Source organism: Eilatimonas milleporae, assembly GCF_003688555.1.
Lineage (GTDB): Bacteria > Pseudomonadota > Alphaproteobacteria > Sphingomonadales > Kordiimonadaceae > Eilatimonas > Eilatimonas milleporae.
In genome coordinates, this window is record NZ_REFR01000010.1 from 288,358 (window position 1) to 344,559 (window position 56,202).

General features: G+C 61.1%; 56 protein-coding genes (2 of these 56 cut by a window edge). 41 read left to right on the top strand and 15 right to left on the bottom strand.

Annotated features, from left to right (window positions below; translation table 11 throughout):
• Positions 1-12, bottom strand: partial view of a Crp/Fnr family transcriptional regulator gene (locus tag BXY39_RS06100; RefSeq protein ID WP_121937965.1) — the start only. It extends 624 nt beyond the left edge of the window; the window shows 12 of its 636 coding nt (coding positions 1-12); the start codon lies at positions 10-12; its stop codon lies beyond the left edge, outside the window.
• A gap of 220 nt (positions 13-232) precedes the next feature.
• On the opposite strand from BXY39_RS06100, the gene BXY39_RS06105 reads away from it, so the two are divergent.
• The 4 genes from BXY39_RS06105 (at position 233) to BXY39_RS06120 (ending at position 3,523) form a co-directional block, all read left to right on the top strand.
• Entirely contained in the window at positions 233-1,183 is a 951-nt protein-coding gene (locus tag BXY39_RS06105) for an ATP-grasp domain-containing protein (RefSeq protein ID WP_121937966.1), read from the top strand.
• Between the two features lie 6 nt (positions 1,184-1,189).
• Complete coding sequence (locus BXY39_RS06110) at positions 1,190-1,846, top strand: HAD family hydrolase (protein ID WP_121937967.1); 657 nt, start codon at positions 1,190-1,192, stop codon at positions 1,844-1,846.
• Positions 1,847-1,851: 5 nt separating this feature from the next.
• Positions 1,852-2,565, top strand: coding sequence for a class I SAM-dependent methyltransferase (locus BXY39_RS06115; RefSeq protein WP_121938376.1), 714 nt, complete (start codon positions 1,852-1,854; stop codon positions 2,563-2,565).
• A gap of 88 nt (positions 2,566-2,653) precedes the next feature.
• Positions 2,654-3,523, top strand: a complete 870-nt coding sequence (locus BXY39_RS06120; protein WP_147453487.1) for a helix-turn-helix domain-containing protein — start codon at positions 2,654-2,656, stop codon at positions 3,521-3,523.
• 5 nt (positions 3,524-3,528) lie between these two features.
• On the opposite strand, the gene BXY39_RS06125 is transcribed toward BXY39_RS06120, so the two are convergent.
• A complete protein-coding gene (locus BXY39_RS06125; protein WP_121937969.1) occupies positions 3,529-4,461 on the bottom strand; it encodes an alpha/beta hydrolase in 933 nt (310 codons plus the stop codon).
• 178 nt (positions 4,462-4,639) lie between these two features.
• On the opposite strand from BXY39_RS06125, the gene BXY39_RS06130 reads away from it, so the two are divergent.
• From BXY39_RS06130 to BXY39_RS06140, 3 genes are all read left to right on the top strand, one after another.
• A complete protein-coding gene (locus BXY39_RS06130) occupies positions 4,640-5,173 on the top strand; it encodes a GNAT family N-acetyltransferase (RefSeq protein ID WP_121937970.1) in 534 nt (177 codons plus the stop codon).
• 61 nt (positions 5,174-5,234) lie between these two features.
• Entirely contained in the window at positions 5,235-6,083 is an 849-nt protein-coding gene (locus BXY39_RS06135) for a crotonase/enoyl-CoA hydratase family protein (RefSeq protein ID WP_121937971.1), read from the top strand.
• A gap of 1 nt (position 6,084) precedes the next feature.
• Positions 6,085-6,804, top strand: coding sequence for a GNAT family N-acetyltransferase (locus BXY39_RS06140; protein WP_121938377.1), 720 nt, complete (start codon positions 6,085-6,087; stop codon positions 6,802-6,804).
• A gap of 63 nt (positions 6,805-6,867) precedes the next feature.
• Here the strand turns inward: BXY39_RS06140 and BXY39_RS06145 are convergent, their stop codons facing one another.
• Positions 6,868-7,848 carry an NAD-dependent epimerase/dehydratase family protein gene (locus BXY39_RS06145; RefSeq protein WP_121937972.1) on the bottom strand — a complete coding sequence of 327 codons (981 nt, stop codon included), beginning with the start codon at positions 7,846-7,848 and terminating at the stop codon, positions 6,868-6,870.
• 190 nt (positions 7,849-8,038) lie between these two features.
• Between BXY39_RS06145 and BXY39_RS06150 the strand changes: the two genes are divergently transcribed.
• Entirely contained in the window at positions 8,039-8,527 is a 489-nt protein-coding gene (locus BXY39_RS06150; protein WP_121938378.1) for an OsmC family protein, read from the top strand.
• A 30-nt stretch (positions 8,528-8,557) separates the two neighbouring features.
• Here BXY39_RS06150 and BXY39_RS06155 read toward each other — a convergent pair whose 3' ends face one another.
• The gene (locus BXY39_RS06155) at positions 8,558-9,436 is read right to left on the bottom strand and encodes a phytanoyl-CoA dioxygenase family protein (RefSeq protein ID WP_121938379.1); all 879 of its coding nucleotides are present in this window, start codon (positions 9,434-9,436) and stop codon (positions 8,558-8,560) included.
• A 117-nt stretch (positions 9,437-9,553) separates the two neighbouring features.
• Entirely contained in the window at positions 9,554-9,913 is a 360-nt protein-coding gene (locus tag BXY39_RS06160; protein WP_121937973.1) for a DUF6122 family protein, read from the bottom strand.
• 303 nt (positions 9,914-10,216) lie between these two features.
• Between BXY39_RS06160 and BXY39_RS06165 the strand changes: the two genes are divergently transcribed.
• From BXY39_RS06165 to cutA, 10 genes are all read left to right on the top strand, one after another.
• Complete coding sequence (locus tag BXY39_RS06165) at positions 10,217-11,095, top strand: DMT family transporter (protein WP_211332113.1); 879 nt, start codon at positions 10,217-10,219, stop codon at positions 11,093-11,095.
• Between the two features lie 168 nt (positions 11,096-11,263).
• A complete protein-coding gene (gene panB, locus BXY39_RS06170; protein WP_121937974.1) occupies positions 11,264-12,124 on the top strand; it encodes a 3-methyl-2-oxobutanoate hydroxymethyltransferase in 861 nt (286 codons plus the stop codon).
• Between the two features lie 192 nt (positions 12,125-12,316).
• Entirely contained in the window at positions 12,317-13,090 is a 774-nt protein-coding gene (locus BXY39_RS06175) for a tetratricopeptide repeat protein (protein ID WP_170163665.1), read from the top strand.
• Positions 13,087-14,451, top strand: coding sequence for an outer membrane protein assembly factor BamB family protein (locus BXY39_RS06180; protein WP_121937976.1), 1,365 nt, complete (start codon positions 13,087-13,089; stop codon positions 14,449-14,451). The genes BXY39_RS06175 and BXY39_RS06180 overlap by 4 nt, the downstream gene beginning before the upstream one ends.
• Before the next feature lie 50 nt (positions 14,452-14,501).
• Positions 14,502-15,959 carry a ribosome biogenesis GTPase Der gene (gene der, locus BXY39_RS06185; protein ID WP_121937977.1) on the top strand — a complete coding sequence of 486 codons (1,458 nt, stop codon included), beginning with the start codon at positions 14,502-14,504 and terminating at the stop codon, positions 15,957-15,959.
• Positions 15,960-16,053: 94 nt separating this feature from the next.
• Positions 16,054-16,998: an ABC transporter substrate-binding protein gene (locus BXY39_RS06190; RefSeq protein WP_245998982.1), complete on the top strand. Its 945-nt coding sequence runs from the start codon at positions 16,054-16,056 to the stop codon at positions 16,996-16,998.
• Positions 16,995-17,714 carry an ABC transporter ATP-binding protein gene (locus BXY39_RS06195; protein WP_121937979.1) on the top strand — a complete coding sequence of 240 codons (720 nt, stop codon included), beginning with the start codon at positions 16,995-16,997 and terminating at the stop codon, positions 17,712-17,714. Before BXY39_RS06190 ends, BXY39_RS06195 begins: the two co-directional genes overlap by 4 nt.
• Positions 17,711-18,502 carry an ABC transporter permease gene (locus BXY39_RS06200; protein ID WP_245998983.1) on the top strand — a complete coding sequence of 264 codons (792 nt, stop codon included), beginning with the start codon at positions 17,711-17,713 and terminating at the stop codon, positions 18,500-18,502. Before BXY39_RS06195 ends, BXY39_RS06200 begins: the two co-directional genes overlap by 4 nt.
• A gap of 64 nt (positions 18,503-18,566) precedes the next feature.
• Positions 18,567-19,622, top strand: coding sequence for a COX15/CtaA family protein (locus BXY39_RS06205; protein WP_121937980.1), 1,056 nt, complete (start codon positions 18,567-18,569; stop codon positions 19,620-19,622).
• Positions 19,623-19,660: 38 nt separating this feature from the next.
• Positions 19,661-20,047: a divalent-cation tolerance protein CutA gene (gene cutA / locus BXY39_RS06210; RefSeq protein ID WP_121937981.1), complete on the top strand. Its 387-nt coding sequence runs from the start codon at positions 19,661-19,663 to the stop codon at positions 20,045-20,047.
• 69 nt (positions 20,048-20,116) lie between these two features.
• On the opposite strand, the gene BXY39_RS06215 is transcribed toward cutA, so the two are convergent.
• Positions 20,117-21,130 carry an NADP-dependent oxidoreductase gene (locus tag BXY39_RS06215; RefSeq protein WP_121937982.1) on the bottom strand — a complete coding sequence of 338 codons (1,014 nt, stop codon included), beginning with the start codon at positions 21,128-21,130 and terminating at the stop codon, positions 20,117-20,119.
• Between the two features lie 392 nt (positions 21,131-21,522).
• Here BXY39_RS06215 and rplM point away from each other — a divergent pair, with 392 nt between their 5' ends.
• The 12 genes from rplM (at position 21,523) to BXY39_RS06280 (ending at position 34,901) form a co-directional block, all read left to right on the top strand.
• Positions 21,523-21,981, top strand: coding sequence for a 50S ribosomal protein L13 (gene rplM / locus BXY39_RS06225; RefSeq protein ID WP_121937984.1), 459 nt, complete (start codon positions 21,523-21,525; stop codon positions 21,979-21,981).
• Between the two features lie 5 nt (positions 21,982-21,986).
• The gene (gene rpsI / locus BXY39_RS06230) at positions 21,987-22,490 is read left to right on the top strand and encodes a 30S ribosomal protein S9 (protein WP_121937985.1); all 504 of its coding nucleotides are present in this window, start codon (positions 21,987-21,989) and stop codon (positions 22,488-22,490) included.
• A 248-nt stretch (positions 22,491-22,738) separates the two neighbouring features.
• A complete protein-coding gene (locus tag BXY39_RS06235) occupies positions 22,739-24,709 on the top strand; it encodes a S9 family peptidase (protein WP_121937986.1) in 1,971 nt (656 codons plus the stop codon).
• A gap of 150 nt (positions 24,710-24,859) precedes the next feature.
• Positions 24,860-25,405 carry a protein tyrosine phosphatase family protein gene (locus BXY39_RS06240; protein ID WP_121937987.1) on the top strand — a complete coding sequence of 182 codons (546 nt, stop codon included), beginning with the start codon at positions 24,860-24,862 and terminating at the stop codon, positions 25,403-25,405.
• A 162-nt stretch (positions 25,406-25,567) separates the two neighbouring features.
• Positions 25,568-26,989 carry a M28 family metallopeptidase gene (locus tag BXY39_RS06245; RefSeq protein ID WP_121938382.1) on the top strand — a complete coding sequence of 474 codons (1,422 nt, stop codon included), beginning with the start codon at positions 25,568-25,570 and terminating at the stop codon, positions 26,987-26,989.
• Between the two features lie 110 nt (positions 26,990-27,099).
• The gene (locus BXY39_RS06250; protein WP_121937988.1) at positions 27,100-29,277 is read left to right on the top strand and encodes a protein-disulfide reductase DsbD family protein; all 2,178 of its coding nucleotides are present in this window, start codon (positions 27,100-27,102) and stop codon (positions 29,275-29,277) included.
• 52 nt (positions 29,278-29,329) lie between these two features.
• Complete coding sequence (locus BXY39_RS06255; protein WP_121937989.1) at positions 29,330-29,965, top strand: thioredoxin family protein; 636 nt, start codon at positions 29,330-29,332, stop codon at positions 29,963-29,965.
• 215 nt (positions 29,966-30,180) lie between these two features.
• On the top strand, positions 30,181-31,050 hold the full coding sequence (gene motA, locus BXY39_RS06260) for a flagellar motor stator protein MotA (RefSeq protein ID WP_121937990.1): 870 nt from the start codon (positions 30,181-30,183) through the stop codon (positions 31,048-31,050).
• 161 nt (positions 31,051-31,211) lie between these two features.
• Positions 31,212-32,336, top strand: coding sequence for an N-acetyl-gamma-glutamyl-phosphate reductase (gene argC / locus BXY39_RS06265; RefSeq protein ID WP_121937991.1), 1,125 nt, complete (start codon positions 31,212-31,214; stop codon positions 32,334-32,336).
• 14 nt (positions 32,337-32,350) lie between these two features.
• Positions 32,351-32,965: a gamma carbonic anhydrase family protein gene (locus BXY39_RS06270; RefSeq protein ID WP_121937992.1), complete on the top strand. Its 615-nt coding sequence runs from the start codon at positions 32,351-32,353 to the stop codon at positions 32,963-32,965.
• Positions 32,966-33,214: 249 nt separating this feature from the next.
• A complete protein-coding gene (locus BXY39_RS06275; RefSeq protein WP_121937993.1) occupies positions 33,215-33,817 on the top strand; it encodes a superoxide dismutase in 603 nt (200 codons plus the stop codon).
• A 199-nt stretch (positions 33,818-34,016) separates the two neighbouring features.
• Positions 34,017-34,901, top strand: a complete 885-nt coding sequence (locus BXY39_RS06280; protein WP_121937994.1) for a phytoene/squalene synthase family protein — start codon at positions 34,017-34,019, stop codon at positions 34,899-34,901.
• Positions 34,902-35,043: 142 nt separating this feature from the next.
• On the opposite strand, the gene BXY39_RS06285 is transcribed toward BXY39_RS06280, so the two are convergent.
• Positions 35,044-35,229 (bottom strand): hypothetical protein, encoded by a 186-nt coding sequence (locus tag BXY39_RS06285; RefSeq protein ID WP_121937995.1) that lies wholly within the window; start codon positions 35,227-35,229, stop codon positions 35,044-35,046.
• Between the two features lie 180 nt (positions 35,230-35,409).
• On the opposite strand from BXY39_RS06285, the gene BXY39_RS06290 reads away from it, so the two are divergent.
• A complete protein-coding gene (locus BXY39_RS06290) occupies positions 35,410-36,258 on the top strand; it encodes a tetratricopeptide repeat protein (protein WP_147453489.1) in 849 nt (282 codons plus the stop codon).
• A 95-nt stretch (positions 36,259-36,353) separates the two neighbouring features.
• Entirely contained in the window at positions 36,354-36,671 is a 318-nt protein-coding gene (locus BXY39_RS06295) for a chorismate mutase (protein ID WP_245998984.1), read from the top strand.
• 5 nt (positions 36,672-36,676) lie between these two features.
• On the opposite strand, the gene BXY39_RS06300 is transcribed toward BXY39_RS06295, so the two are convergent.
• A complete protein-coding gene (locus tag BXY39_RS06300) occupies positions 36,677-37,054 on the bottom strand; it encodes a TraR/DksA family transcriptional regulator (protein WP_121937997.1) in 378 nt (125 codons plus the stop codon).
• 513 nt (positions 37,055-37,567) lie between these two features.
• On the opposite strand from BXY39_RS06300, the gene BXY39_RS06305 reads away from it, so the two are divergent.
• A complete protein-coding gene (locus BXY39_RS06305) occupies positions 37,568-40,705 on the top strand; it encodes a WD40/YVTN/BNR-like repeat-containing protein (RefSeq protein ID WP_211332115.1) in 3,138 nt (1,045 codons plus the stop codon).
• Between the two features lie 34 nt (positions 40,706-40,739).
• Positions 40,740-43,994 carry a VPS10 domain-containing protein gene (locus tag BXY39_RS06310; RefSeq protein WP_170163666.1) on the top strand — a complete coding sequence of 1,085 codons (3,255 nt, stop codon included), beginning with the start codon at positions 40,740-40,742 and terminating at the stop codon, positions 43,992-43,994.
• A gap of 104 nt (positions 43,995-44,098) precedes the next feature.
• On the opposite strand, the gene BXY39_RS06315 is transcribed toward BXY39_RS06310, so the two are convergent.
• The 5 genes from BXY39_RS06315 to BXY39_RS06335 form a co-directional block, all read right to left on the bottom strand.
• Positions 44,099-44,530 carry a hypothetical protein gene (locus BXY39_RS06315; RefSeq protein ID WP_121938000.1) on the bottom strand — a complete coding sequence of 144 codons (432 nt, stop codon included), beginning with the start codon at positions 44,528-44,530 and terminating at the stop codon, positions 44,099-44,101.
• A 162-nt stretch (positions 44,531-44,692) separates the two neighbouring features.
• A complete protein-coding gene (locus tag BXY39_RS06320) occupies positions 44,693-45,202 on the bottom strand; it encodes a hypothetical protein (protein ID WP_121938001.1) in 510 nt (169 codons plus the stop codon).
• Entirely contained in the window at positions 45,199-45,774 is a 576-nt protein-coding gene (locus BXY39_RS06325; RefSeq protein WP_121938002.1) for a GNAT family N-acetyltransferase, read from the bottom strand. The genes BXY39_RS06320 and BXY39_RS06325 overlap by 4 nt, the downstream gene beginning before the upstream one ends.
• Positions 45,775-45,826: 52 nt before the next feature.
• Positions 45,827-46,930, bottom strand: a complete 1,104-nt coding sequence (locus tag BXY39_RS06330) for a ferritin-like domain-containing protein (protein WP_121938003.1) — start codon at positions 46,928-46,930, stop codon at positions 45,827-45,829.
• Between the two features lie 154 nt (positions 46,931-47,084).
• Positions 47,085-48,434 (bottom strand): ammonium transporter family protein, encoded by a 1,350-nt coding sequence (locus BXY39_RS06335; RefSeq protein WP_121938004.1) that lies wholly within the window; start codon positions 48,432-48,434, stop codon positions 47,085-47,087.
• A gap of 281 nt (positions 48,435-48,715) precedes the next feature.
• Between BXY39_RS06335 and BXY39_RS06340 the strand changes: the two genes are divergently transcribed.
• Together BXY39_RS06340 and BXY39_RS06345 are read left to right on the top strand one after the other, a co-directional pair.
• Positions 48,716-49,741, top strand: a complete 1,026-nt coding sequence (locus tag BXY39_RS06340) for a type 2 periplasmic-binding domain-containing protein (RefSeq protein ID WP_121938005.1) — start codon at positions 48,716-48,718, stop codon at positions 49,739-49,741.
• 104 nt (positions 49,742-49,845) lie between these two features.
• Positions 49,846-50,406, top strand: a complete 561-nt coding sequence (locus BXY39_RS06345) for a hypothetical protein (protein WP_121938006.1) — start codon at positions 49,846-49,848, stop codon at positions 50,404-50,406.
• An 86-nt stretch (positions 50,407-50,492) separates the two neighbouring features.
• On the opposite strand, the gene BXY39_RS06350 is transcribed toward BXY39_RS06345, so the two are convergent.
• Complete coding sequence (locus BXY39_RS06350; RefSeq protein ID WP_121938007.1) at positions 50,493-50,975, bottom strand: cupin domain-containing protein; 483 nt, start codon at positions 50,973-50,975, stop codon at positions 50,493-50,495.
• Between the two features lie 173 nt (positions 50,976-51,148).
• Between BXY39_RS06350 and BXY39_RS06355 the strand changes: the two genes are divergently transcribed.
• From BXY39_RS06355 to BXY39_RS06370, 4 genes are read left to right on the top strand one after another with little or no spacing between them, the layout of a single operon-like run.
• Positions 51,149-51,535 carry a BlaI/MecI/CopY family transcriptional regulator gene (locus BXY39_RS06355; protein WP_121938008.1) on the top strand — a complete coding sequence of 129 codons (387 nt, stop codon included), beginning with the start codon at positions 51,149-51,151 and terminating at the stop codon, positions 51,533-51,535.
• A complete protein-coding gene (locus BXY39_RS06360) occupies positions 51,522-53,081 on the top strand; it encodes a M56 family metallopeptidase (protein WP_121938009.1) in 1,560 nt (519 codons plus the stop codon). Before BXY39_RS06355 ends, BXY39_RS06360 begins: the two co-directional genes overlap by 14 nt.
• Positions 53,078-54,637 (top strand): GMC oxidoreductase, encoded by a 1,560-nt coding sequence (locus BXY39_RS06365; RefSeq protein WP_121938010.1) that lies wholly within the window; start codon positions 53,078-53,080, stop codon positions 54,635-54,637. The genes BXY39_RS06360 and BXY39_RS06365 overlap by 4 nt, the downstream gene beginning before the upstream one ends.
• On the top strand, positions 54,634-55,005 hold the full coding sequence (locus BXY39_RS06370; RefSeq protein ID WP_121938011.1) for a hypothetical protein: 372 nt from the start codon (positions 54,634-54,636) through the stop codon (positions 55,003-55,005). The genes BXY39_RS06365 and BXY39_RS06370 overlap by 4 nt, the downstream gene beginning before the upstream one ends.
• Positions 55,006-55,049: 44 nt before the next feature.
• Here the strand turns inward: BXY39_RS06370 and BXY39_RS06375 are convergent, their stop codons facing one another.
• Positions 55,050-55,862 (bottom strand): amidohydrolase family protein, encoded by an 813-nt coding sequence (locus BXY39_RS06375; RefSeq protein WP_121938012.1) that lies wholly within the window; start codon positions 55,860-55,862, stop codon positions 55,050-55,052.
• Positions 55,863-55,960: 98 nt separating this feature from the next.
• Here BXY39_RS06375 and BXY39_RS06380 point away from each other — a divergent pair, with 98 nt between their 5' ends.
• On the top strand, positions 55,961-56,202 hold the 5' portion of the coding sequence (locus BXY39_RS06380) for a MarR family winged helix-turn-helix transcriptional regulator (protein WP_121938013.1). It continues 205 nt past the right edge of the window; only the first 242 of its 447 coding nucleotides appear in the window; its start codon is at positions 55,961-55,963; its stop codon lies off the right edge, out of view.

Here is a 56,202-nt window from a genome sequence, read left to right on the forward strand (position 1 = left end):
TGGCTGGCTCATGACGCAAGGCTAGCAAAGGCATTACCGCATGTCCGCGAAAATCTCCCCCCGGAGCAAGGCACGCTCCATGGGGGCGGGCGAAAATGCGGCCTGACTGATTAGTCAGTCAGGCCGTTCTATTTTATGGCCGTTTTATGGCCGTATTTTCAAAGCACGGCTCGATTTTCATAAACGGGGTGGATAGGGTGCTGTCACAGGATTACGACCGGAGAAAGACGGTATGAGCGTTGTGTTGTTGGGCGGCGGGGGCACGGGCACCGCATTTGCCATTGCAGGCCGGTTAAGGGCCAGCTGGGGCATGGATATCAGGCTGGTCGTCACGGATATCTTTGAGGCGAAACTGGTGACCACCTCGCTTTTGGCCGACGCCTTTCATACGGTGCCCCGCGCCGACGATCCGGCGTTTGAGGCCGCGCTGCGGGACATCATGACCTCGGAAAACATCACGACCTATATCCCGATCCTGAATGACGAGATAAAGCTGGCGGCAATCCTGGCTGGCGAGGACGCGTTTGCGCATGTGGATATCTGGTCGTCGGAAAAGCATGCGTTTCTGACCGACAAACGCAATGCCGATGACTGGCTGAACGGTATCGGCGTGCGCACCCCGCGCCGCTTCGACAGGAACGGGACGCACGAACCGGCGGATGAATGGTTCGCCAAACCCCTTTCGGGGTTCGGCGGCAAGGGGGTGCGGCGGATCACGGTGGCGGACCTTATGGCGCTCGGCGAGGCGGAGTTGGCCGGCCTGCTTGTGCAGGAGGTCTGTTCAGGGCCGGAAGTGACCGTGGACAGCTTTTTCAATCATGAAACCGGCGAGGGCCTTGCCTATTGCCGTGAACGGCTTGAGGTCAAGGCCGGCGTTTGCACGAAAGCGCGCCTTTTCCATGATGCCGTTCTGGAGGACTATGCCCGCAAAATCGGCGCGGCCCTGGGGCAGAAGGGGGCGATCTGCTTTCAGGTCATGAAAGGCACCGGAGGCTGGGCTGTCACCGACCTGAACCTGCGCACCGGGGCCGGCACGGCCATGACCTGTGCCGCCGGTTTTGACATATTGTCGGCGGCCTATGCCTGCCGGACGGGCCGGGACTATGGCAAATATCTGCCCGCTGCCGCGCACAGCGAGGATGTTGTCGTCACCCGCCAGTACTGCGAATTTGTCATGGGATGATGGCATATGACAGTCGCATTTGATTTTGACGGCACATTGGTGACGGCCGGCCCCAGACAGGCCCTGTGTCTGAGGGCGGTTGCCAGACGGTACAATGTGCATCTGGACCCTGTTGATGTCTGGACCGCGAAACGGGAAGGCCGGTCCAATGCGGCGATCCTGTCGGACATGGGGCTGGGGGAGGCTCTGGCGGCGCGGATCGCGGCGGAATGGCGCGCCATCATTGAAACGCCTTACTGGCTGTTGCTGGATGTGGTGTTCGACGATGTTCTGACAGTGCTTCAGTCGTTGACCGCACGCGGCGAAGACTGCTTTCTGATCACGGCGCGGCAGCATGACCGCTGGCTGCGGCAGCAGGTGGACCGGCTGCATCTGTCAGGATATTTCACCGGCATCCATTGTGTCAGCCCGCAGGATGCCGTGCGGCGGAAAGCGGCCCTTCTGGAACGGATCAGGCCCTGGGCGTTTTTCGGGGATTCCGAAGCCGATTATCAGGCCGCGCAAAAGGCCGGTATCCCCTTTGCCGCTGTTTCAACCGGTCAGCGGTCCGCGCGGTTTTTGAAAGCGCGGGGCATTGACCGTGTCAGTGAAACCCTGACCGGTGCGCTTGCCGCCATGACAATCGATTACGGCTCCGGGCCCGTCCCGGGCGAAAAGGATTAATGAATATGAAAAATGACGAAGTGGACCGTTTGGAAGTGATGGCCGGCAGGTCCCTTTACGGTGTTGGCGCCAATGCGGCCAGTATCCGCTACGGTTTCAGGATCATCCGGCGCTATCTGGTCGATGGCTCCGTGCTGGAACTGGGGCCTGCCGAAGGGCTGATGACGGAAAAGCTGGTCACCACCGGGCGGCGGATCACCTGCGTCGACGGGTCCGAGACATTCTGTAACGGTCTCAGGGAAAAATTCACCGATATCACGGTTATCCACAGCCTGTTCGAGGATTTTGCGCCGGAAAGTCGGTTTGACAATATCATTCTGAGCCACGTGCTGGAGCATGTGGAAGACCCCGCCGCTATCCTGAAACTGGTCAGAAACTGGCTGGCACCGGGGGGGATGATTTTCGGCGCCGTTCCCAATGCGCGCTCTCTTCACCGGCAGGCCGCAGTCATCATGGGGCTGCTGGATGCCGAAAACGCCCTGAACGATACGGACAGGCACAATGGCCACCGCCGTGTCTTCGACCCGGAAAATTTCCGCCAGTGTTTCCTGAAAGCGGGCCTTCGCATCGACCATTTCGGCGGATACTGGCTGAAACCGGTCGCGAGCGGCCAGATCGAAGCCCATTGGAACGACGCCATGCTGGACGCCTTCATGGTTCTGGGCGAGCGGTATCCGGACATCGCCGGCGAGATATATGTCACTGCATCCTGCGGGTAAAACAGCGGCCTACGGCCTTTAGGATATCGGCAACGATGTGCGGTCGCGGTCATGATGCTTGCGGCTGCCGGTCGCGGGACGGGAACCCTTGCCGCGATACGGTCTTTTGGCCGATAAAGACGGTATGCAGTTCACTCAGGTTGACGCGCGGCGCCCCTTTGACGGCCCCGAAAAGGGCGCGGCCCTTGTTCATTCGTCTCTCTCGCGGCAGCGTATGCGGATTGCCGGCGGAACGGCATCCCTGAAATATGTTCTGACCGGGTGCGAAATCTATCATCTCGGTGGCAGGCGGTTCCTCTTGGAACCGGGGGATCTGTTGTTCGTGCGTGCCGGTACGGCGGCCGATGTGGATATTGCCTCGCGGTCGGCAACGGTCGGCATGTGCGTTTATTTCGACGACCATGAGGGGCAGGGGATCGACAGCCCGTTTCTGCGCATGCGCGCCCCCTCCGCCTATGACGGTGCCGCCATGGATGTCCACACCCGTGTCCGTCAGGGCACCCTGACATCCGCCGGCCTGAAGAACAGTTTTGAGACCCTGAAGACGATCGGTCTGGCGGTCACCACCCGTCTGAATGCGTCCTGCCGGCGTCTTTCCATGGCCCGCGAGGACGCGCGTATCGACCTGTTTTCCCGGCTGGAGCGCGCTCGGGGCTATATTCTCGATCACGTCCGCCAGCCCATGAGCCTGGATGACCTGGCGCGCCATGCCGGTATGTCCAGGCACCATTTTATCCGTCAGTTCAGGGCGGCTTACGGTGTGTCCCCGATGCGTTTCTTTTCCCGGGCCCGGCTGGATGCGGCCTGCCGGGCCCTGTCGCGGAGTCCGGGGTCGATCGAGGATGTCTCGGTTGATTTCGGATATTCCGGACAGGCCGCTTTTTCCAAGGCGTTTAAAAAACGCTACGGCTTCGCGCCCAGCCATATACTCCGCCATGGGCCGGAGAAATCTGAGTGAAAACCCTATGGATGCCCTCCGGCGGTCATGAAACCGACCATGGCGCCACGGGCCTGTGACGGTGTGCCGGCGTCGCCAAGTTGCTCGAACAGCGAGCGATGGGTTTCCTGCTCATAGGTGATGAAGCGGATCAAATCCGCTTTGCCGGCGTTTTTGACCGCCGCCTCGAAAACCCCGGCATAGATGGCGGTTTCTCCTTCCGCGATCACCAGCATGGGCGTTGCCGCCCCGACCAGATACGTGGTCGGTGAGGCGCCCGGAAGGGACGCCCTGTCACCGAACGTACCCAGAACGTGACCGTCGGCGTTTTCCTGCCCGAAAGCGTCCCGGATGGCGCCGTAATAATGTTCCAGGTCATAGGCGCCGCCCACGGGCAGGGCGCCTGCGATATGATCCGTGGACAGGCCATGGGCCGTAAGATACTGCTCGTCCAGGGCCAGCAGGGCCGACAGATGTCCGCCCGCCGAAAAACCGCCGACATAGAGACGGGCCTTGTTCAGACCGTACTCTTCCGCATGGGCATGCAGCCATGCAAAGGCCCGTGCCACGTCGTTGATATGATCGGGATGCACGGCACCCGTGGCCGGTGCGTCTTCCGACATCCAGCGCCCCGCGCTCATACGGTGGTCGACAACGGCGACGGCGATACCGTCACGCGCCAGTGCGCGCGCGACCGGCATTTCCCGCTCACGGCTGCCAAAAGCCCAGGCGCCGCCGGGAACCCAAAGCAATGTTGCAACCGGGACCTTTTCCTGCGGTATGACCAGATTCAGACGATGTCGGTCAGGGTCGGCATCCGGACCTGAGTGGTATGCGATGTCAGTATGTTCCGCAATGTCCGGGATCGTATCGCCGGCACACGCACGGGCGTTTGGATTCTGTATGTGAAATGTCAGAAATACTGCCACGGACAGGGCAAAAACATGCCAGCGCTGCAAGGTCGAACTCCTTTTGTCTCATGCGGAAATATGGTGTGTGAAATCATGGTTGATATCCTGTTTAGGAAATCGGGCTTGTTGCAGCCATGTCCGGAATTGCTAATTTGGCGAGGTCAGTGGTATCCGGCACCGCCGGTGCGGGCTGCATGCAATTCAAAACCGGCAGGAGGAGGGCATCATGGCTGACATTCCACGGATTACCAGTGACAGGCTTATCCTCAGGCCACATGACGCCGGCGATCTCGATGCCTGCCTTGCCATGTGGTCCGACGAAAGGGTCGTGCGTTTTATCGGCGGCAAGCCCGCCGACCTGGCGGAAACATGGGCGCGGATGTTGCGTTACCGGGGTCTGTGGCAGCTTCTGGGCTATGGCTACTGGCTGGTGGCGGAACGTCAGACCGGCGCCTTTGTCGGCGAGGTCGGGTTCGCCGATTTCAAACGCGGTCTTGGCGCTGACGATTTGTACCTGCCGGAAGCCGGCTGGGCCATCAGTCCGGATCAGGCGGGCAGGGGATATGCCACCGAGGCGGCTGAAACCGCCCATCGGTGGTTCGACACGACGCACGGCGGCGGCTCTTTCTGCATGATTTCCGACGGCAACGCCGCCTCGGTCAGGGTGGCGGAAAAACTGGGCTACGGTTTTTCACATACCCTGTCGTACAAGGGGGAACCGACCGGGATTTTTCTGCGCCGGGGTGCGCCTGCGACCTGACTGATTAGTCAGTCAGCCGCCGCCCCGCGTCCGGCGCCGTATCATGAACAGGGGACAGTCCATGTCGAAATCCAATCGGAAACCGCAAACACTGGCGGCCAGCTATGGACCGAACGCGGAACTGTTGGCCGAAGTATCCGATGACCTGGCGGTTTTCCGCCTGAACAGGCCCGCCAAGCTCAACGCCCTCAGCTATGCGCTGGTCGATGCCCTGCTGCAAGCCTTGGGCGACGCGGAAACCTCGGATACCGTTCGGGCCGTCATACTGACAGGCTCGGGCGGGCGGGCGTTTTCCGCCGGCGCCGACATCGCGGAGTTTTCGGGAAGTGTCGAACGGGGCCGCGCCCATGCCGTGCGGGATTTCGTGCGCCGGGGCCAGTCCCTGACCGCACGGATTGAAGGGTTCCCCAAACCTGTCATCGCCGCTGTTGGCGGTCTGGCCTATGGCGGCGGCTGCGAAATCACCGAAGCCGCCCATCTGGCGGTGGCAGGGCGCAGCGCGGTGTTTTCCAAATCGGAAATCCTGTTGGGCATGCCGCCGACCTTCGGCGGAACGCAGCGTTTGCCGCGAACCATCGGGCGCAAGCGCGGTCTGGAATGGTTGCTCACCGGCGATGTCTATAGCGCGGCACAGGCCCATGAGGCCGGCCTTGTCAACGCCGTGGTGGAGGACGACGGTGTTCTGGATGCCGCGCGGGCACTCGCCGGGCGGATCACCCGTCATCACGGCGATGCCGTCGCCGCCGTCCTGTCCAGTGTGTCGCGTGGCCTGAATGTCGCCATTGACGAAGGATTGCAGATCGAACGGCAGGAATTCGCCGCGCTGGTGGGCTCGGCCTGTCTGGATGAGGGGCTGGCGCGCTGGCTGCACAGACGGTCCGGCAACGATACGGATGACCGGGATGGTTGATATGACAGGAATGGCACAGCCCGCATCGCCCACAGGGCCGGATGAAGGAACAAGGCGGCCGGTCCCGGACTGGCGGACAAGGCCGTTTCCACCCACCGCGCCGATGCAGGGGCGGACGTGCCGCTTGGAAAGGCTGGACCCTCGGCGCCATGCCGCCGACCTCTGGGCCGCATACAGTGCCGACACCGCAGGGGATCTCTGGACCTACATGACCTACGGCCCGTTTGCGGGCGAGGCTGATTTCAGAAATCACCTGGACCGCTGCGCATCGACCGCGGACCCTTTGTTTTTTGCTATTCTCGACAGGGCATCGGGACAGGCGCACGGTCTGGCCAGCTATCTTCGGATCGATCCTGGACAGGGCGCTGTCGAGGTCGGGCATCTTTGTTATGCGCCGTGCCTTCAGCGCACCGTCGCCGCCACCGAGGCAATGGTACTGATGATGACGCGTGCCTTTGATGAACTGGGGTACCGCCGGTATCAGTGGTGCTGCAATGTGGCCAATGAAGGCTCGAAAGCAGCCGCCCTGCGCCTTGGCTTCCGGTTCGAGGGCGTGTCGCGTCATGCCGCCGTGGTCAAGGGGCGCAACCGGGACACGGCGTGGTTTTCAATCCTGGATCATGAATGGCCGGCGCAGAAGGCCCGTTTCGCCGACTGGCTGCATCCGGACAATTTCGATACGCACGGCAGGCAGAAACAACCTCTTGCCCGCCCGTCCTGAGACAGACGAAGGACGGACGTTCAAGGTCGGATTTTACAGTGACTTGGCTTTGTCCATATATGGTCATTCCACGGGATAGGGGCCGTCTTCGAAGGCAACCGGATGATACCCCTTTTTCCCGATCAGGCGGGCCAGCCCGCTCCCGATCGGCTCTCCTCTGTCGGCTTGTTCCAGAACCCGATGGAAATCGAATCGGGGCCGCCATCCAAGCGCGCTGCGGGCGCGTTCGTTGACATAAACCCGGTCTATGGACGGAAACATCGACCATCCGAATTTATCGAAACAGGCATCGAAGCCGACGTACCGGCGTACCGTATTTGCAGCGTCGCGCCGCAGGTCTGCCAGGTCTTCCCGCGTGAAAGGCGATGTGGCGCTGATGATATACCGCCCAAAGCCAAGAGCCGGCGCCTTGTCCAGGGCGCACAGATGGGCCGAGACAACGTCTTCCAGGTCGACACGGCGGAACAGGAATTCATTGATTTTGGCATTGGTGTCGTCATAGACGGCACGCACGTCTTTGTTGTCGTCCTCTTCCGGGAAGAAACGCGCTGTACGCAGGACAAGGCACGACAGCCCGTGTTTGCGGTGGAAAAGCGCGCACAGGTCTTCGGCGGCCGTTTTCGTGGTCCCATAGATATTTTTGGGAATGGGCCTGACTTCTTCCGTGATCCAGGCCGCCGGCATGCCGTCTTCCGGTGACAGGGCGGCGCCGAAGGCGCTTGTCGTGCTGGTGAAAATGAAGCGGTTTGCCCCGCATTCAGCCGCGCATTCCAACAGGGTCAGCGTATCGGTGACATTGGTGTCGATAAAATCCTGCTTGGTGTGGGTGGCCACATGCGGTTTGTGCAGTGTGGCGCTGTGTATGACCGCATCCATGCCGGCCATCGCGGCCATGACGAACGCGCGGTCGCTGACCGATCCCACCCGGTCCGTGTGGGCGGAGGGCAGGATGTCGATCCCGCGAACATCGTGATTCGCCGCCCGCAGCGTGCGGACAAGCGCCTCGCCGAGATACCCTGTACTGCCGGTGACCAGTATTCTCATCTGACTGCTGTTTCAGTTCCTGCTGGTTTCTGCGGATTTCCGTGCCACCATAAACCACCGGACGGGGCCTGCAATCCGCTCTGTGCCAATAGAATTTGTGCCTGCATCTGTCCGGCGGTACGCTTGCGTCCCGCAAGGCGCGGCCCCGTGTGCCGGGCCCCCAGAACTTGCCGGAGAAAGGATGTCCGCGATGGCTGGCAGCAGAGAACATATCTATCACGCAAGGGTGGAGTGGACCGGCAATACCGGGCAGGGCACGGCCGACTATCGTGCCTATGGCCGTGAGTATGACATTTGTGCGGACGGTAAACCGGTCATTGCCGGATCGTCCGACCCGGCGTTTCGCGGTGACCCCGGACGCTGGAACCCTGAAGACCTGCTGGTGGCCTCGCTCGCCGCCTGTCACAAGCTCTGGTATCTGCATCTCTGTGCGACACAGGGGGTTACCGTTCTGTCCTACACGGATGACGCCGAAGGCAGGATGGTTGAGGGTGGGGACGGTGATGGCCGTTTTATCGACGCGTGCCTGAAACCGACAGTCGTTATTTCCGCCGACAGTGACCCTGAAAAGGCCCTGGCGCTGCATGAAATGGCGCACGGTAAATGTTTTATCGCCAATTCCGTCAATTTCCCGGTCCGCCATGCGCCTGATATCGTGGTGGACGGAAAGGACGCCTGAAGGACCTGCAAAGGATAACAGGGTGCCGCCCTATGGCCGCTCAAGTGTTTTGCGTGGGTGGACGCCGTCGACATAGCCCATGAAAGGCGGATGGATCGAATAGCCGACCAGTTCGCGGACCCGTTCCGGCAGGGTTGCGGCGACATCCTTCGAAATGGCCGCCATCATATTTTCCAGTTGCCGCGCCCAGCCGGCACAATATTGCGGCGTGACGATCAGGCGGGGGGTCCGCGACCTGTTGGCGCCGCCCCTGTGCCACAGGGCGCTCTTGGTCACCATCAGGGAGCCGGACGGCATACAGGCCCTGATCGCATCGGCACGCGGGGCCGGGTCGTCGTTGACATCGCGGATTTTGCGGTCCCGAAACGCCCCGGGGCTGAGCGCTACGTCCACATCGGCGGTTGGCCATGTATGGCTGCCCGGCAGTACTTCCGTGGCGCCGTTGTCCTCTGTGGTGTCGTCAATGGCCCAAAAGGTGCTGACCCCGAAGGGCGGGTGTGGCGACGGCAACGGGATGTGGCCGTCATCCGTATGCCATGGCTGTACGGTTTCGCCCGGATGAAGATTGATCGCAAGACAGGCCGACAGAAGACAGGTCGGGCCCAGATCCGCCTCGGCAAAGGCAAGGGCCAGCGGATGCGCCACCATGTCCGCGAAAACCGGGGATTTCGCCAGCAGGGCATAGATACGGTTTGATTGCAGGCCTTCGAAATCGTTGCGGCCGCTGATGTCCCGTTTCAGGTGCGGGGCAAGGGCCTCGCGGATCGCGGCCACCTCTCGCGGGTTCAGCACATTCTCGAAGATGACATATCCCGCTTCATCATACTGCGTGCGCCAATCGGCAAAGGACCGCCCCTGAAGCCAGGGTGTCAATGCGGTTTCATCCAATGACGGGCGCTCGTCGGTCATGCGGTCCTCCATGAAGAAAGGGTGTATCACGACATCCTAATGTACACTGTGGCGTGCATATGACCATATGCGGCGCGGACAATTGGCAAGACATAATACTACCCGGCCCATGGACCGTTACCATGTGCCCGCAGCCAGGCAATCCAGTGCATCCGTACACAGGTGCCACAGGCATCCAATCCCGACGGCCCGCCATTGCCATGAGGGCCATGTCCATGACGATACGAACAGAACCGCACAATACGCAGCGGCCGCCCAGACGGTGTGAAGCGGGTGAAAACCGATACTGCACCGATCAGGGTCGAAAACCGGGTTGGCCAGCAGATGATCCAGATCCATCACGATGGTTCCCGCCATTATGGCGCCGGCTTTCCAAGTGTGTTCCCTGGCGAAAAGGATACGACCGAACAGAAAGGGCACAAGCAAGTGAAAGGAATAATGCCCCGCATGCCGCAATATCTCGATTTCATGGCTCATCTCTTGCCGGTCATCCTAATGTGTCCTGAAAATCCGCGTGTCTGTTTCTGTCGTCCGCCGGATGTGGCCGGTCTGCCAGCAGCCTGTTCCTCCGGAACCTAGGCAGAAAAGACTGAAGCTGCTAGGTCGGGGATGCGGTCCTGTTTGTTGTTTCAATACAAGGATGGGGCATGGGCCTCGTCTGGCCGCGCGGAGATGGTCATCGACCCGCGTGGAAACAGGCCACGATATGGGCAACAATGTGAAGGTATAGGCGTGACTGCGAACTCACCTCCTGGAAGCAGAGCACAAGGCCACTGGGCGGTGCCGCTTTTGTGTCTGGTCGTGACGGGCGCACTGATCGGCCTGTCCGTCAATCTGGCCAAACTGGCGGTCGCCGCCGGCCTCGGGGCGCTGCCCTTCCTGGCATGGTCCGTGACGGGTGCCGCTATTGTGTTGTCCTGTATCCTGGCCGTTTTCGGCCGGTTGCCGCCCTTGAACCGGCAGACGGTGACATATTTCTTTATCGCCGCCCTGATCAGCATTTCGGTGCCGCAGCTGATCCTGTTTGCGTCCGTCTCGCATGTCGGTGCCGGGTTCGCCGTTTTGTCCGTGGCGTTTCCGCCGCTTTATACATATGCCGGGGCTCTGATAATGCGGATGGAGCGGTTCGATACGGTGCGGGCCGGCGGTATGGCCCTTGCTTTTGGCGGCGTGGTGGTACTGGCGGCTCTGAAGGCGGCGGCACCGGATGCCGCGCTTGGCTGGGTGGCGGCCACACTGTTCGCGCCTGTTCTGCTGGCGGCGGGAAATATATACCGCACACTGTGCTGGCCTGCGGGCGCGCGGCCGGACGGTCTGGCGCCCGGCATGATGGCGGCGGCCGGGGTGTTGCTTTTGGCGGCCGGTGCCCTGCCGGGATTTTCCCTTCACGTCCCCTTTGAAACCGCGATCCCGATACTGCTCATCCTTGGGCAGATGGCGGCATTTTCAGTGCAGTATCTGCTTTTCTTCGTACTGCAGAAATATGGCGGCCCGGTTTATCTCAGCCTGCTCGGCCCGGTGGCCGCTATTGTCGGCGTGCCGATCGCCGTCCTGTTGCTGGGTGAGACTCCGCCGCCAGGGCTGGCTGTCAGCGCGGCCCTGATCGTATCCGGCATCGGGATCGTCACATTGAGAAACATGCGGGCAGGGCGGACATGACGGCCGTTTGATGGCGGTTGTCTTTGTTCCGGGCTTTGGCTCGTCCGGTTCTGGTCAGTTTCCGGCCAGTTTCCGGCCAGTTTCCGGTCAGTTTCCGGTCAGTGCTTCACCGTCCGGCTGCTGATATGCTATCCATGACCGACAGCAAAGACCCGAGGAAATTCGCCCATGTCCACCACCTCCACGACCGACAAGTCCATCGCCGTCGATGCACGGCCCAGGCGCAAGGCAACCGCCAAGGCCATCAATGCCCGCAAGGGGGGGGACCCGATTGTCTGCCTGACGGCATATATAACCCCCATGGCCGCGCGCCTGGACGAGCACTGCGACCTTATTCTCGTCGGGGACAGTGTCGGCATGGTGCTTTACGGCATGGACAGCACCGTCGGCGTCAGTCTGGACATGATGATTGCCCATGGCCGCGCCGTCACCCGCGGGGCGAAGAAAGCCCTTGTCGTCATCGATATGCCGTTCGGCACATATGAGGAATCCAGGGAACAGGCTTTCCGGAATGCGGCGCGCGTTCTGTCGGAAACGGGCGCCGGCGCCGTGAAACTGGAAGGCGGGGCCGAAATGGCCGACACGGTGGCCTTTCTGGTCAAGCGGGGCATCCCCGTGCTCGGCCATGTGGGTCTGATGCCGCAGTCGATCAATTCCTACGGCGGGTATGGGGCCCATGGCCGTACGCAGGAGGAATGGGGCCCCATTATCAGCGATGCCAAGGCAATCGCCGAAGCCGGTGCCTTCGCCATCGTCCTTGAAGGGGTGGCGGAACCCCTGGCGGTCAAGGTGACAGGGGATGTGCCATGCCCGATTATCGGTATCGGCGCGTCCAACCGGTGTGACGGGCAAATTCTGGTGACGGAGGATATGCTGGGCCTGTTCGCCATCAACCCGAAATTCGTCAAGCGTTACGCGGAAATCGGCGGTGATATCGCTGCCGCCATTGAAACCTACGCGGACGAGGTGCGCACGCGGACATTCCCGGCGGAAGAGCACACTTATAAAATGAAGGTGGTGAAGGCCTGACCACCGGCCGGTCCGCCTTACGGTCGCCATGATGGTCGATTGTGCTTCTTGTCATGCGTATGCGCCAGCAAATGTTTGACTGGACCGCCCGCTTGGCTATGGTAGCCGCCAATTTGAAGGCGGCTGCCATGCCGGTGCGGGATTTTGTCTCCGGCCGCCATGGTCGCAATAAGAATTCAAGGGGAGTTCCGTGTGTCCGATCAGCAGTCTGATCTGATCTTTCAGGAAGTCGACGAAGACCTGCGCCGCGAACGCGTGAATGCGTTGTGGCGGGCTTACGGCAAATATGTCATCGCGCTGGCTGTCGGCATCGTCATAATCGTGGCCGGCCGTCAGCTTTGGGACGGGTACCGCGAGCAGGTGGAAGGCGAGCGTTCCGCCGCATTCGAGGCCGGTCTGCGCGCTGCTGCTGAAACGCCCGACGCAGCCGTGACGCTGTGGCGTGACGCTTTGCCCGGTCTCAAAGGGGGCTATGCCACGCTGGCACGGTTCCAACTGGCCGCTGCCGAGTTGAAAGCCGGTGACATTGACGCAGCCATTGCATCCTATGACGCCATTGCCGCCGACAGCGGGGCCGAGGAAAGCCTGCGTGCCTATGCCCGTCTTCTCGCCGCCATGGTCGTGGCCGGTGACAAGCAGGACCTGCCGGCGGCGCGCGGACGCTTCGCCACCCTGGCGGTCGAGGGGCGCACCTGGTATTACACCGCGCTTGAACAGCTGGCGCTGATCGATCTTCAGGAAGGGGACACCGCCGCCGCGCTCGAACGATTCGAAACCCTTGCGGCCAATCCGGAAACGCCCGGCTCCTTGCGGACGCGTGCCTCCCAGTTTCGCGATTTTCTGACGGCCCCTCTGGCCCAGGCTCCCGTGACTGAGGCAGTCCCTTCACAGGCCCCGTCCGTGGACGACACGGAAGACACCGGTCAGGATACGCCACCGAATGACGGCCCGGAGACCGGCCTGTGATCGCGGCGGGGACGGCGAAGGCCGGCTTTGTCCCGGCGTCTGTTGCCCGTGCCGGTGTCCTGACGGCGGTGCTGGCGTTGCTGGCGGCCTGCGGCGGCGGCAGCAGCCCGCGCACCGCATATGATGACGGCGGCAAGGAACGGATTTCCGTCCTGACTTCGACGCAGCAGCTGGATGTGGACCCCAGCATTACGGCGCTGCCCGTGACGCTGCCGGCGCCATACCGCAACGGCAACTGGGCCCAGCCCGGTGGAAATCCGCCCCATGCCGTTTATCATTTAAGCCTGCCTGAGAATATGCAGCAGGTCTGGCGTACTTCGATCGGACAGGCCGACCGTAAATATGAGCGTATGGTCACAGGGCCCGTCGCGGCGAACGGCCGTGTTTATGTGGTCGATGCCGCCGGCCAGGTGTCGGCGCTGGACCTTGCCAGCGGCAATACGCTCTGGCGCTCGGATCTGGACAATAACGATGACCGCTCCCGGGTCGGTTTCGGCGGCGGCACGGCCTTCTGGAACGATACGCTTTATGTCACATCGGGCTATGGCTATGTGGTGGCGATGAACCCCGATGATGGCAGCGTGCGCTGGCGGTTTAACGGCCAGGTGCCGTTTCGCGGCGGTCCGACAGTGGCCGACGGGCGTGTCTTTGCCGTGACCCATGACAATCGTATGCTGGCGCTGGACGCCGACACGGGCGAGATGATCTGGGACCAGGTCGGCATCGCCGAGAATGCCGGTATGCTTGGGGCCGCCAGTCCCGCCTATGACGGGTCATCCGTGGTCATGGCCCTGTCGTCCGGTGAACTGATCGCCATGCAGGCCTCCAACGGGCGGATTCTGTGGCAGGATTCCCTGACCAGTTCCCGCCGCCTGACGCCGCTGGCCACCCTGTCCGATATCGACGGCCATCCGGTCATCGATCGTGGCAAGCTTTACGCCCTGAGCCATGCGGGCAGCATGGTGTCGATCGACATGCGGTCAGGCGAGCGGTCGTGGGAAGCCGATATTGCCGGTGTCAACACATTGTGGGTAGCCGGTAGCTTCGGGTTTCTGACAACCATTGACGGCCAGCTTGTGTGCATGTCGCTAAGCGACGGGCGCGTGCGCTGGGTGACGCAGCTACAGCGTTTCCTCAACCAGGAAAAGCGGCGTGATCTGGTGAAATGGAACGGTCCCGTGCTTGCCGGCAACCGTCTGCTGGTCACCAGTTCGCACGGCTATGCCTTGTCCGTGTCCCCTTACACGGGGGAGGTGCTCGCCGGTGTCGAAATACCGGGGGGCAGCGCAGTCGAACCCGTCGTCGTGGACGATACGTTTCTTGTGCTGACCACCACGGGCGAGCTTATCGCTTATCGCTGACGGCATAGCGCCGTTAAGCAGTCAGCAGGTGGACCGGAGGCCCGCGCAGAATGTCCTTTTCCCTCGCCATTGTCGGGCGCCCCAATGTGGGCAAGTCCACCCTGTTCAACCGGCTGGTCGGCAAGCGTCTGGCTCTGGTGGACGATACGCCGGGGGTGACCCGTGACCGCCGCGAAGGGGAGGGCAGGCTGGCCGACCTGAAATTTCGCCTGATTGATACCGCCGGTCTTGAAGACGGCGCTCCCGGCACTCTTCAGGATCGCATGCGCCAGCAAACCTCGCAGGCGCTGAGCGAGGTGGACGTCGCGTTGATGCTGTATGATGCGCGCGCCGGCGTCACCCCTGTTGACGAACACTTCGCCGACTGGCTCAGACGCAGCGATACGCCGGCCATTCTGGTCGCCAACAAATGCGAGGCCCGCTCCGCCCAGGAAGGGGTCTATGATGCCTATGCCCTTGGTCTCGGCGAGCCGGTTGTTCTGTCCGCCGAACATGGCGAAGGACTGGCGGACCTGTATCAGAGCATTGTTGAAAAGCTGAAAACACAGGGGATCGACCCGTACGCGGATGAGAACGACGGCACCGATACGGCGAGCGCGTCATCCGGCCCGCGTGAGCCCACCGAGGGCGATCTGGACTTTGAATTCGAGGATACCGAACAGGACGACGTGGACACGCGCCCTCTGCGTCTGGCCATCGTCGGGCGTCCGAATGCGGGCAAAAGCACACTGATCAACGCGCTTGTCGGCGAGGACAGGCTGATCACCGGGCCGGAGGCGGGACTGACACGCGATTCCATCGCCGTCGACTGGGAGTGGGACGGCCGGCCCGTCAGACTGTTTGACACGGCGGGTTTGCGCCGCCGTGCCAGGATCACGGAAAAGCTGGAAAAACTGTCCGCCGCCGACACCTTGCGGGCCGTCCAGTTCGCCGAGGTCGTCGTCCTGCTGATCGATGCGGAATTGGGGCTGGAACGGCAGGATCTGAAGATCGCTGAACGCGTGGTCGAAGAAGGGCGCGGCCTTGTCCTTGCCATCAACAAATGGGATGCGGTCGATGACCGGCTGTCCGTACAGCGCGGGGTACAGGATGCCATCACCCGCAGTTTGCCGCAGGTCAAGGGCGTTCCGGTCATCACGTTTTCCGCGCTGGAGGAAAAGGGCCTGCACAAGCTGATGCCGGCGGTGGAAGAGGTGTATTCCCTGTGGAATGCGCGCATCCCAACCTCCGTTTTCAACCGCTGGCTAGCCGACGCGCTGGAAAAGCATCCCGCTCCGTCCGTCAAGGGGCGGCGGATCAAGATCCGCTACGGCGCGCAGATCAAGACGCGCCCGCCGACGTTCCTTCTTTTCTGTAATCGGCCCGAAGACCTGCCGGACAGCTATCGCCGCTATCTGGAAAACGAGCTTCGGCGCGATTTCGACCTGCCGGCCACACCGCTGCGCTTTGTCCTGAAAAAGGGGGAAAACCCCTATGAAGGCCGCCGGCGTCGCCGCTCCAGGGATTAAGGGCGCCATATTCTCCGCGTTCGGCCCTTTCCCGTGAGGCAGCAGCGCCCTATAGTCCCGTCCCATGAAACGGGCATTCAGAATTTTGATCGGCATGGCACTGTTTGCCGTCGCGGCACGTGCCGGGGCGACGGATATCACCTTCGCCACGGACTGGCGGGCACAGGCGGAACATGGCGGGTTCTACCAGGCCCTCGCCAAAGGCTATTATGCCGAGGCCGGGCTGAACGTGACCATCCGACCGGGTGGGCCGCAGATGGATATTCCGCGTCTGATGGCGGCGGGCGCGATCCGGATCGGCATGGCGTCCAACAGTTTTCAGCCCATCGTGATGCGCGGGGCGGGCGTGCCGGTCACCGTTATCATGACAAGCTTTCAGAAAGACCCGCAAGTCCTCATGGTACACGGCGATGACCCGGCGGAAGGCATGGCAGACCTTGCCGGGCGGCCCATCTTTGTCGCCGACAGTGCGCTCAATACCTTCTGGCCGTGGCTCAAGGCCCGCTTTGGATTTGAGGACCGGCAGATCCGCAAATACACCTATTCGCTGGTGCCGTGGCTTGCCAACAAGGGCAGCGTGCAGGAGGGTTATCTGTCCTCTGAGCCCTTTGCCGCCCAACAGGCGGGCGCGAACCCGAAGGTCTTTCTATTTTCCGACGCGGGATATGCCGGATATGCGGCCATGGTCATGGCGCGCGACGACTGGCTCGCCGCGAATGAGGGCACCGCGCGTGCCTTTGTCGCGGCGACCGTGCGCGGCTGGCAGGACTATATCTGGGGCGATCCCGCGCCCGGCAACAGACTGATCCTGAAAGACAATCCCGAAATGACACCGGAGCTGATCGCCTATGGCATCCATGCCATGCGGGACCGCGATGTACTGGGCGCGAAAACGGCCGTCGGCCATATGGATGCCGGACGCTGGGACCGTTTTTACCGGGATATGCGCGCCCTTGATGCCGTACCGGCGGGCGTGGATATGCAGGATGTGTTCACCAACGCCTATCTGCCCCCGGCGGGAGACGGTGCCCTGCCATGATGACGGCGCGCGGCCTTGCCTTTTCTTACGGCGGAACACAGGTGCTGCATGATGTCGGCCTGTCCGTCGTCCCGGGGGAGGTCGTCACCCTTCTGGGGCCGTCCGGTTGCGGAAAATCCACGGTGTTGAGGTTGCTGGCCGGGCTTGAAACCCCGCACAGCGGTGTGATTGAGCGGGACAGGGCCGATCCTGCGGGCGGCACGGCCTTTGTCTTTCAGCGCGCGGCACTGATGCCGTGGGCAAGTGTCCTCGACAATGTCCGTTTGCCGCACCGGCTTAGCGGACGGGATGGACGGGCGGACGCGAACGCGGCGCTTGAAGCGGTCGGGCTTGCCGGTATGGGCGCGCGCTATCCGCACAGCCTGTCGGGCGGCCAGCGGATGCGGGTTTCCATTGCGCGGGCTCTCGCGTCCGGTGCATCGCTGATTTTGATGGATGAGCCTTTCGGCGCTTTGGATGAAATTCTGCGCTTTCGTCTGAATGATCTGATGCTCACGCTTGTCGCCGAACGGAGCCTTGGCGTCGTTTTCGTGACTCACAGCCTGTTTGAAGCCGCCTATCTGTCGACGCGGGTGCATGTGATCGGCGGCGGGCGCGTGGTCGGCACGGTGGAACCGGCGCTGGACCGCCGTGTGACCGGCGGACAGCAGCGTGCCTCGACCGCTTTCGGCACCGTGGTGGCCGCACTTTCCACCCTCTTGGAGCAGGCGGCATGATCCCGCGCACCCGAATGATCCGTGTACGGGCCGGGCGGATTTTGCCGCCGGTGATCCTGTTGCTGGCTCTTGTCGCCGTTTGGGAGGGGGCCGTGCACTATTATGCGGTGCCGCGCTTTGTCCTGCCCGCGCCGAGCGCCATTGCGGGGGCCTTTGTCACGGATGGGGCCGGTCTGTTCATGGCGGCGCTTGCCACGCTGAAGGTCACGCTGATGGCGTTGGCCGCGGCTTTTGCCAGCGGTGCTTTGCTCAGTCTGGCTTTCAGCCTCAGCCGTACGGTGGAGCGTGCGCTGTTTCCGTTTGCGGTGCTGTTGCAGGTGACGCCGATTGTTTCCATCGCACCGCTGGTGCTGATCTGGGTCGGTATCGACCATGTGGAACGTGCCCTGGTGATCATTGCATGGCTCGCCGCCTTTTTTCCCATTCTCGCCAATATGTCGGCCGGCCTGCGGGCGGTGGACGCGGATCTGGAAGATCTGTTCCGTCTGTACGGGGCGAGCGGTCCGCAGCGTTTCTGGCTGTTGTTGTGGCCGACGGCGCTGCCTTTCATGCTCGCCGGGTTGAAGGTCAGTGCCGGTCTGGCATTGATCGGTGCCGTGGTCGCTGAATTTGTCGCCGGCTCCGGCGGTGCGACCGGTCTTGCCTGGCGGCTGCTGGAGGCCGGCAATCGTTTGCAGATTGAGAAAATGTTCGCCGGACTGATCCTGCTGGCAGTGATCGGGGTCGGTCTTTTTTTCGCCTTTTCCGCGCTGGAAGCCTACCTTCTCAGACATCGCAGACGATCCTGAGCGGATCCGTCATGCGGCAAGATGGCGCTTGAGCGCCGCGCCTAAAGCCGATAGGCACCACTTCATGTCTGATGTTGCTGTTTCCACGTCCGTTCAGTCCGCCGCTCAAAGCGGCGATGACGCCCGTGCCATCGGCTGGTGGCTGCTGGCGGTGGCGGGCCTTGTGTTCATCATGGTGGTGGTTGGCGGGGCGACCCGGCTTACCGAATCCGGCCTGTCCATGGTGGACTGGCGCCCGGTGACCGGCATGTTGCCGCCGATTACCGAGGCCGACTGGCAGGCCGAGTTCGCCAAATACCAGCAAAGTCCCGAATACCGTTTGAAAAACCGGGGCATGAGCATCACTCAGTTCAAGGAAATCTTTTACTGGGAATGGGGCCACCGCCTGCTGGGACGGGTGATCGGACTTGCCTTTTTCGTGCCCATGGTATGGTTCTGGCTGCGTCGGCGCGTACCGCCCGGATACAAACCGCGCCTTGTCCTGCTGTTCCTTCTTGGCGGCAGTCAGGGCCTGCTTGGCTGGTACATGGTACAGTCCGGCCTGGTGGATGAACCGGCCGTCAGCCATTACCGTCTGACCGCGCACCTGTCGCTGGCGCTGGTGATCTTCTCGGCCTTGATGTGGACGGCGCTGTCCCTGCTCAGGCCCAGGCCGCTTGCGGTCGACGCTCCGGTGCCCATGCTGGCGCGTCTGGCCTTGGCGCTGGCGGCCGTGCAGATTGTCATGGGCGCGCTGGTCGCGGGCCTCAAGGCCGGGCTGATCTATAACCAGTGGCCGCTGATGGGCGAGGGGTTTGTCCCCCCGGCTCTGTATGACATGGCACCCTTGTGGCGTAACTTTCTGGACAATGCCGTAACCGTCCAGTTCGACCACCGGATGGGGGCCTATCTTCTCTTTGCGCTCTCGCTTGTCCTGGGCTGGTTCGGCATCCGCCACGGCGGTCCGGTACGGACAGCCGTTCTGGCTGTTTTCGCGTCGGTGACGGTGCAGATGCTTCTCGGCGTTGTCGCACTGCTGTTGGCTGTCCCTGTCTTCTGGGGCGCCGCCCATCAGGCGGGCGGGGTTATTGTTCTGGCCAGCCTGATTTATCTGGTGCATCGTACGCGGACACCCGGTTAAGACCGGCTTCGCACCCACAGGTCGGGAGCAGGGATAAAATGACACACGCGTTTGCGGACGGCGAACTGGTCACGGTTTACGTCACGGCGGAAAGCGAGGATGTGGCCACCCATATCGCCACATCCCTGGTGCGGGACGGGCTGATCGCCTGCGCCAATGTCAATACGGGAACGCGGTCCGTTTACAAATGGGACGGTCTTCTGCAGTTGGACAACGAGGTCACCGTCTTCATGAAGACAAGCCGGGCGAAAATGCCGGCGGTGATTGAGCGGATCGAGAAGATGCACTCCTATGAAACGCCGTGCATCACCGTATCGCCCATCATCGGCGGGTCGCAGCCTTATCTGGAATGGGTCGCCAAATCGGTCGAGGGCGATCCGGTGCCGCTGGATGACGGCTCCGACCCCATGTCGGAACTGGACTGAGACGCCGGAACTGGACTGGGGCGGAAGGCCGGCGCCTGTGCGCCGGCCCCCATATGTCTGTGTTCTGTCTTATGCGTCCGACACGTGGACGATCTGTTTGCCGAAATTCTTGCCTTTCAGCATGTCAATGAAGGCCTGCGGTGCATTGCCCAGACCCTCGGCCACGCTTTCGCGGTATTTCAGCTTGCCTTCCTTCAGCCACTGCGCGCCGATGCCGACCCATTCCTTGCACAGATCAGGATAGTTGAAGACGATAAAGCCCTGCATTTTCACGCTGCGGCCCACCAGAACCACCAGATTGCGCGGCCCCGGCGCCATTTCCTCAAGGGTGGCATTGTAATCGGTGATGAAGCCGCACAGCGCCACGCGTGCATTGAAATTCAGCACATTGATGGTGGCCTCAAGGATGGGACCGCCCACATTCTCGAAATAGACATCGACACCGTTCGGATTGGCCTCGCGGACAGCCTTGAACAGGTTGGGCGTGGTCTTGTAATTGATGGCCTCGTCAAAGCCCAGTTCGTCCTTGAGAAAGGCGACCTTGTCGTCCGAGCCTGCGCTGCCCGCCACATGGCAGTTCATGTTCTTGGCGATCTGGCCCACCACCTGGCCCACGGCGCCGGAGGCGGCGGAAACGAAGACATTTTCACCGTCTTTCAGTTCACCCACGCCCTTCAGGCCGACATAGGCCGTCATGCCTGGCATGCCCAGAATACCCAGATTGTAGGACAGCGGTGCAAGATCGGGGTCCACCGGCGTGAAACCACTGCCGTCGGTCACCATATAGTCCGCCCAGTCCCCCATGCCGGAAACATAGGTGCCTTCCGCGAACTTGCCGTTGTTGGAGGCTTCCACCTTCGCCACGATACCGCCCTGCAACGGTGCGCCGATCTGAAAGGGCGGGACATAGCTTTTCACATCATTCATCCGACCCCGCATGTACGGGTCCACCGACAGATACAGTGTTTTCAGCAGAATCTGCCCCTCGGCCGGGGCCGGTATGTCAGCATCAGTGCGCTCGAAATTGTCGGGCGTGACCCAGCCCGTCGGACGGCTTTTCAGCAAAATCTGTGTATTGGCCATAATGATAACTCCCTCGGATATGAACAGGTTTCGCGTCACCCTAGAGCGCAGGTTGAAAAAGGGAAAGCCGGTTTTGCCCGTATCGGGACAAATTATGGACCGGTCGGTTCAGGAAATGGACGTCCGGCTTTTCCGGGATGGCAGCTCATTGGCGGAGTTGCGCGATTTCCCGAGAAAGAGGAAAGGAAAATTTTGGGGTATTCAAATACCGCAAATTTAATCATATGATTTTAAAGGAATAAATCGATATGTCATGATCTAAATGGCTTGACAGTGGCGCTGTGTCCCTATAAATCCCGGCGCACGCTTTGACGGGGCAGTGCCGATGATCGTCCGGGATAGTTGCCTGGACATGTTCGGTCCCACCGTCACGGAATATAAGGACAAAGCACATGAAAACCTACTCCGCCAAACCGTCGGAGATCGAGAAGAAGTGGCTGCTGGTCGATGCCGAGGACATTGTTCTCGGACGTCTGGCCCAGGCGGTTGCCAATGTTCTCCGCGGCAAGCACAAGCCGACATACACCCCGCACATGGATTGCGGCGACAATGTCATCGTCATCAATGCTGAAAAAGTGAAGCTGACGGGCAACAAGCGCGATACCAAAATCTATTACCGGCACACCGGTTATCCCGGCGGTATCAAATCGCAGACCGCGGGTCAGATTCTTGACGGCCGTTACCCCGAACGGGTGATCGAGAAGGCGATCGAGCGCATGATCCCGCGCGGCCCCCTTGGCCGTCAGCAAATGCGCAATCTGAAAATTTACGCCGGGACCGAGCATCCCCATGGTGCCCAGTCGCCCGAGACATTCGATGTCGCGGCACTGAACCCGAAGAATAAGAGGTAAGGCTCATGGCCGAAGAAAAAGCCACGCTGCAGGATTTGAAAGATATCGCCGGCACGCCCGAAGCGGCAGCCGCCGTCCCGGCTGATGCCGACACCGTTGAGCGCCAGCCGGTCAAGGATGCGCTGGGTCGTTCTTACGCCACGGGCAAGCGAAAAGATGCGGTCGCCCGCGTCTGGGTCAAGCCGGGCAGCGGTCGCGTCACCGTCAATGGCCGCGATCAGGAAGTCTATTTCGCCCGCCCGACATTGCGTCTGATCGTCAATCAGCCGTTTCAGGTCACCGACCGCGTCAATCAGTATGACGTGACCGTCACGGTCAAGGGCGGTGGTCTGTCCGGTCAGGCCGGTGCCGTCAAGCACGGCATTTCAAAGGCCCTGCAAATGGCCGAACCGGACCTGCGCCCGGCCCTGAAGGCCGCCGGCTTCCTCACCCGTGACAGCCGTGTGGTGGAACGGAAGAAATACGGCCGCGCGAAGGCCCGCCGTTCCTTCCAGTTCTCCAAGCGCTAAAGCCGGTATCCGGACCGGTTCCGGTCACATACCGTGTTTCATGCGAAAGGCCGCCCCGCCATGGGGCGGCCTTTTCATGTGTACGCTGCCCTGTTTCCCTCCGTCGTCCTTTGTGCACTTGGTTCTGGGCCCGTCTCTTCTGGGTGCCCGTCATGGTTTGACTGATACGCCGTGTCTGTTACTCTCGCGCCGGGGATATCCGGGAGCATTTCAGCGATATCCGAGTGTATCAGTGGGGGAGACACGTAATGATCCGATCCTTGGCGCTACTTGGACTGGCGGCGGGCGTGCTTGCGGCCTGCGGTCAGCCGGCCCAGCAGGAAAAACAGACTGACGAAACCCGCGCCGGCGCAGACCGCCTGGACGCGGCGGAAACGGTGGTTTTGAAATATTCAGCCCAGGCGTTTTACGAAACGACCAGCTTTTCCGCATCGTCAGCCTGGGGCCATGCCTTTTCACCCGATGGGTCGTCCACCCTGATTTCCAGTGACGAAACCGGGGTGTTCAATGCCTATGCCGTCGATCTTGCCAGCGGTACGCGCAGTCAGTTGACAACGTCGACGACATCCGCCGCTTTCGGGGTGTCATACTTCCCGCGCGACGGGCGTATCCTCTACACTCAGGACGGGGGCGGCGATGAACTGAACCATGTCTATGTCCGCGAAGCCGACGGCAGCGTGCGCGATCTGACGCCGGGTGAAAAGGTCAAGGCCAGTTTTGCCGGCTGGACGGCCGACGGCGGTCATTTCTATCTGGCCACCAATGAGCGGGATGCGAAAGCCTTCGATCTCTACCGCTACGCGGCGGACGGATATGCCCGTGAAATGCTGTTCGAAAATACCGACGCCCTGCAAATTTCCGCCATAAGCCGGGACAGCCGCTGGCTGGCGCTCAAACGGCCGCGCACCAGTGCGGATTCCGATGTCCTTCTGGTGGATATGGCGGCTGACGGGGCGACGCCGCAGCTTATCACTGCCCATGAGGGCAATATCGCCTACGGTGTCTACGGGTTCACGCCGGATGGTGCCGCGCTGATCCTGTCCAGCAATGAACGCGGTGAGTGGAACGAGGCCTGGGCCTATGATCTGACCAGCGGTGAAAAAACACCGTATGTCAGTGCCGATTGGGACGTATCCTTCGTCGGCTTTTCAAGCACGGGGCGGTACCGCTATGTGGGTGTGAACGAGGATGCCCAGACCATCGTCACCATCACCGATCTTGAAACCGGGCGGGATATGACGATGCCGGACCTGCCGGCGGGCAATGTCCAGAATACCCGTTTTTCACCCGATGACGGCAGGCTAACCTTCATGCTCAACGGAGATACATCCCCCAGTGACCTGTATGTGATGGACCTGCCGGGGGATGCCGCGCGGCGCCTGACAACCGCCTTGAACCCGGCGATTGATCAGGACCATCTGGTCGAAGCCACCGTCGTTCGCTATGACAGTTTTGACGGCGTGAAAATCCCGTCCATCCTGTACAGGCCGAAAGGGGCCAGTGCCGGAAACAAGGTTCCGGCACTGGTGCTGGTGCATGGCGGCCCCGGCGGACAGACCCGGCGCGGCTATCGCGCAATGGTTCAGCATCTGGTCAATCATGGCTACGCGGTCCTGGGCGCCAACAACCGGGGTTCGTCCGGCTATGGCAAGACCTTCTACCATATGGATGACAAGCGCCACGGCGAGGAGGACCTGCAGGATATCGTCTGGGGCCGTCGCTATCTTGAAAGCCTGGACTGGGTGGACGGTGACAAGGTCGGCATCATCGGCGGCTCCTACGGCGGTTTCATGGTGGCGGCAGCCCTTGCCTTCGAACCGGATGCCTTCGATGTGGGCATCGATATTTTCGGTGTGACCAACTGGGTGCGTACATTGAAATCCATCCCGCCCTGGTGGGAAAGTTTCCGTGAATCGCTCTATGATGAAATGGGCGATCCGGCCACGGACGAGGAACGGCATCGCCGCATTTCGCCGCTGTTTCATGCCGAGAATATCACCAAGCCGCTGCTGGTGATCCAGGGGGCGAATGACCCCCGTGTGTTGAAGGTGGAAAGCGACGAAATCGTTGAAGCCGTCAGCGCCAACGGTGTGCCGGTGGAATACATCGTCTTTCCCGATGAAGGCCACGGTTTCCGCAGCAAGGCCAACAGGATCACGGCATCCGATGCCTATGTGCGGTTTCTCGATACCTATCTCAAAGGGGAAACGGTCCCTTGAGATTGGGCGGCCCCACAGTCGCCACCCCCGGAGGGCCCGTCAGGACGGGCGGTCCTCCGGGCGTGGCATGCGGTCTGATTTTTTCGGCTTCCTTCCGTCGGCCGGGTGGCCTGTATCCCATGGATATGATCTCTACAGTGGGAGCATGATATGAGGTTTTTGATTAAGATCGCTGCTTTATTAATTGTTTTTACGCCCATATTCGTCGCTTATCTTTTGCTGGATAGGCAACCATCCGTTCATTTCCATGAGCCTGTGCCAGGGGTCCGTACCGGTGGGCAGCCCAGCCGGGGTGACCTGTCCGACCTGAAGGCGGAAGGTGTCACCGCCGTTATCAGCCTGCGCACCGCCGAGGAGACGGTCGGCTATGACGAGGCCGCCGCTGCGGCGGACCTGGATATGGCGTATGTATCGATCCCCATGTGGGCACCTGAGGAGCTGACGCTCGAAGCGGCCCTGAAACTGGATGAAATCGTCGGTGCGGTGGACGGGGATGTCCTGCTGCATTGCGCCGCCGGGAACCGGGCCGGGGCGTTGCTGGCTCTCAGGGCCTACCATACTGGCGGGGCAAGCCCGGATGAGGCCCTGAAACTGGGCAGGGCGGCCGGGCTTGATCACTGGGCGGATGTCGTGAAAACCCATATGGAGACAACGCCGCCTTACACCGCACCGGCATCATCCGTTTCCGGACGGTAAAGCGGACAGTAAACCCGCCTTCATTGATGGGAAAGCAGCGATCACATTTCCGCCATCGGACCGTTGCGCGGGGGGCTAGCTCTTGTCTGGATATTTCCACGCGTTAGGGTCGGCTGCGTCTGTACTGTGTCCGGACTTTGATCGGGGGGAGGGAATATCATGATGCGTAAACTTGTTTCTGCCGGGGTATTGTCATTGTCGTGCTTGGCGGCTGCCGGTACCGGGTCGGCGCAGGATCATATCAACGCGCCTGAGGAAGTGCGCCGTATCCATGGTTTCGTGGCCGGTGTCTCTGCGGACCGGTTGCGCGGTGATGTGGAAAAACTGGTCTCTTTCGGAACGCGCCATACCCTCTCGGATACCAGGTCGGATACCCGTGGGATCGGTGCCGCCCGTCGCTGGATCGAGGCGGAAATGCGCCGTATCGCCGGGACCTGCACGGCCGAGGTGGATGTCTATACCGTCTCTGACACGGTGACCGGCCGCCGTATTCCGGACCCGGTCGAAGTGGTCAATGTCATCGCCGTCCAGCGCGGTATCCTTGACCCGTCCCGTGTCGTGATGATGTCGGGGGATATCGACAGCCGTGTCAGCGATGTGATGAACGCCGTGGATGACAGTCCCGGCGCCAATGACAATGCAACCGGCATGGCCGGTACGATTGAGGCACTGCGTGTGCTGTGCGGTACGAAATTTCCCGGCACCATCGTCTATGCCGGCCTGTCGGGCGAGGAACAGGGTCTCTATGGCGGTCAGATTCTCGCCGCCCATGCGAAAGAGCAGGGCTGGCGCATCATGGGGGTTCTGAACAATGACATGATCGGCAATATCGCCGGTATCAACGGGGTGATCGACAACACCACGGCCCGTGTCTTTTCCGAGGGCACCCGCGCGGTGGAGAGCGAACGCGAAGCGCGCATGCGCCGGTTCATGGGCGGTGAAGTGGACAGCCCCAGCCGCAATCTCGCCCGCCTGGTGGACCGTGTTGCCGACAGATACATCCCCAATCTGGATGTGATGATGATCTACCGGCTGGATCGTTTCGGCCGTGGCGGCCACCACCGGCCTTTTAATGAGGCCGGTTGGCCCGGTGTCCGTATCATGGAAACCAACGAGCATTACGACCGTCAGCATCAGGACCTGCGGGTGGAAGACGGCCGGGCCTACGGCGACACCATGGACGGGGTGGATTTCCCCTACACCGCCAAACTGACGGCGTTGAATGTAGCCACATTGGCGCAAATGGCCGGCAGCCCTCCCTTTCCCGTCAATGTCGCCTTGAAGGGTGCCGTCAGACCGTCGACGACGATTTCCTGGGATATGCCCTGGGAAACCCGGCAAATGGCCAATTTGCGGGGATTTCGCATCTATTGGCGGCTGACCACCGATGCCCAGTGGCGCTGGAGCCGCTATGTCACCAAAGAGGTACGCTCCTTCACGCTGGAGAATGTCGTGATCGACAATTATTTCTTCGGTGTCGCCGCCGTGGCCAATGACGGGCTGGAAACACCGGTTGTCTTCCCTGGCCCCATGGGCGCCTTTGACAGCGGCCCGGCCGGGGATGATCCCGGCACCGATGATTGATTGGCGGTATCCCAAAGGCGGTTTGCGCCTGTGCCTGCTCGCAAAGGCTTGATCGGGTGTGACAGCGGCTTGACGTGACAGGGCCGGGCCACACCTGTAATCAGGCAGGCATGTTGAAAGCTGAAATCAAGGTATCGATCATGATGCGTCATGTGGCCGGCCGCCTGGCCGTATTTGTAGCGAGCGTTCTGTTGCCGGGCGTCCTGGTTCTGATGGCAGGGGCCATCCGTCCCGCCGTGGCGGCCGCCCCGGTAACGGTCAGCGACAGCCACAGCAGTCTTTCCGTCGTCGCCGAGGTGACGTCCTACCGCCCGGGCGAGCCTTTCTGGCTGGCCCTGACCTTTACGCCGCGTGATCACTGGCACACCTACTGGCGCAATCCGGGGGACAGCGGTATGGCCCCGGATCTGACATGGCAGGCGTCAGGTGCTGTTTTCGATCCGGCGCTTTACCCGGTGCCGGCGCTGCTTCCGGTCGGACCGCTGATGAATTACGGCTATGAGGGGCCGGCCACCCAGCTTGTTCGTGTCATGCCCGATGCAAACACCCGTGGGGTGCTGGATATCACCCTCAACGCCGAATGGCTGGTGTGCGAGATTGAATGCGTTCCCCAGGGCGGTGGCGTCAGCCTGTCTGTTGCGCCCGACGCGCGCGGGGGGGGCGATGCGACGGATACAGCGCATTCGGACCTGTTTTCAGCCGCCCGCGCCGCCCTGCCGGAGCCGAGTTACTGGGATGCCGAATTGTCCCTGTCCGGCGAAAGCGCATCGCTGACGGTGTTTATGACCCGCGATGAAACGGCCCGTGTGACCGGGGCTTATTTCTTTCCCGGCGAAGAGGGCACGGCCGATTATGCGGCACCGCAGGTCCTGACACGCGGGCCTGATGGCCTGACGCTTGGCCTGACGCGTTTTGACGGTGGTCTTACGCCGGAACGGGGTGACGGCCTTCTGCTGCTGACCTTCGCCGACGGCATGACACAGGGCTTTTCCATTGAGCGGTCACTGTCCGCCTCCTCTGCGCCGCCGTCCGGTTCCGATGCGTCGGCCATAGCCGACCGGTCCCCTGCGGCCGCGCCCGTCCTGCCCTTGTGGCAGGCGGCGCTGTTCGCGCTTCTGGGGGGTGTTATCCTCAATCTGATGCCGTGCGTTTTTCCCATATTGTCTCTTAAGGCGTTCTCCCTGATTGCATCCGGCGACCAGTCGCCGACGGCTCGCCGGGTGGAGGGTTGGGCCTATACGGGTGGTATTATGGCCAGTTTCGGCATTCTGGTTGCCGTTCTGGTGATCTTGCGCGCCGGCGGCGCGGGTATCGGCTGGGGGTTTCAATTGCAGGACCCGGTTTTTGTCGCGGTGATGGTCATCGTTATGGTTCTGGTAGGGTTGTCGCTGTCGGGCCTTTTTCATTTCCGGACCGGTTTTGAGGGGACGGGGCAGGGGCTCGCCGCACAGGGCGGGCCGCGCGGGGCCTTCTTTACCGGGGTTTTGGCCACGCTGGTGGCGACCCCTTGTACGGCACCCCTGATGGCACCCGCCATCGGGTTTGCCCTAACCCAGTCTCTGCCGGCCATTGTTTTGGTCTTCGCCATGCTGGCTTTCGGCCTGGCCCTGCCTTTCCTGATCCTCAGTCATGTGCCGGCCGTCGCACGTCTGATGCCGAAACCGGGACCGTGGATGGAAACGCTGAAACAGGCGCTGGCTTTTCCCATGTATTTGACGGCGGTGTGGTTGATGTATGTCTTCAACACCCTGGCCGGCGGGGCTGCGTTGATCTTCCTTCTGGGCGCGTTGGTGGTGCTCGCTTTTGCAATATGGCTGTGGCAGCAGGGCCGGGGCCCTGTACTGCGCACTTTGGCGGCGGCTGTCGGGTTGTTTGCCGTCGGGTCCGTTTTATGGCAGCCGGAACCCGGCACGGGAGAACCCGCCGGTGACTATATGCAGGGCGATGTCTTCAGCCTGGCCCGTTTGTCCGACCTGCGGGGCGAGGGTGAGCCGGTCTTCGCCTATTTCACGGCGGACTGGTGCATCACCTGCAAGGTCAATGAAAGGGTTGCCCTTTATCGCGCCGAGACGGAAACCCTGTTCCGTGCGCAGGGTGTGCGGGTCCTCAAGGGCGACTTCACCAGCCGCGACAAGGCGATTGCGGATATTCTCGCGTCTTATGGCCGGGCGGGTGTGCCGCTCTATCTTTATTTTCCGTCCGGGGCAAGCGAGGCCGTCATTCTGCCGGAAATTTTAACGCCCGGCATTTTGCAGGACACCATTATCAGCGCGAACGGGCGAGGGTGATCCGGTTCGGGCGTCGTATGAACACGGTACGTGCAGGAAAGGGATAGGGAAGATGACGCATCTCAAACGTATTATGACAGGACTGGCCGCATGTCTTACAGCGGCCTTCATGGTGGCCGCACCGGTCACGCCGGCGCAGTCCGCACCGCAAATCGGTGCGCCGGCTCCGGATTTTACCGTCATGGATACCGCCGGCAATGCCGTCAGTCTGTCCAGCTTTCGCGGCAAGCCCGTCATTCTGGAATGGACCAATCATGACTGCCCCTATGTCCGCAAGCATTACGGCAGCGGCAATATGCAGTCCATACAGAGGGACCTGACCGAAGACGGGGCCGTATGGTTGACCATCATTTCCTCGGCGCCGGGTCTGCAGGGCCATGTAACCCCCGAAGAAGCCGACAGGCTGACGGCCAGTCGGGGCGCCTATGCCAGTCACGTCCTGCTGGATGAGGATGGAACCGTCGGCCGGCTTTACCGGGCACGGACCACACCGCACATGTTCCTGATCGATGCCGACGGTCTCGTGCAATATATGGGGGCCATTGACGATCGGTCCTCGCCCAACCCCGACAGTCTGAAGGACGCCACCAATTATGTACGTGCCGCCTGGTCCGCTTATAGGGCCGGTGATCCTATTGGCGAAACGGTGACGCGTCCTTATGGATGTTCGGTCAAATATGCTGACTAGGCATTGACGGCGGGTGTAAATTCTCCGCTACATATCAGGCGGTAAAAAGTGGAACGGCCGCTTTTTACCGCCTGTTTTCGCCCTACGCGCCAATGGGTTTTTGCAGAATGCTTAATTCAAATTTAAGTATATTGATCAAAATTAGGGCCCATCTATGATAAAGCGGCAGTGAGCAATCCTGCACCCAGTGCTCCTGTCAAATCGGGTAATCCGCTATGTTTCTGATCATCGGCCTTGTTGTGGTCTTCATTATGGTTTTTGGCGGCTTCATGCTCTCGGGCGGGAAGTTCGGCATCATTTTGAAAGCCCTGCCGTTCGAATTGATGATCATCTTCGGCGGTGCCGCCGGCGCATTCATCAGCGCCAATTCCGGCAGTGTGATCGGTGGTGCCCTCAGGGGCGTGATGACGGTGATGAAAGGCCCCGTCTGGAAGGCGGAAGACTACAAGGACCTTTTGTGCCTGATGTATCTCCTGACAAAAACGATCCGCACCAAAGGGGTCGTTGCCATTGAAAGCCATATCGAAAACCCTGAAGAATCAAAGATATTCCAGCAGTTCCCCCGTATTTCCGAAGATCACCACGTGGTTGAGTTCATCTGCGACTATATCCGTATGATGACGATGAATTTCGAAGATCCCATGCAAATGGAAGATGCCATGAACAAGGATCTCGACAAACACCACAAGGAACTGCACGAACCCCAGCATTCGCTTCAGACAATGGCCGACGGCCTGCCGGCAATTGGCATCGTCGCGGCCGTCCTGGGGATTGTGAAAACCATGGGCGCTATTTCAGAACCGGTCGAGGTTCTCGGCGGCATGGTGGGCGGCGCCCTGGTCGGCACCTTTCTCGGGATTTTCCTGTCCTATCTGATGGTCGGTCCCATTGCCGGTCGCCTCAATCAGATTCTGGAACAGGACGGCCGCTTTATGGAGATCATCAAGCTGGTGCTGGTGTCCCACCTTCAGGGCAATGCACCGCAGATTTCCGTTGAAATCGGCCGCCGCAACGTCCCAAGCGATCTGATGCCGACCTTTATCGAAGTTGAAGAGGCCATCGCCGAACTGCCGACGGACGTCTGACCGCTTATCAACCCTGACGAAAAACCATCTTCCCTTTCTCATCACCGCATGTCTTTTGTCTGTGCGGTGTGACGCTTCCCCTTGACCCCGGCGGTCCTTCGGCGGTACCGCAGAGAGACGCCGGCAACGGCATGGGATACACGCAGTTTTGGGGAAGGGCGATGAGCGATACGGTACGCGTCGGTATTCTGGGGGCCAGTGGATATACTGGCGGAGATCTGATCCGCCTTTTGGCGGGCCATCCAAAGGTGGAAATCGCCCTGTTGACAGCCGAGCGTCACGCGGGTGCCTCCGTCGACAGTGTCTGGCCGCATCTGCGCGGCGCCGGCGAATTGCCTGCCCTGATCGCGCTGGAAGATGTGGAATGGCCGGCCGTCGAGCTGGATGTGATTTTTTGCGCACTGCCCCATGCCACCAGCCAGGATGTGATCAAGGGGTTGCTGCACGCCACAGGGCACAGCCTGCTTGAGGAAATGATCGCGGAAAGCCCTGGCGATCTGGCTGAAAGTTTCCGAGGGGAGGCACGTATCATCGATCTTTCCGCCGATTTCCGCCTGCGGGATGTGGAAACCTATGAACGCTGGTACGGACAGGCGCATCAGGCACCCGACCTTCAGGCAAAAGCGGTTTACGGTCTGCCGGAACTGTACGGCGCCGATATCCGCGATGCCCGGCTGGTGGCCTGTCCGGGATGTTACCCGACTGCGGCCCTGCTGGCATTGGTGCCGCTGATCCGGGCTGGTCTGGTCGAGACGGACGATATCATCATCGATGCCAAATCCGGTGTGACCGGTGCCGGGCGCGGCCTGAAACAGCAGATGCTGTTTTCCGAAGTGTCCGAAGCCCTGCATCCTTACGGTGTCGGCCATCACAGGCACATGCCCGAAATCGATCAGGAATTGAGTGTCGCGGCGGGCAAGCCGGTGACCGTCAGTTTCACCCCGCATCTCGTACCGATTAACCGGGGCGAGCTGGAAACGATTTATGTCCGTCTGCGCCGGGATGCCCGTGCCGCGGACCTGCGCATGGCATGGGAAAATGCGTATGGTGACGCGCCTTTCGTCTCCGTTCTGGACGACGATGCCGTTCCGGCCACCCGCATGGTACGGGGGTCGAACCAATGCATTCTCGGCGCTGTGGATGACCGGATTGACGGCCGCGCGATCGTGATCGCGGCGATTGACAATCTGGTCAAGGGATCGTCGGGCCAGGCGGTTCAGGTGATGAATCTGATGCTGGGTTTTGAGGAAACCGACGGTCTGACCCAGTTGCCGCTGTTTCCCTGACGGTGCTTGAAGCCATGTCGGAAACCATATCCGAACAGAGATCCGGCGTTGCCGTGCCCCTGTTTCGTGACACCGATCTTGGTGGCAGGCTCAGCCCGTTCAAGGGCGTCTGGCCACGCGTGGCGGATGATGCCTTCGTCTTTCACGGAGCACAGCTCGTCGGCGATGTGGATGTGGGGGCGGGCGCCAGTGTCTGGCACAATTGTGTCGTGCGCGGGGATGTCAATTATGTCCGGATCGGTGCGCGCAGCAATATACAGGACGGCACGGTTATCCATGTTTCCACCAATACCTTCCCAACGGTCATCGGCCGCGATGTTCTGGTGGCGCATGGTGTGCTTCTTCATGGTTGCACCCTTGAGGATTATGCTTTTGTCGGCATGGGAAGCATTGTCATGGACGATTGCGTCGTTGAAGGGGATGCGATGCTGGCTGCCGGCGCCATGCTGACGCCGGGCAGGCGTATCAGGGCGGGTGAATTGTGGGCGGGCAGGCCGGCGAAATTCCTGCGGCCGCTCAGGGACGAGGAAGTCGCCAAGAATCGCTCAATGGCCGAACATTATCGCCGGCTGGCATGTCAGCATCGCCTGGACGCCAGCGGCGGAACTGCCGTTGATCCATATCCCTGATGTCAAAATTCCGTGCGGCCTGTCACAAGACTGTCGCGTATCCTGCCTTGCCCCGGCACCGGCATATGCTCTAGCATGCGCGCCGCGGGCCGCACCTTGCCATTTCGGGTGCCGGCCTTATGTCTTTGACACTGTCTTGAAGATTGGGGGCAGGGGGCGTTTGCAGGGCATGCATTTGCATGGTCCTGTCTGCGTGTTTGCCCGTTTCTTCACTGCCATACCGGACACGTAATAGAGAGAGGTTTCCCCATGAGCTTTGAACTGCCTGCTTTGCCTTACGCGCAAGACGCGCTGGAGCCCCATATTTCAGCCAATACGCTGAGCTTTCACCACGGCAAGCACCACAACACCTATGTGGTCAATCTGAACAAGCTTGTGGAAGGGACCGAGTATGACGGCAAATCCCTTGAGGATATTATGAAGGCGACAGCCGGTCAGGCCGATAAAGCCGGTATTTTCAACAATGCCGCCCAGGTCTGGAACCATACTTTCTATTGGCATTCCATGAGCCCGAACGGCGGCGGCAGTCCGTCCGGCGATCTGGCCGCCAAGATTGACGAGGATTTCGGCGGCTATGACGCCTTTGCCGATGCCTTTAAGGCCGCCGGTGCGACCCAGTTCGGTTCCGGCTGGGCATGGCTGGTCCTCGACGGCGGCAAGCTCGCGGTTGTGAAAACACCGAATGCCGAGTGCCCGCTGACCGACGGTGCCGTGCCGCTTATCACCATGGATGTCTGGGAGCACGCTTATTATCTGGATTATCAGAATGCGCGTCCGGCCTATATGGAGACCTTCCTGGACAAGCTGGTAAACTGGGAGTTCGCGGCCCGCAATCTGGCGGCCGCGGCCTGACGGCCAGCTTTTGGTGCCCCCCAGCTTTTGGTGCCCCCCAGCTTTTGGTGTGCCCCATGACGGGCACCGTGCCCCGTCGTCCGGCGGTGTGAAACACGCGGCCGGATGCGAGTTTACGCGTTAAAATCATACGAAAGGGCCGCCCGGTGCGGCCCTTTGCCATATTTAAGTGATCTTTTCAGTTTCAGGGCAGGCGGATATGAACGATACGGCGGATGATATTCAAGGGGGCGATGCCGATTATTGTTTCCAGATGGTCCGCAAGGATGACCCGGACCGGTACCTGACGGCTCTGTTCGCGCCTGCCGCGCACCGGTCCGCGCTGTTTGCACTCTATGCCTTCAACCAAGAGGTCGCGAAAACCCGCGACAGTGTCAGTGAACCGACCCTCGGCGAAATTCGTCTGCAATGGTGGCGCGAGGCACTGGACGGGATCAGGGCAGGGCACCCCCGCGCCCATCCGGTGGTGCAACAGCTTGGTTTTGTTGCGAACGATGAAACGATTTTTGGTCTGCTGGGGGCCCTGATCGATGCCCGCAGTCTGGATCTGTATGATGAAGGGCCTGCTGATTTTCAGGCCTTGTACGACTATGTCGCCGCCGTTGGCGGCGGCCTGTCAGAGACGGCCCTGCGTCTGTTGTTGGGCCAGGCCACGGACCCGAGCGCCCTGACGGACGATGCGGTGATGTGTACGCGGGCCGCCGGTGAGGCTTTCGCCATGATGGGATTGTTGCGGGCCAGTGCCTTCCACATTGCCAGTGGACGCAGTTTTCTGCCCCGGCAGGAGCTGGGCGGGGCCGGTGTCTCCGCCGACAGGATTTCCGAGGATGAAAAAGACGCCCTGATGCCTGTTTTCAGTGATATGCAATCTTATGTGAAAGATCGGCTGGATACTGTCAGGCGCGGTCTGCGCACCGTACCGGCGGCAGGCCGCGCCGCTGTTTTACCCGCCTGTTTTGCCCGTTTTTATCTGAAACGTTTGCAGCGCCTGTCGGGTGACCCCTTTCGACTGGCGGAGCAGGCACCGGCCCCCTTGTGGCCGATGATCTCCCTATTCCGGACAGCCTGGACCGGGCGCTTGTAGGCGATGGGCGTAAGATGTCAGGCAACTGACGGGGGTTGCGGCGAGAGAAAAAAGCCCGCCATCTTGTAAGATGCAGGCTATTAAAACAATGATTGGTATCATCCGTGCGTCCTGCCGAAAATCAAACGGCGAGTCTGTTCAGTCAGGCACGAATGTCAACCTGTTCGCCAACCCCTGGCGCGGTTGCGGATGCTTCCGGTTCACTCCGCTCGACGACGGAGTCAGCAGCCTCACGGCGTTCCGCTTCAACCGATTCAGGAGAGCCGGCACGCCCGCTGGACAAGGCAACATCCGTGCTGTTTGTGGCAGCGGTTGTCTGAATATCCATATGTTTCACTCCAACGACGTGCGTTTACCCATGACACACGCCTACTCAGCACTTTCAATATAGGGCATTCTGTCCGAAATTGCGAGGGAAAACCCTAAATTATCCCGGAATGCCATGACAGACACGGCCTTTTTACCTGTATTGTCCCGCCCTTTTGCTGTGTTTTGCATGGGTCTTTTGGTGCTTGCCGGATGTGCCGGTGGCCCGGAAGTGCGGGTCAATACGGATGTGGGGCCCGTTTCGGCGGCAGCCCGTAATCGTCTTGCGCAGAAGGACCCCGATGGCCTCACCACACTGGCGGCCGCCTTTGAACGCAGCGGGCAGGCGAAAGAAGCCCGTATTCTGTACGCCCAGGCTCTCGCGGCCCATCCGGGCCTCGTGTCCGCAGAGTTGGGACTGGTCCGTCTTGATATGGATGAAGGCAGGCGCCGGCAGGCTGTCAGCCGCTTGGAGGCTATGATGGAACAGCGGCCCGCTCTTGCCGCTCCACGTCGGCTGCGTGCGCTTGTGGCCGCAAAAGAAGGCTCTTTTCCCCAGGCGCGCGGCTGGCTGGCCCCCTTGTTCCGGCAGGGCGTCCGGGATAGGGAAAGCTTGCAGCTCCAGGCGCGGATTTTCGCTGCCGAGGGCCGGTGGGCGGATGCTCTTAAGCTGCTTGCGCCACTCTGTCATGATCCCGATACATCGCCGGCAGCATGCACCGACATGGCCCTGATCGAGGCATTGCAGGGACAGTATCGCGTGGCCTTGAAAACGGTTCAGTCCAATCTGGACCGTCGCGTTCCGGAAGGCGGCCTGCACCGCACGCTTGCCCGCATTTATGCTCTGTCGGGGCAGGTGGAAGAGGCCCGGCGCATCGCACGTCTGGGATACTCCGGTGAAACCGGTAAAGGGTCTTCCCAGACCCTTTTGTTCGAACTTGCGACACTTGGACGCTTGCAAGGACCGGAACGGGCGGCCTATCTGTTTTTCGGTGTGTTGCCCCATGGGACTGCCAAGCCGTCTCTTGATGCCGGACCGACAACCCCTTAAAGGAAACACGGGATCGGACGCGGCGGTTTCGCCGGCCGTATCGGAACGGGACAGTGCCGTGCCGGCGCCCGGAAAGTGTTGAGAGGAAAACAGCCATGAAACGCTGTGACACCATGACCGACGTACGGGCAGCGATCGATGCCGTGGACCGTGACATCGTCCCCCTGCTGCTGGAACGCCTGCGCTATATCGAGCGCGCGGGCGTCATCAAGCAAAACCGCGATACCGTCCATGACGATGCACGTATCGAGGATGTGGTGTCGAAAGTCCGTGCCTGCGCGCGCGAACATGGCGGCAGTGCCGACTATGTCGAAGATATTTACCGGTACCTGATCGGATGGAGCATCGATCACGAATTCACCGTCTGGGACAGGGTTCACGACCGCGATGAACAGCCGGACGGTCAGTCCTGATTGCTTTATCGGGCACAGAGGGTGCACAGCGAAACGGACGGGTCAAGATCCAGCCGTTTAAGCGCGATATCCTCGCCGCAGGCCTCGCAATATCCGAAGTCTCCCCCGTCAAGCCGTGCAAAGGCTTTGTCGATCCGCACCAAAGCGGCACGCCGGCGGGCTGCGACCGCCTGATTCATGGCCTGTCCCTGCATAGCATCCATGCGTGACAGGCGCCCAATTCGGCTTTGATCCAGTTCAACGGCATCACGTCCATCGCGGGATACGGCATCTGTCTCCAGCAATGCGGCCTGTGCCTGCTCAAGCCTGTTGCGCCAGTAGGGAAGGTCGTCCCGTTCACGAAGGCCGGGATGCTGTTTTTCGGAGTCTGACGTATCGTCCATGCTGCATAGAGTAACGAACGGGACAGTTCGTCGTCCAGGCCATGCCGCATTTTCCGTTCTGTCTTCGTTGATCCTGGGTATGATGGCCTGGATATGGCGGCCCGGACATGCTGACGAAAGTGATATATCCGACAAGGCTTTACTCACCCGAAGAGCGGGGTATAGTTCCATATCGGAATCATCGGGGGGTGAGGGCTATCCAAAAAACGGACTGTTATTCGGCGTGACGCCCGGTTTCTATCGGCGTGGCGCACCGGCGGTATAACGCAATTTTTAAGTGATGCTTGCCATGATTATTTTAAGTGGATTTACTCTATAATCCATAAACTTAATTATAGATATTAAACTCTTTGATCCATAGTTTGCAGGCCGGGGGGCTTTGGATGATGTGTGCCGGCCCGCGGATGCGGAGCCGGGACCGGACCGGAACAAGGTGTATGCCCGGTCTGCCCGGACGGCATGCGGGCTTTACGATATATCAGAGACAACGAAACGTCGGGAGGGAGATTAAGGATGTTGAAATCGCGCAAAATGTGTTTAGCCGTCATGGCGGCGGCTTGTGCCGCCGCCATGATGGTTCCCACGGGGTCTGAAGCGGTGGCGGACCCGCTGCCGGAAGCTCTGTTGCAGGGACTGAAATACCGCAATATCGGGCCGTTTCGCGGTGGGCGGGCAACGGCCGTGGCGGGTGTTCCGTCCGTCACCGATACTTATTATCTGGGCACCGTCGGCGGGGTCTGGAAAACCACGGACGCCGGTACAAGCTGGAAGCCGATTTCCGACGATGATATGAAAACCGCCAGTGTCGGCGCCATTGCCGTGGCGCCGAGCGACCCCAATGTGGTCGTGGTCGGCATGGGGGAAAGCCCGTATCGCGGTGTGGCCTCCTCTCACGGGGACGGCGTATATATTTCGACGGATGCGGGCAGAACCTTTACCCATGCCGGGCTTGAAGACACGCGTCAGATTTCCACCGTCATCATCCACCCCGAAAATCCCGATATCATCTATGTCGCAGCCCAGGGCAGTTCATGGGCGCCGACGGAAGACCGCGGTGTTTACAAGAGCACGGACGGCGGCAAAAGCTGGCGCCGCACGCTGTTTGAAAGCACGGCGGCCGGCGCGGTGGATCTGACCATCGATACGCGAAACCCCCGTATTCTTTATGCGTCGCTGTGGGATCATCAGCGCCAACCCTGGGAAATCCGCTCGGGCGGGCCGGCCAGCGGTCTCTGGAAGTCGACCGATGGCGGCGAAAACTGGACCCGCCTGTCCAAGGGGCTGCCCAAGCTTATGGGCAAAATCGGTGTGGCCGCTTCGCCTGCCAGGGCCGGTCGGGTCTGGGCCATTGTCGAGGCCGAGGAAGACCCCGGACTTTACCGGTCCGATGATTTTGGCGAGACATGGAAAAAACTGAACGACGAGCGCAAGCTCTATGCCCGGTCCTGGTATTACATGCATATCTTTGCCGACCCGCAGGATGGCGACACGGTGTATGTGCAGAATTCGGCTTTCTACAAGTCGATCGACGGGGGCAGGACCTTCCCTGTCCGTATCACCGGCACGCACGGCGATTTTCATGATTTCTGGATCAACCCGCATAATCCGGCCGTGGTCGGCGTTGCCAATGATGGCGGCGGCGCCGTTTCCTTCAACGGCGGCAAGACATGGTCCACCCAGATGAACCAGGCGACAGCCCAGTTTTACCGGGTGAATGCCGACAATGATTTTTTCTACCGTGTTTATGGCGGCCAGCAGGACAACAGCACGGTTGCCCTGCGGTCCCATGGACCCGACGGTGGCATCGGGCTGGAGGACTTTCATTCCGTTGGCGGCTGTGAAAGCGCGCACGTCTCTTTCGATCCCGACAATCCGGTAACGGTCTATGCCGGCTGCTATCTGGGTCAGATTTCCCGTTGGGAAAAGGCGACGGGCACGTCGCGCAATGTCATGGTCTACCCTGAAATCGCTTTTGGCATTCCCGCGGTAGACCGCAAATACCGCTTCAACTGGAATGCACCCATTCATGTATCCCGGCACGATGCGTCCGTGGTTTATCATGCGGGCAATCATGTTTTCCGGTCGGCCAACGGCGGCGAAAACTGGGATGTGATCAGTCCGGACCTGACGAAAAACGACCCCGAAACGCTTGGTCCCGGCGGACGGCCTATTACGAATGAAGTGTCGGAAAACTATGGCACCATCTTTGCGCTGGCGGAAAGTCCGCGTGATGCCGGGCTTCTCTGGGCGGGCAGTGACGACGGCCTTGTGCATGTCACCCGCGACGGCGGTGGGTCCTGGCAGAATGTCACCCCGCGCCGCGCCGGCGACGGCCTTGTCAACAGTATCGAAATTTCCCCGCATGATGATGCACGGGTGTATGTGGCGTTTGCCCGGTACAAATATAACGACCATACGCCGTTGATTTTCCGGACCGATAATGGCGGCGGCCGTTGGCGCAATATCGCTGCGGGTCTGCCCGAGGGGGCGTTCGTCCGCGTGGTGCGGGAAGACCCGGTGCGTGAAGGGCTGCTTTATGCGGGGACCGAACTCGGCATGTTCGTATCCTTTAATGACGGGGCTGATTGGCAGCCGCTGCGCAACAATCTGCCCGTTGTGCCGGTGACCGATATCAAGGTGCATGGCAAGGATCTGGTGCTGTCGACACAGGGTCGTGCCTTCTGGGTGCTGGACGACGTCACGCCGCTCAGAACCCTCTCGGGCGACACGGCGGACACCGTGACCCTGTTTGCACCGCAACCGGCCTACAATGTGCGCTACGAGGGACGCGGCAACAGCAAACAGGCGAAAAATCCGCCGCGTGGGGCCGTGCTTTATTACACCCTGCCGGAAAATCGCGATGCCGAGGCGGCAGTCACGCTGGATATTCTGGACGCGGACGGCGCCACCGTCCGCAGTTTCAAGGCGCTGGATGCCGGGAAAAAGCCGAAACCCGGCACCCGTTACAAAGTGCCGGCGGAAAGCGGTCTCAACCGCGCTGTCTGGGACCTGAAGGCCGATCCGCGCCCCGGCATCAAGGGGGTGTGGTCCTTTGCCTGGGGCAATCGCGACAAAATGGAGGGGCCAACCGTGTTGCCCGGCACCTACACCGCCCGCCTCAGTGTCGGGGAAACGGTGGTCGAGCAGCCCTTCGAGGTCCGTTTTGATCCACGCTTTGATGTGGCCGGCAATGCCTGGGAAGCCAAGGCGACCATGATGGCGGAGGTCGACGCCATGTTTGTCGAACTCACCAGATCGCTCATAGCCGTGCGCGATGCCCGCACGCAGGTCAAGGGCCGTTTGAAAAGGTTGGAGGACGGCCCCCTGAAGGAGGCTGGCGAGGCGCTGGTCAAGGTGCTGGATGACTGGCAGGACAGTGTTGTCAGCAAGGACCGCACCTTTTTCCAGGATGTGTTGAACTATCCTGACCGACTGGTCAGTCATCTCGCCATGCTTTACGGCGATATGGACGGCATGATCCCGCCGTTCACTCAAGGGGTGCGGGACCGCTTCGACGATCTGAAGGGTGAATGGATACAGGCCAAAGCCGCGCGCGACAACATTCTGTCAGGCGATCTGGCCGCGTTCAATCGCCGCTACCGCGAAGACGGTCTGGATGCCGTTATCCTGAAAGACATCAACAATGACTGACAGACATCAATCGAAAGGACAGGCCACAATGTATATGACGGCAAAAACGGCCCTGAAGCCCGTCTTCGCGGCCATGGCCCTTGCCATGGGCGGACTGGTGGCGACTGCCGGCCTGTCGGTGCAGGTGCAGGCGGATATGGACGCCGATCTGATGGCGGGCCTGAAGGCCCGCAGCATCGGCCCCGCGACCATGAGCGGCCGCATCGCCAGCGTCGATGCCCTGGTTGACGACCCCGACACGATTTTTGTCGGGGCCGCCACGGGCGGCGCGTGGAAATCGATGGATGGCGGTGTCACCTTCCAGCCGATTTTCGATGATCAGCCGGTGGCGTCCGTCGGGGCGATCCGGGTGAATCAGCAAAACCCCGATATCGTCTGGATCGGCACGGGCGAGGGCAATCCCCGCAATTCTACCTCCATCGGTGGCGGTGTGTTCAAATCGCTGGACGGTGGCAAAAGCTGGGCACGCATGGGGCTTGAAACTTCCGAGCGTATTCACCGCATCGTCCTGCATCCGACGGATCCGGATACCGTCTGGGTTGGCGCCATGGGCCGTTTGTGGAGCGCGGGCGGCGAGCGCGGTGTCTATAAAACCACCGATGGCGGCCGGACATGGCGACAGGTTCTGGGCGGTAATGACCGTACCGGTGTTGCCGATCTGGTGATCGACCCGTCCAACCCCAACAAACTCGTTGCCGCCCTGTGGGAATTCCAGCGCCGGCCCTACACCTTCAAGTCCGGCGGTGAGGGCAGCGGCCTGTTCCTGTCCGTTGACGGCGGCGATACCTGGAAACGCCTGACGGCCGCCGACGGCCTGCCGGAGGGTGATCTGGGTCGGATCGGTGTCGGGTTCGCGGCCAGCGAACCGAACATTCTCTATGCCGTGGTCGAGGCGGAAAAAAGCGCCCTGATCAAATCCGTCGATGGCGGCCATAGCTGGACGACGATCAACAAAAGCCACGACGTCAACCCGCGCCCCTTTTACTATGCAGACATTCGTGTCGACCCTGGCAATCCCTTGCGCATCTATCAGCTCAGTTCACTGGCGCGGATTTCCGAGGACGGCGGCAAAAGCTTCCGCAACTGGATCACCTATGCCGATCTGCATCCCGACCACCATGCGTTATGGATCAACCCCAATAATCCCAAACATATGATCAACGGCAATGACGGCGGCATCGGCATCAGCTGGAATGCAGGCAAGACATGGCGCTATGCTTTCAACCTGCCGCTGGCCCAGTTTTATCATGTGTGGGTGGATGACGCGCAGCCCTACAATGTCTATGGCGGCCTGCAGGACAACGGCAGCTGGCAGGGACCCAGCGAGGTCTGGGAAAATGGCGGCATCCGCAATCATCACTGGCAGGAAGTGGCCTTCGGTGACGGCTTTGACACGCGGCCTCTGCCCGGGGACACCACGCGCGGTTATGCCATGAGCCAGGAGGGCTTCGTCGTCCGCTGGGATATGAATACCGGCGGGCGGACCGTGATCCGCCCGGCAGCCCCGGATGCCGATACCGAGCTGCGCTTCAACTGGAATGCCGCGATCGCCCAGGATCCGTTCGATGACAAAACCATCTACTTCGGCAGCCAGTTCGTCCACAAGTCCACCAATATGGGCGATGACTGGACCATTATTTCGGCGGACCTGACCACCAACAATCCTGACCATCAGAAATATGACGAAGTGGGCGGCATCACACCCGATGTAACCGGGGCTGAAAACTTCAACAGCATTGTCGCCATTGTGCCCAGCCCCTTGCAGAAAGACCTGCTGTGGGTCGGCACCGACGATGGCCGTGTGCATCTGACCCGTGACGGCGGGGCCACATGGGAGGACATCGGCCGTCGCCGGGCACGCGGCGTGCCTGAGGGCAGCTGGGTTCCCCATATCGAGCCGTCGCCCCATGATCCGTCCGTTGCCTTTGTGGTGTTCGACAATCACCGACGCGGCGATATGTCACCCTATGCCTTCCGGGTGGAAAATTACGGTCGTCGCTGGGTACGCATCGCCGACGGCGATGCCGTGTCCGGCTATGCCCTGTCCATCAAGCAGGACCCGGTGGATGCCAATCTGCTGTTCCTCGGTACCGAGTTCGGCTTGTGGGTATCGACCAATGCCGGTGGCGACTGGTTCAAGTGGACGGCCGGTATTCCGACGGCATCCGTCATGGATCTGGCCATTCAGGAACGGGAAACCGATCTTGTGGTCGCAACCCATGGCCGCGCGGCCTATGTGATTGACGATTACGCTGCCCTGCGCGGGCTGACCGAAACGGCGTTTGAAGACCGGCTCAGCCTTCTGGATACAACGCCCGGCATCCAGTATATCGTCAAACAGACTGGCGGCGAACGCTTCCCCGGCGCCGGCGAGTTTCGCGGTGAGAACCCGGCGCGCGGCGCCTGGATCACCGTGATGGCCTCGGGCGATGACCTGCCGCACCCGGATGATGAGGCCGAGCGGGCGCGCAAAAATATGCGTGCCGCAAACACCCGTGGCGGTGACAATGGTGGTGCGAAGGAACCGCCGAAAGCCAAACTTGTCATCACGGACGCCGATGGTGCCGTCATTCAGGAACGGGACGTCACCCTGCAACAGGGGATCAACCGGCTTGCCTGGAACATGAACCATGATCGCCTGCTCAAACTGGCGGACGCCAAGGGCGAGGCTCCGTGGGGTCCGCCGGTCCTGCCGGGCGATTACGGCTTTACCCTGACACTGGGCGACGACAGTGTCGAGGGGACCCTGACGGTCCAGGCGGACCCGCGCATCCGGACCGACATGGCCGCTCTGGAAACTCGGTTAACCGCACAGAAGCAGACAGTTGCTCTGCGTGAGAGCCTGGTCAAGGCGGTCAATCGTATCCTGCAGGCTTACGGCGATTTGAAGGTGCTGTCGGATCTGGCCGGCGACGCGGCCGGCAGGGCGGAGGACGACGAGGCGAAAAAGCCCTACACAGACTTTGCCAAGAAAATCGGCGAGGTCAGGGACAGCCTCAAAACTCTGGAAAAGAAACTGCGCACACCGCCGAAAACCGTCGGCATTATCCGCGACACCAGTGTGGAAACCGCCGTCGGTCTCGCCGGATGGTTCACTGGCATGGCCCAGGGGGCACCCAATGCCGCCAATATGGCTTATGTGGAGCACGCGCGGGTGAAACTGTCCCGTATCCTGCCGGAGGTAAACGCGGCCTTCACCGATACGGTTTTGCCCCTGAGGCAGGAGGCCGCCGACCTCGGTCTTGGCTTGCTCAGCGACACTGGCGCTGTCGAGATGCCTCAGAACTGACGAGGCAGGTCTGGTCAGAACAATGATCAAAGGGGCGGGTTCCACCCGCCCCTTTTCTTAAAATTTAAAGGCCCTCGGAAAAACAAACCCGCTTTTCAATCCTGTTATTTATTCTTCATTTTTTCCAGGACCATTTCGATAAACCTTTCCTTGCCAAAGCTGACACACTGCCACGTCATCATCGAGTAGACCTCTTCGGCACTTTTCGCCTTTCCTGCAAGTAATAGATTTATTGCATCCTTGAAAGCGTTTCCAATGACAGCCCCGCTGTTCGTGTTTAAACTGTCCTCCCAGACTTCCATGGCCTCCGGAGGCAAAACCTTTGGCAGGTTTGTAAGAGTATCTTTGGCGAATTCCTTCGAATCTCCATGCATAATAACCAACAGCTCTTTCATGGTCAGTGACAGTATAAAATTTGCTGATTCTTTTCCGATGCTGCCATAGCCTTGGCAGTAGGTGTCCTGGGCCGTCGCATTCGGGCCGATGGTCAGGCCGGTGGCCAGGATGGATGCAGCGAGGAGACGGGATACGGACATATGACGGGACCTCTTCTGTTGAAAATGACCGGGTGGGCGGCGCCTCAAAATACCGGCTGTTGAGGCTTATTCCAATGACCGGGAGCCGGGTTGGCACTCAGTCGACTGAGTTCACGCGCTATACCCGTTTGTTAAGTCCGGACAGTACGCACAGCCGCTGATTTACGGCCGGCTGTTCTGCTGTTCCGTGATCTGCTTTTCAATTTCGCGGCGGGCGGTGCGCATATCCTCCAGCAATTTGGCGGACCCGACCGTATTGCACTGTTGTATCATCACCGTGCGCAACTGGTCCGCCGACGTGGCCCGGCCCTGCATCAGCAGGCCCATGGCCGCGTCGCCGCCGAACTGGCCGAACAGTCCGCCGGCGTCCGGGCCGGCCTGACGCAGGGCATCGGCATAGGGACCCGCCAGCACCTGCTGCATGTTGGCGGAGAAAATCTCCATCTGCTGGGGCGAGGCCCCCGACGCCATGTTGACGATCTGTTGCAGGCTCATCGGCAGCATGAAATCCGCCACGGCGAAACCGATGGCGCCGTATGCCTCGCACAGCATGTCTGCCTGACCGGTGTCGGACGCTGGCAGGGCAGGGGGTCTGGCAAAGATGGCCATAAGGCCAAGGACAAGGCCGAAGGCGGCCGTCGGGCGCGGTGTCCGGTTGCGGGATGCTGTCATGTCTCTGCTCCGGTAAGGGGGTGTTTTATGGCACTATCCTGCCACGATGCGCCTTGCCGCCGGATGAATGTCTGCTTCATCATGTCCGGGCCCCACAGGGTGTCGGGCGTTTCATGGGTCAGACGGAAACCGGCGCTTTCATAAAGGCGCCGTGCCGCTTTCAGACCGGGGAAGGTATAAAGGCGGCAGTCATGGCCCTTTTCATCGCAGAAGGCCGCTGCGGCTGCAACCATCCGGCGGCCCAGTCCGGTTCCCCGGCATCGTTCCCCCATGATGAACCATCTGAGAAACGCGGTCTCCGGCCTGTCCGGTGTCGGGTCTTCGGGTCCCCGGCGGTCGATAAACAGGCTGCCGTGCGGGGCGCCGTCTCTGTCCCGCACCAGCCAGGCCCCATCCTGTCCGGGGGTGAAGCGGCGGGCAAAATCATCCAGGCCGCGCCGGACACTTTTCTCAAAAACACGGCCAAGCCCCCATAACGGGCCATAATAAGCCATGTGCAGGGCGACAATGGGGGCCACATCGCCGGGGTGGAAATCATCGGCGATGTGGAAGGTTCTGTCTGTGGGCGTCATGGCGGGCGGGTCTTTGCTCCGTTATGCCCGCCTCGTACGCTTGTGGCGCGGTTTACTCCGCCGCGGCGGTCTTGCCCAGTTCGATGGTCTCATCCACATGGACTTTACGCTTGGCCTCGTCACGGCGGGCGTCATGTTCCGCGGCCACTTTCATATCATTATCCTGCATCGCGTCGATGTCCACATTGGCAAAGCCAAGAATGCCCATCTGTTCGTACCCGTGCCTGATTTTATCGCCCCACAGGCCGATATCCTTGACGATGGGAACGATCCGGCTGAACAGGGCGGTGCGGAAAATCTTCATCGTGTGGCTGTTGTGGAGATGTTCGGCGCATGCCTTGACGTCCAGGCCCAGATTGTCCCAGACCTCCGTCGCCTGAAACCGGTCGCGCATGTGATAGCAGGCCTCGACCAGGAATTCCTCGCGCTCGTCCCGCTCGGCCTGGGTCAGTTGGGGATAATACTCCCGCAGGGCCAGCCGGCCAAAGGCCACATGACGGGCTTCATCCTGCATGACATAGGCATTGACGGCGGACGCCAGCGGATTCTGTGCATTGTCGCGGATGGATGCAAAGGCGGCCAGCGCCAGCCCCTCGATCACCACCTGCATGCCCAGATAGGTCATGTCCCAGCGGCTGTCCCGCATCACCTGATCCAGAAGCGTCTTCAGCGGCCCGGTGATGGGGTAGGCGGTGCCGATCTTTTCCAGCAGTTTTTTATAGGTTTCCACATGGCGGGCTTCATCCATCACCTGGGTCGATGCGTAGAATTTCGCCTCCGTATCCGGCACATTGGTGACGATCTTGGCGGAGCACAGCAGGGCGCCCTGCTCACCGTGCAGAAACTGCGATACCGACCAGGCCTGCTGGTGATGGCGCAGTACACCCTGTTCCTTCGGCGACATTTTCATAAAGAAATCGGCGCCGTAAAGCGGGAAAAACTCAATCGGCATGCCCTGAGGGTTGTCGGGGTCGAGATCGACGGACCAGTCGATGCGGGACTCGGTGTCCCACTGCATGGTCTTTCCCTTGTTGTACAGATTGAGCAGGTCCTTGCGGTCGTCGCTGTAATGCCAGTCGAACAGCGCGTCGTAATCCTGCGGGACATCCCACTGGGCGCCGTCCAGGGCCCGTGCATAGATGGGGTCCAATGCCATGGTTCTCTCTCCCTTTCCTCCCGAACACAGCAATCTAGACTCCGCAGTCTAATAAATATCGGGGCGTCTTGCAAACCTCTTGGTTGCAAGACGCCCCGGGCTGAACCCCATGAGGGAGGGAGGCGGGCGCCCGCGCCCGCAGGGAGGGTGGGGTTCAGTAACGCAGTTTTTGTGATCCGCTGCCAAATTCCGGATAGGCCTCAAGCCCCAGTTCGGCTAGGTCCGCGCCCGAGGCCTCGTCTTCCTGATGCAGCCGGATGCCGACAGTCATCTTCAGGATCAGCCATGTGACAGCGCTGGTCACTCCGACAAAAGCCCCGACAGCGGCAACACCTGCCAGTTGTATCGTGAAAGACGCATCGTCATTGGTCAGCGGCACCGCCAGGGTGCCCCAGATGCCGCACAGCAGATGCACCGGGATGGCACCGACGACGTCGTCGATTTTCAGCCGGTCCAGAAGCGGCACCGTCAGCACCACGATCACACCGCCGACGGCCCCGATCAGCATGGCGATGATCGGGGCGGGCGTATCCGGCCCGGCCGTGATGGAAACGAGGCCGGCGAGCGCTCCGTTGCACACCATGGACAGGTCCGTTTTCCTGTAGATCAGCTTGGTCGCTGCCATGGCCGCGATCACCCCGCCGCTGGCCGCCATGTTGGTATTGACGAAAATATTGGAAACCGCCACGGCATCCCCGGCACTGGCAAAGGCCAGCTGCGAGGCCCCGTTGAAGCCAAACCACCCGACCCACAGAATAAAGGTGCCAAGCGTTGCCATCGGCAGGTTGGAGCCCGGCATGGGCCGTATCTGGCCGGCCGGTGTGTAGCGTCCGCGCCTAGGCCCCAGGATCAGCGCACCTGTCAGGGCCGCCCAGCCACCGGCCGCATGCACCACGGTCGACCCGGCGAAATCGGCGAACCCCATACCGGCCAGCCACCCGCCGCCCCAGTGCCAGGCCCCTTCGACCGGATAGATCAGGCCCGCCAGCACCGCGACGAAGACCAGAAACGGAAACAGGCGGACGCGTTCGGCCACCGTGCCGGACACGATCGATGCCGTTGTCGCAACAAAAACCATCTGAAAGAAAAAGTCCGAACCGGCCGCATAGGGCGCGGCGCTGAAATCCGGTGTATCGTTGAGAACGGCGCTGTCATCGCCGCCCCAAAGGCTTGGCAGACCTACGAGGCCGGCGCCGAAACCTTCGCCCACACCGCTATACATCAAGTTATATCCGATTATTAAAAACATGATGCAAGATAATGAATATAAAGAAATATTTTTAAGGCAAATATCGGCCACATTTTTCACGCGCACAAGGCCGGCTTCCAGCATGGTGAAGCCGGCTGCCATCCACATGACCAGAAAACCGCCCATCAGAAAAAGCAGGGTGCTGAGCAGATATCCTGTTTCCGCCGACACGCCAGCATCCGCCCAGGCGGCGGGTCCCGTGCCGAGAACCGCGGCAGTAACAAGAACAAGGCGTTTCGTGGCAGCCATCTGCATCCCCCTTCATCGCATGAAACACGCGTGACGGCCGGTATTGCAGCCGGCGTGCCAATATCATTAATTTCCTAAATCATTATAAAAAAAGAACTATTGTTATCCACCGGACCGGCGGAGTGTTCATATTTTGTGCGGTGCACATTTTTTGGGCATGTGGGGCGGGGTGAGTGCCGGCTCAGGACGGGGCTACCCCGAAAGGCCGTTCGATATGACGCTGGTCCGCCCTATATGATAGCGCGCACAGGTATGACGGCAGAGACCGGGACACAGAGACTGGGGCAATGGACGTGACACTGACGCTGTTGAGAAAAATCCATGTCGGGCAATGGCTGACATGGATGCTTTGTGCCTTGTGCGCCGGTACGGCGGTAATGGCGCAGCCGGTCGACTGGCCCCGCTACGGGCCTTTGGGCGGCGGTCTTGTGCTGAACGGGCATACCAACACCGTCCCCGACATTGTCGGCCCCGTCGACGGATCGGCGCGGCTGACCATTTTCACCGAGGGCAATCATTATCCTGTGTTCCTGCCGCTGGCATTGGACGGGTTTCCCCGCTGGTGTGCCGATACCGGGGCCTGCGATCTGTCGCCTGCGGACATTCTGGTGGTGACCCTGCCGCAGGTCATGATCGTGCATGCGCTGGAAGGGGGACGGTTGCGCCTCGGCAATGCCGTGATCCCGCTGGCCCCGGACACGCCTGTCTTCCCCGATCTGGTCGTTGGCGGGGCCGGGCCGCTGCGGCGGCTGGCCGGTCAGGGCCTGGTCGCTGGCAAGGCACGAATTTTCGCCCGGCACAAAGGGCTTGGCCTGCTTGTCCGAAGGGATATGGCACGCGACGATTTGGGTGGTTTTGCCGCCGGCGTACAGCGTCTTGCCATCGCCACACCGCAGGAAGCCGGAGCCCGCAGGCAGTATGAGCACACACTTCAGGACCTGATCGGTGCGCCGGAAGCCGTGCGCCTGTTGCGGCGCGATATCGGTGCCTTTCCCGGACGGCTTGGCATTCAACACCGTGATATTCCCTATGCGCTGCTGAACGGACTGGCGGACGGCGGGGTGATTTTCGGACATTTGGCGGCCTTTTACGCCTTGGCCTATCCGGATCGCCTGCGGGCGGTCACGGTGCCCGGCGCCGCGCCCTTCGGTCAGACAATCGCGGTGGCGCCCGCCATGCGCACGGTGCCGTCACCGGTGCGGGAGGTTTTTCTCGAGTATCTGCTGGCGGTGGCCTCCAGCGCCTATCCGAAAGCCGGTTTCCACGGGCCGGAGGCCTTTGCCTATGGCGAGGCACTGCCCCTTGCCGAATAGCGGCTTGGCCCTGTTCGGCCCCTGGCATAAACTGCGACAAGGGAACCAAAGCCTTTGCTGCATGCGGGCGATCCTTTTTCTGAAACGGCGGGATAGGTGGGGTTATGCCCTGGCGTGTCGAGATCGACTGTATTCTGGATATACCCATGGACCGGGCCTGGGCGCTGGTCAGGCAACCGCGGACCCTGACATATATTTCCGCCCCTTTGCTGCGGTTTCGCCCCATAGACCCGCCCCGGTGGCCGGAGGTATGGCCAAAAACAGAGCCAGAAACAAAGCCGGAAACAGAATCAGACACGGCACCGGACAGGGCGCGGGCTGAGGAAGCGCCCGGCGTGCGCTACCGGGTGGCCATGGCCTTTCTCGGACTGGTGCCGATGGGGCGACAATGGATTGTGGTCAGCTTTCCCCGTGCCGGGGCGGCGGACCCGCCGGGGGCCCGGTTGGTGCGCGACAACGGGTCCGGCGATCTGGTGCGGATGTGGGATCACTGGATCATCATGGTGCCGCGCAGCGACGGCCGCACCGAGTACCGTGACCGGGTGGACATCGCCGCCGGGGTCTTGACGCCCTTCATCTGGGCCTTTGCCCAGGTCTTCTACCGCTGGCGGCAGAGGCGCTGGCGCGCCCTCTGCCGGCGCGAGAAGGCCGGTGGCCCGGCCTGACCCGGTTCATCCCGCCCCCATCAAACCTTTATCCGTCAATCCCTAATCCCTGACCGCTTGACCTTGGCCGCCAAACCCTTGGCCCGTCAGTAAGGGCGGCCATCCTTATGGGTGAACTGCCAACTGCCGTCCGGACCCAGGTGGGCCGCCAGATCGTCCTTTGGATAACTGGCGGCGTCACCGGCGATGCGGTCGCCGATTTCCAGATAGACGACACGGATTTTGCCGCGATTGACCAGATGGTGCGCCCGGCCGCCGGCGGGAAAGCCGGCGCACATGCCGGGCTCCAGGGTCTGCTCGCCGTCGTCCGTGATCAGGGTGGGGGTGCCTTCCAGTATGTAAACGAACTCATCCTGTTTCGTGTGGCGGTGCATCAGCGCTGACTGGCCGCCCGGCGCCAGAACGGTCAGGTTGACACCAAAAGCGGACAATCCGAACACATCGCCGAGCTGCCGTTTTTCCCGCCCATCGACACGGGCGGCGAAGACGGCGGGATAGACGGATTTTCTGGTGCGCGGTGCCACATCCAGGGCCGTGACGGCCAGCGGCGGGAGGGGTGTGTCTGTCATCGGCGGGCCTTTCCTGAGTGGGCGGCGATCATGTGACGGAATAAAATCCGGTATGAAGGGCTTCAAGACAAGTCTCTCACAACGAAAGGCTGACGGAGCAGGGCCGGTACATTCTGTTTACATTTGTAAACAATCTTCTTGACTTCAGTGTTTACGCCTGTAATCAGTACGCCATGGCATGGAAACACAAACATATCAGCGAGGCTGAAAGCGCGGTCATGGAGGTGCTGTGGTCCCGTCATCCCTTAAGCGCCGAGGACATCACGGCAAAGGTGACAGAAGGACGGGACTGGAGCACCGGCACGGTGAAATCCCTTTTGAACCGTCTTTTGGCCAAACAGGCGATTTCGGCCGAGCGGGACGGCAGGCGCTATCTCTACAGCCCCGTCCTTGCCAGGGCGGACTATCTGAGTGCCGAGGGGCGCGGTTTGATCGACCGTCTGTTCGGGGGGCAGGTCTCCAACCTGCTGACGCATTTTTCCAGGCATGAACAGTTGAGCGCTGACGATATCGCCGAACTGAAACGCCTGATCGGGGAGTTGGAAAATGACGACCGTTGATGTTCTGAACCTGATGCTGCGGGCCACGCTGTCGGCCAGCGCGGCCATCCTGCTGGTTCTTGCCCTGCGCGGCACCCTGCGGCACCTGTTCGGCGCCCGTATCGCCTATGCGTTCTGGATGATCGTGCCGGCGGCCTTTCTGGCCGCTTTCCTGCCGGCGCGCCGTATTTTTACCACCGTGACCGCCCCAGCGCCCGCATCGGAGCTAAAGGTCATTGAGCCGGTTTTGCCGCAGGGTATCGATATGGCGGCGCAGGGCGGGGAGGCGGCCGCCTCCCTGTCGCGCGCACTGCCCTTTGAGCTGCTGGCTTCGCAGGTCGCCGTCCTGTGGGCGGTCGGTTTTCTGGTGAGCGTCGGAGTGTTGTTATACAGGCAGCGCCGTTTTTTGCGTCGGCACGGTCTGCACCGGCTTGGTCCCGGCCTTCACATATCAGGCAGCGACACGGTCGGTCCCTTTGTTGTCGGCTTGCTGAAAAACAGGGTAGTTCTTCCTGCTAATTTTACAAGATATTATAATGGGCTGGAGCGTCATCTTATTATTCAACATGAATATCAGCATATCCGTTCAAAGGATATGACGGTTCTCGCCCTTGCCGCGTTGATGAGATGCATAAACTGGTTCAATCCCCTGTTTTACACCGCGTTTCATTTTCTGAAGGTGGATCAGGAACTGGCCTGCGACGAAGGCGTGATGCGGAAATACGGCCGGCACCGCCGCACCTATGCCGAGGCCATGTTGAAAGCCCAACTGGCATCGCAGATGGGGCCGCTGGCCTGCGCCTGGCCTCCGAAGGGAGCCGTCATATTGAAGCAGCGTATCGCCCGCCTGGACAAGGCCGTACCGCCCGTGCACCGCTGGCGGCTCGGTGCGGGTGTGTGTGTTCTGTCCGCCGCCATGGCCGTGGCGGCTGTCTGGACGGCCCGGCCGGCGGAAACGGTTTATATCCTGTCCGCCGCCACGGCAGAGGACGATGCCACCGATGCCACCGACGGGGAGGGGGACGGCCCAACCCTCCGGTCCATTCATGGCCGCACCCTGGTGACCGCCCTGAAAGACGGACTGTATGATGAGGCCCGCATTCTGGTCGAGGCCGGCGCGGATGTGGATTATTATCTGCGCGGCGACGGTACGCCGCTGGTGGTTGCCGCCCAGCAGGGGCAGACCGATGTTACCACCATGCTGATCGCGGCCGGGGCCGATGTGAACCGTGCCGCGCCCGGCGACGGCAACCCCCTGATCATGGCAGCGGCACGCGGGCATATGGATATTGTCAGGCTGCTGATTGAGAACGGGGCCGACGTCAATGCCTATGTGCCCGGCGATGAAACACCGCTGATCAACGCGGCGGCACGGGGCCGTCTGGAGATTGCGCGCTATCTGGTCGCGCACGGGGCGGATGTCAATCTGACCGTCGATTCCGGAAACCGCGGGCCGGGCTCTCCCGACATGCGGTCCCCCCTCGGTCAGGCGCAAAGATTTGATCATGACGGTATGGCGCGTTTCCTGGTCGGGCAGGGCGCCCGCCCGGTGGGGAAAGAGCAATGATCACCGACATCCGCGATCTGGAGCCCGGTGCTGAAATCGTCGCCGACATCGTGATCATCGGCGGCGGCATGGCCGGCATCACCCTGGCCCGGGAATGGGCCGGCGCGGAAAAAACCGTGGCCATTCTGGAATCCGGCGGCCTTGAGATGGAGGAGGCAACGCAGGACCTTTATGAAGGGACCGCAACCCTGTCTGACGGCAACGGCGTGGAACGGGACATCGGCGACTATCCCGTCACCTCCCGTGCCCGCCTGTATGGCGGCTCCAGCCACTGGTGGGGCGGCAAATGCGTGCCGTTGGACCCGGCCGATTTCGCGGCCCGTCCCTGGATCAGGGACAGTGGCTGGCCCGTCAGCCGGGACGATCTGCAACCCTATTACGACCGGGCCTGCGATCTGCTGTCGATCCCCCGTTTCGACAAGGACTATGCCGAACCCCGGCATGAGGGCAGGCCGCCTCTGGACATCAACGGTTCGGTCCATGTGGCATCGCTGCCCCGCACCTATACCAAAGTGACCAGCTATGCCGACACCCCGCATTTTGACGAGTTTCTTTACGGGTTCACAGACGCGGCCAACATATCCGTCTATCTGCATGCCAATGCAATCGATTGCAGGTTTTCCCCTGACGGCGCCCGCCTGGAAGGAATTGGCATCGCCACCCTGGACGGCAAGCGCTATGTGGCGCGCGGCGCTGTCTATGTTCTGGCCTGCGGCGGTATTGAAAACGCCCGTTTGCTGATGGCGGCGAATGTCCTGAACGCCGCCCGTTTCGGCGCCCGTTCGGACGCGCTGGGACGCTATTTTCAGGGCCACACCGTGATCCTGAAGAACCGCGACGACGGCCGCGCGGCCACGCGTGTGTATTTCTCCGATCCGCCCGGTCCGCTCAGCCTTTATGTCGACCGCGGGGTGGACGAGGCTCCGCATGCCGTCCTCGGCACCACGCTTGCCGGTCAGGCCCGGTATCACTGCGGTGCCTTCACCGTTACCATGGATGTCACGGAAAAAGGGGCGGACGCTGAAGACCGCGCGCTTCAGACGCTGGCCGCGCGCCTGGACGGCGCCGATACCGCCGCGCGCGCCACGGACAGGGCGGATGCCGACTGTTCCTGTTATTTCATGACCGAAAACATGCCCAACCCGATGAGCCGCGTCACCCTCGGAGATGAGGTGGACGCCCTGGGCCTGCCGCGCATTCACCTGCACTGGGAATACGGGGCGGCCGACCTGGAGGGGTTTGAACGCTCCGTCGATGGCTTCGCCCGCGAGTTGGGCGCGGCCCATGCCGGGCGCGTGGCCTGTCCCATCGGCCGGGATGACGCGGTGTCGGCGATGTTGCCGTCACGGCACCATATGGGGACGACGCGGATGCATGCCGACCCCGCCACCGGTATCGTCGACGCCGACCTGAAATGCCATGATGCCGAAAATCTTTACATCACCGGGTCTTCGGTCTTCCCGACCAGCGGGATCGCCAACCCCACATTGACGATCCTGGCGTTGACCATTCGTCTCGCCGATCATCTGAAGGAAAAACTGGGGGCGGCGGCATGATGGTTCTCTCACGGCGCGCTGTGCTGGCGGCACTCATGGCGGTATCGGCCCATCCTTTTGCCGCCCGCGCGGATATGACGGCGGACCCGCTGCCCGATGGGCTGCCAAGTGGACTGGCGGATGGTCTTGACGCCGCAGCGGTGACGGCCCTTGCCGCCAGTTACCGCAAGGCCATCGGCGCCCCCGCCGGCCCGAGGGCGGATATGGCGGCCGGAGAGGCCCTGTTTCCGCAAGGGGCGGCGGATATGGCGGCGATCAGGGCCGCTGTCGCCGATGATTTCAGACAGGGACGGATGTTCGTCCATGCCGGCTGGCGCCTGTCCCACACGGAAGGCCGCCTGTTCGCCCTGCTGGCACGGATGCTTTAGAAAGCGGGACGGTTTAACCGGCCCGCAAGGCCGGTGTCTTAGCCTTACAGGCCAAAGACCTTTTCCGCCGTCCGGCCGAGAAAATCGTCCTGTGCCGTCCGCTCCAGGTTCAGGTGGGACAGTCCCTTCAGGCACATCTCGGGCGACAGCATCGGCCAGTTCGTGCCGAACATCACCCGGCCCTTGCCCGGTCCCGTCATGAAGTCGATGAAATCGCGCGGCAGACGGTGCAGCACATAGGCCGATGTATCGACGAAGAAATTCGGAAATTTGACAGCCAGCGAGGTCAGCTCGTCGATCCATGGAAAGCCCACATGGCCGCCCACCACTTTCAACTCGGGAAAGTCCAGCAGCACATCCTCCAGATAGGGGATGAGACGCCCGGTTTCCGACCGCAGCAGCGGCCCCGTATGGCCGATCTGCGTACAGAAGGGGACGCCGAGGTCGACGCAGGCCGTATAGACGGGATAATAGCGGCGGTCGTTCGGCGGCAGGTCCCACAGCCAGGGCACGACCCGGACACCGACGAAGCGCTTGCCGTCAACCCATGTGCGCAGGTCGCGCACCGCCTGCATGGGGTTTGACAGGTCGGCGGCGGCTAGGCCGCGAAAACGGTCCGGGGCCGCATCGATATGGGCGGCCACCTCCTCATTGCTGACAAGGGCGCCGTCCGGTCCGTGCCATGCCGACAGCAGCATGATATCGACCCCTGCGGTATCCATGGCCTTCAGCGTCATATCCGTGGAAACGGCGCTGTCTGCCGCCGTTTTTCCCGTCCACCGCAACAGGGAGGCAAGCCAGGGCGCCTGTGCCATACGCTCTGTCGGTATCTGTCCCCAGACATCTACGGTCGTCATCGATAGGCTCCCCAAAAACTTTAGTGCTAAAGTAATTGCGCACGCTACACTGCGTCAGAACAGACATCAAGGATCAACGGCCATCAGGGATCGATCATATGTCCGCGAAAACGCACAAACTTTATTTCCTGCTTCAGACGACGGCGGCGGCCCTGAAACGGGCGGCGGACGATGCCCTGATCGACGGGGCCGGGGTGACGGCGGCTCAGGCCGCCGTGCTCGGACTGATCGACAGCAACCGTCCCGCCAGCCAAAAGCGGATCGCCGGGCAGCTCCGCCAGAATGAGTCCGCCATGACGCAGATGGTCACCCGTTTGATCGCCATGGGGCTGGTCGCCCG

Excerpts from the sequence above, each read along its gene's own strand:
- BXY39_RS06355 (WP_121938008.1), top strand. The coding sequence starts at position 51,149 with ATGGCATGGAAACACAAACATATCAGCGAGGCTGAAAGCGCGGTCATG.
- BXY39_RS06345 (WP_121938006.1), top strand. The coding sequence starts at position 49,846 with ATGCCCTGGCGTGTCGAGATCGACTGTATTCTGGATATACCCATGGAC.
- BXY39_RS06255 (WP_121937989.1), top strand. The coding sequence starts at position 29,330 with ATGACGCATCTCAAACGTATTATGACAGGACTGGCCGCATGTCTTACA.
- BXY39_RS06145 (WP_121937972.1), bottom strand. The coding sequence starts at position 7,848 with ATGAGAATACTGGTCACCGGCAGTACAGGGTATCTCGGCGAGGCGCTT.
- rpsI (WP_121937985.1), top strand. The coding sequence starts at position 21,987 with ATGGCCGAAGAAAAAGCCACGCTGCAGGATTTGAAAGATATCGCCGGC.
- BXY39_RS06215 (WP_121937982.1), bottom strand. The coding sequence starts at position 21,130 with ATGGCCAATACACAGATTTTGCTGAAAAGCCGTCCGACGGGCTGGGTC.
- panB (WP_121937974.1), top strand. The coding sequence starts at position 11,264 with ATGTCCACCACCTCCACGACCGACAAGTCCATCGCCGTCGATGCACGG.
- BXY39_RS06295 (WP_245998984.1), top strand. The coding sequence starts at position 36,354 with ATGAAACGCTGTGACACCATGACCGACGTACGGGCAGCGATCGATGCC.
- BXY39_RS06375 (WP_121938012.1), bottom strand. The coding sequence starts at position 55,862 with ATGACGACCGTAGATGTCTGGGGACAGATACCGACAGAGCGTATGGCA.
- motA (WP_121937990.1), top strand. The coding sequence starts at position 30,181 with ATGTTTCTGATCATCGGCCTTGTTGTGGTCTTCATTATGGTTTTTGGC.
- BXY39_RS06325 (WP_121938002.1), bottom strand. The coding sequence starts at position 45,774 with ATGACGCCCACAGACAGAACCTTCCACATCGCCGATGATTTCCACCCC.
- BXY39_RS06140 (WP_121938377.1), top strand. The coding sequence starts at position 6,085 with ATGACAGGAATGGCACAGCCCGCATCGCCCACAGGGCCGGATGAAGGA.
- BXY39_RS06240 (WP_121937987.1), top strand. The coding sequence starts at position 24,860 with ATGAGGTTTTTGATTAAGATCGCTGCTTTATTAATTGTTTTTACGCCC.
- BXY39_RS06275 (WP_121937993.1), top strand. The coding sequence starts at position 33,215 with ATGAGCTTTGAACTGCCTGCTTTGCCTTACGCGCAAGACGCGCTGGAG.
- BXY39_RS06245 (WP_121938382.1), top strand. The coding sequence starts at position 25,568 with ATGCGTAAACTTGTTTCTGCCGGGGTATTGTCATTGTCGTGCTTGGCG.
- BXY39_RS06335 (WP_121938004.1), bottom strand. The coding sequence starts at position 48,434 with ATGCAGATGGCTGCCACGAAACGCCTTGTTCTTGTTACTGCCGCGGTT.
- BXY39_RS06200 (WP_245998983.1), top strand. The coding sequence starts at position 17,711 with ATGATCCCGCGCACCCGAATGATCCGTGTACGGGCCGGGCGGATTTTG.
- BXY39_RS06280 (WP_121937994.1), top strand. The coding sequence starts at position 34,017 with ATGAACGATACGGCGGATGATATTCAAGGGGGCGATGCCGATTATTGT.
- BXY39_RS06235 (WP_121937986.1), top strand. The coding sequence starts at position 22,739 with ATGATCCGATCCTTGGCGCTACTTGGACTGGCGGCGGGCGTGCTTGCG.
- BXY39_RS06160 (WP_121937973.1), bottom strand. The coding sequence starts at position 9,913 with ATGAGCCATGAAATCGAGATATTGCGGCATGCGGGGCATTATTCCTTT.
- BXY39_RS06350 (WP_121938007.1), bottom strand. The coding sequence starts at position 50,975 with ATGACAGACACACCCCTCCCGCCGCTGGCCGTCACGGCCCTGGATGTG.
- BXY39_RS06305 (WP_211332115.1), top strand. The coding sequence starts at position 37,568 with ATGTTGAAATCGCGCAAAATGTGTTTAGCCGTCATGGCGGCGGCTTGT.
- BXY39_RS06370 (WP_121938011.1), top strand. The coding sequence starts at position 54,634 with ATGATGGTTCTCTCACGGCGCGCTGTGCTGGCGGCACTCATGGCGGTA.
- BXY39_RS06190 (WP_245998982.1), top strand. The coding sequence starts at position 16,054 with ATGGCACTGTTTGCCGTCGCGGCACGTGCCGGGGCGACGGATATCACC.
- argC (WP_121937991.1), top strand. The coding sequence starts at position 31,212 with ATGAGCGATACGGTACGCGTCGGTATTCTGGGGGCCAGTGGATATACT.
- BXY39_RS06300 (WP_121937997.1), bottom strand. The coding sequence starts at position 37,054 with ATGGACGATACGTCAGACTCCGAAAAACAGCATCCCGGCCTTCGTGAA.
- der (WP_121937977.1), top strand. The coding sequence starts at position 14,502 with ATGTCCTTTTCCCTCGCCATTGTCGGGCGCCCCAATGTGGGCAAGTCC.
- rplM (WP_121937984.1), top strand. The coding sequence starts at position 21,523 with ATGAAAACCTACTCCGCCAAACCGTCGGAGATCGAGAAGAAGTGGCTG.
- BXY39_RS06320 (WP_121938001.1), bottom strand. The coding sequence starts at position 45,202 with ATGACAGCATCCCGCAACCGGACACCGCGCCCGACGGCCGCCTTCGGC.
- cutA (WP_121937981.1), top strand. The coding sequence starts at position 19,661 with ATGACACACGCGTTTGCGGACGGCGAACTGGTCACGGTTTACGTCACG.
- BXY39_RS06195 (WP_121937979.1), top strand. The coding sequence starts at position 16,995 with ATGATGACGGCGCGCGGCCTTGCCTTTTCTTACGGCGGAACACAGGTG.
- BXY39_RS06270 (WP_121937992.1), top strand. The coding sequence starts at position 32,351 with ATGTCGGAAACCATATCCGAACAGAGATCCGGCGTTGCCGTGCCCCTG.
- BXY39_RS06130 (WP_121937970.1), top strand. The coding sequence starts at position 4,640 with ATGGCTGACATTCCACGGATTACCAGTGACAGGCTTATCCTCAGGCCA.
- BXY39_RS06155 (WP_121938379.1), bottom strand. The coding sequence starts at position 9,436 with ATGACCGACGAGCGCCCGTCATTGGATGAAACCGCATTGACACCCTGG.
- BXY39_RS06135 (WP_121937971.1), top strand. The coding sequence starts at position 5,235 with ATGTCGAAATCCAATCGGAAACCGCAAACACTGGCGGCCAGCTATGGA.
- BXY39_RS06315 (WP_121938000.1), bottom strand. The coding sequence starts at position 44,530 with ATGTCCGTATCCCGTCTCCTCGCTGCATCCATCCTGGCCACCGGCCTG.
- BXY39_RS06340 (WP_121938005.1), top strand. The coding sequence starts at position 48,716 with ATGGACGTGACACTGACGCTGTTGAGAAAAATCCATGTCGGGCAATGG.
- BXY39_RS06205 (WP_121937980.1), top strand. The coding sequence starts at position 18,567 with ATGTCTGATGTTGCTGTTTCCACGTCCGTTCAGTCCGCCGCTCAAAGC.
- BXY39_RS06110 (WP_121937967.1), top strand. The coding sequence starts at position 1,190 with ATGACAGTCGCATTTGATTTTGACGGCACATTGGTGACGGCCGGCCCC.
- BXY39_RS06105 (WP_121937966.1), top strand. The coding sequence starts at position 233 with ATGAGCGTTGTGTTGTTGGGCGGCGGGGGCACGGGCACCGCATTTGCC.
- BXY39_RS06150 (WP_121938378.1), top strand. The coding sequence starts at position 8,039 with ATGGCTGGCAGCAGAGAACATATCTATCACGCAAGGGTGGAGTGGACC.
- BXY39_RS06250 (WP_121937988.1), top strand. The coding sequence starts at position 27,100 with ATGTTGAAAGCTGAAATCAAGGTATCGATCATGATGCGTCATGTGGCC.
- BXY39_RS06360 (WP_121938009.1), top strand. The coding sequence starts at position 51,522 with ATGACGACCGTTGATGTTCTGAACCTGATGCTGCGGGCCACGCTGTCG.
- BXY39_RS06365 (WP_121938010.1), top strand. The coding sequence starts at position 53,078 with ATGATCACCGACATCCGCGATCTGGAGCCCGGTGCTGAAATCGTCGCC.
- BXY39_RS06330 (WP_121938003.1), bottom strand. The coding sequence starts at position 46,930 with ATGGCATTGGACCCCATCTATGCACGGGCCCTGGACGGCGCCCAGTGG.
- BXY39_RS06285 (WP_121937995.1), bottom strand. The coding sequence starts at position 35,229 with ATGGATATTCAGACAACCGCTGCCACAAACAGCACGGATGTTGCCTTG.
- BXY39_RS06115 (WP_121938376.1), top strand. The coding sequence starts at position 1,852 with ATGAAAAATGACGAAGTGGACCGTTTGGAAGTGATGGCCGGCAGGTCC.
- BXY39_RS06310 (WP_170163666.1), top strand. The coding sequence starts at position 40,740 with ATGACGGCAAAAACGGCCCTGAAGCCCGTCTTCGCGGCCATGGCCCTT.